Below are 47,501 nucleotides of genomic sequence, written 5' to 3'. Positions count from 1 at the left end.
GCGTTTTTTGCGTTTTTCGCGCCATAAGCGAACTTTATAAAGAATCAATATAAGCGCTGCAATAACCAGCCCTTCAACAACCGGTAAGAAAAAGGCTAGAAACGTCAACCCTAAACCACCAATTGCTAAAAATAGACCAATTGCTGCATTTTTTCCAAGTGATAACTTTTTAGCAAACCCTAACTTATACACAAAAGCCGAAAGCAGGAAAATTACCGCAAATAATGCGTATCCTGCCATTTCAAAACTCGGCAAACTTTGATATAAAATTCGGGCTACCGGATACATACTGTCATAGACAAAAGCTTGTTCGTCCACGTATTATACATCCTTCCTATTCACTTATTCTTCGATGGCAACTTTCTTTTTCTTAGCCATACGCTCACGTTCGTTTTTATCAAGAATTTTTTTACGTAAACGAATCGTTTGTGGTGTGATTTCACAATACTCATCATCATTCAAGTATTCAAGTGCTTCTTCAAGACTCATCAAACGCGCTTTTTTCATCGTCGTTGTTTGGTCTTTGTTAGCTGAACGGATGTTTGTTGCAGCTTTGATTTTTACGATGTTAACTGTTAAATCGCTATCGCGGTTATGTTCGCCGACGATCATACCTTCGTAAATTTCAGCGCCAACTTCAACAAATGCAGTTCCGCGGTCTTCGATACCCATTAAGCCGTAAGTCGAAACTTTACCGCGCTCCATAGATACTAATACGCCTTGACGACGTCCACCAACACGACCAGAAGCAACTGGCTGGTAGCTATCGAATGTGTGGTTGATGATTCCGTATCCACGAGTTTGTGTCAAGAATTCAGTTGTGTAACCGATCAATCCACGAGCTGGTACGTTAAACACCATACGGACTTGTCCGCTACCGTTGTTAATCATATCCAACATTTCGCCTTTACGTTCACCTAGTGACTCAATGATGTTACCTGTGTATTCTTCAGGTACGTCTACTTGAACGCGTTCTACTGGCTCGCAGCGAACTCCGTCAACCATACGTACAATAACTTCAGGTTTTGATACTTGAAGCTCGAATCCTTCACGGCGCATGTTCTCGATTAAAATCGACAAATGCAATTCTCCGCGTCCAGAAACTACCCAAGCATCTGGCGAATCTGTGTTTTCTACGCGCAATGATACGTCTGTTTGCAATTGAGCATCTAAACGTTCTTGAATTTTTCTAGAAGTAATCCATTTACCTTCTTTACCTGCAAATGGGCTGTTGTTAACTAAGAATGTCATCTGTAGAGTTGGCTCATCAATGCGTAAGATCGGCAATGCTTCGCGGTGATCTGCAGGACAAACCGTTTCTCCTACGTTGATGTCTTCCATACCAGAAATAGCGATCAAATCGCCAGCTTCTGCTTTTTGGATTTCCACTCGTTTAAGACCCATGAAACCATGAATTTTCGTAACACGGAAGTTTTTATACGAACCATCAAGCTTCATCAATGAAACTGATTGTCCAACTTCAATTGTTCCGCGGAATACGCGGCCAATACCGATACGTCCAACATAGTCACTGTAATCAAGAAGAGCTACCTGGAATTGAAGTGGCTCATCTCTGTTATCGATTGGCGCTGGAACGTGTTCCATGATTGCATCATAAATAACTTGCATGTTTTCTTCCTGATCAGATGGATCTGGAGAAAGACTTGCTGTACCATTCATACCTGATGCAAAGATAACCGGGAATTCCAATTGCTCGTCGTTTGCTTCTAGCTCGATAAACAATTCGATGACTTCGTCAACCACTTCTTCAGGGCGTGCAAAGTCACGGTCAATTTTGTTAACAACAACGATTGGTTTTAAGTTTTGCTCAAGAGCTTTTTTCAAAACAAAACGTGTTTGTGGCATACAGCCTTCATAAGCGTCAACTACTAATAGAACACCATCAACCATTTTCATGATACGTTCAACTTCTCCACCGAAATCGGCGTGGCCAGGAGTATCTAAAATGTTGATTTTTGCGTCTTTGTATTGAATAGCTGTGTTTTTCGCAAGAATCGTAATTCCACGTTCTCTCTCTATATCATTAGAATCCATAGCGCGTTCTTCGACGTGTTCGTTTGAACGGAAAATTCCGGATTGTTGTAGAAGTTGATCCACCAAAGTTGTTTTACCATGGTCAACGTGGGCAATAATTGCAATGTTTCTTAAGTCGTTACGTAAGTTAGTCATATTTTCACTCCAATATTCTTTTTTCGTGCCTATAACTGTGCTAGTATAGCACATATAGGTGTAAAACCCTAAGATTTTATTTCAGGCGGTAAGCTACAGGAGGAAAATCCAGTGATAAATCTAATAAAAAACATAAAATGGATCTTTGTTTTGTATTCCTTGGCAGCAATCGTAGCAATGGTCTTAATAGGCTTGGCTATTGGCTTACGCAGCGTACTAGGCATATTTGCAGCGATCTTGATGCTTGTTTTCGTCATGGGCTTGGGTTTCAAAAAGAAAAAAGAAATGCGGGAAGCCGGATTACTATAATTATAAAAAAGATGCGGAATTCCGCATCTTTTTTTACTTGAATTTTATATATTTATCTAACAGTTCTTGATGAATTGCAGGATTAGCCGCTATAAAAGTGTCTTGTTTTAAAAGATTTGCTGGGTCCCCTTTAAAGTTTGTCGTTATCGCACCTACTTCTTTGGCAATGACCATACCACCTGCAATATCCCACGGCGATAACCTCATTGAAATATAAGCATCGAAACGCCCAGACGCTACATAAGCAAGTTCAAGTGCTGCCGAACCATAAGAGCGCGTACCACGGACATCGCGGATCAATTGAATGATAGCTTCGTGATCTAAATAACGATTTGGGATTGACCATGTCGCATTCATCGCCACGATGGATTCGGATATATCCGTTTCCATAAGCGGTCTTAGCTTTTCATTGTTGTAATATGCTCCTCCGTCTTTTACTCCATGATACAAATCATCATTTACAACATCATATATATAACCAAGTTTACCGATCCCGTCTTCATATATTCCTAGAGATATTGCAAAGTTGCGTTTTTGATGCACAAAATTCATCGTGCCATCAATTGGATCAAGCAACCAAATAATTCCTTTCGTGTTTTGGATGTCATCTCCGAAGCCTTCTTCTCCGAAAATTCGATGCCCTGAGAAATCTCTGCGAATCCGTTCTATAAAAAATTGTTCAATTTCTTTATCCATATTGGTTACCAAATCATTGGCATTCGATTTTGATTCAATCGTAATATCCGTTAAAAAAGAATTACGAATTCGATGCCCTGCTTCTTTAATGAGTGATTTTATGTATCTATCCATAGCGTGTAAATCCATTTATAAACGCCTCCTTATTAGTTTTAGTATAACGAAAAAGGCATCTGCTGTCTTACTCTAGCAGATGCCTTTACTGTATAGATGGATTAGAGCGCATGGAGGGCCTCCAGTTCAACGTGAATTTCATGGAGCCGCTGCTTGCTTTTTGTCATTTGATGTTCATCTTTTTGCTGCATTGCATCGAACAGTGAAGCAAGTTCATAGTCTAGTTCCAATTTAAGCACATGAATATATTCCTTCTCTACATCCGCTTTCCGGATTATCTGAACCATCTGTTTCATAATGAGCACCCCTTTCTTACCAAACTCCGAAAATTCTGACTATTTTTGTTACAACTTAATAATACCACTTTTTTCTTACAAAATCCATTGGCAGGAACGTATTTATATTCTTTTTTCCCAAACTTCGTTAAAATGAAACCTGATTACTTAAATTAAGGGAGGATTTTTTTTGAAGCCTTATTGGACTGAACAAGATTTTGATGTTTTCAACACTCCAGGATTAGAAGCACGAATGTCTGCATTAACTGACCGTATTCGCCCTAAATTCGCGGAACTTGGTACTGATTTTTCATCGTTTTTCTCTGGAAAAACAGGAGACGAGTTTTTTCCACACGTCGCTAAACATATGCGCAGAACGGTAAATCCACCTAATGATAGCTGGGTAGCTTTTGCTCCATATAAAAGAGGATATAAAGCGGTTCCTCATTTCCAAATTGGCATGTGGGAAAGTCATGTATTTGTAATACTAGCTGTTATTTACGAAGCACCCAATAAAACAGCCATGGCTGAAAATTTATTGCATTCAGACGTTCTAAAAAGTTTGTCTGGTGAATTTGTTGTTTCTGGTGATCATATGAAACCGCAATCCGCTGCTTTAAACGAATTAGGTGATGAAGGCCTTGAGAAAGTGCTTATTCGTTTGCGTGATGTGAAAAAAGGCGAATTTGTTATTGGACGCCATTTAACTAAAGACCAGGCTGCATTTTTTACAAAAGAGCAGTTCTATCAGTTTGTTGAAGAAACTTTCGAAGCTTTGCTTCCTGTTTATCAGACATTGCTTCAATCCACAAAAGAACCTGTTAGCCGTTAAGGCTACAGGTTCTTTTTTTCTTACTTCTTTTTCAATTTGATTTTTTGGTCATCGCTTCCTGCTTTCATCTCTTTAATCACTGGAAAACTAGCGTAGCCACTTTCTTCTTCAAACTCACGGAAATAAGTTTTCTCTTCTGATATTGCAGGAACTACCTGCTTGAATTTACGGTACCGCGTTAACAACTCTTGTCTATTGATGCCATTTTCGTAGGCCAGTTCAATTGCTTCAAAAAAACTGACAACATCAATAATTTCTTCCGTTGTCCATTCAATCGAAAATGGATAAGAATAATCCATCTTTCATCCCTCTTTTCATCTAGTGATTGACCATTTTTCACGAATTTCTTCCGCTTGCTTGACCATGCTTTCAATAAGTTCCTGAACTGTAGGCACATCTTTGATCAATCCAGTTACTTGTCCAGCCCAGCCAAAACCTTGGTCTTTATCTCCATTATAGATGAAACGTTTATTGGCTTCACCACTAATATATTCTTTTAAAGCTTCATAGGTCGGTGTTTGACTTTCAATCTCTAAAATCTTGTCCGTCCAGCTATTTTGCAAAGTTCTTGCTGGCGCACCTATACTGCGTTTAATAATGACGGTATCATTTTCTGTGCTATCGATCAATTGTTGTTTGTAGGCATTAGATGCATGAACACATTCTTTTGTAGCAATAAAGCGTGTACCCATTTCAATTCCTTCCGCACCTAAAGCGTGCGCTGCCATCCAGCCTCGTCCATCTCCAATTCCACCTGAAGCAATAACAGGAATCTTCACGGCATCTACTACTTGTGGAATCAGCACCATGGTACCAATGTCATTACGCCCTAGATGTCCGCCACCTTCTTGTCCGACAACCATTACCGCATCAGCACCGAGACTTTCTGCTTTTTCAGCTTGTCTTCTAGCAGCGACGAGAACTAATTTTTTAATGTTCGTTCCTTTTAATTGTTCAAATATCGGAGTTGGATTCCCACCAGTCATGGAAACGACTGGCACTTTTTCTTCAATTGCTACATCGAGCATATGTGAAAATGCACGACCGTGTTCACCAATCGCAAAATTAACGCCAAAAGGTTTGTCTGTTAACTTTCTCACTTTTTGAATTTCAACTCTCAACTCTTCTGGCGTTGAAAGACTCATCGCTGTAATTTGCCCAAGGCCACCTGCATTTGAAACTGCTGCTGCTAATTCTGCATAAGCTAAATAAGCTAAGCCGCCTTGGATAATCGGATAACGGATTCCAAGTAGCTCAGTTACTTTTGTTTTGAACTCCATTCACTCACTCCTTTTCTCTCTATATCAAATGTATTCGCTTCCATATTGGAAAATCCTTTTATTTATACTATAGTAGGGTACATCATGCTATAATTCTTTTTGTTTTCATTTTATTTAGTGAGGTGGGCTTATCATTGTCTCAATTAGAAACTCCGTTATTTGATGCACTTTTAAAGCATCGAAATCGGCACCCGATCCAATTCCATATTCCTGGTCATAAAAAAGGACAAGGCGTCGATCCCGCATTTCGGGAATTTGTCGGCGATAATATTCTTTCCATTGATTTGATCAATATTGCACCTTTGGACGATTTACACTCTCCAAAAGGCGCTATTAAAGAAGCACAAGAACTGGCTGCCAAAGCTTTTGGAGCAGATCATACATTTTTCTCTGTACAAGGTACAAGTGGTGCCATCATGACTATGATTCTTAGCGTTGTAGGGCCAAACGACAAAATTTTAGTACCAAGAAACGTTCATAAATCGATTATGTCTGCGATTGTTTTTGCTGGAGCTATTCCGATTTTTATTCATCCAGAAGTAGATACGGAACTTGGAATTTCACACGGAATTTCAGCAGAAGCGGTAGAAAAAGCATTAGTTGAATATCCGGATGCTAAAGCCGTATTGGTTATTAATCCTACTTATTTCGGCGTAGCCGCTGATTTAAAACGAATTGTTGATATTGCGCACGAACGCAATGTCCCAGTTTTAGTTGACGAAGCACACGGCGTTCATATTCATTTTCACAAGTCTTTACCTGTTTCAGCTATGGCAGCAGGTGCAGACATGGCAGCAACTTCTGTTCATAAACTAGGTGGGTCTATGACACAAAGTTCTGTATTAAACGTACGCGAAGGTCTCGTGTCACCAAAACGTGTACAGTCTACATTATCGATGTTAACCACAACTTCAACTTCTTATCCAATTTTGGCTTCTCTTGACACAGCACGTCGTCAATTAGCGGTCCATGGATATGATTTGATTGACCGCACTATTCGATTAGCTCAGGATGCGCGCAAACGCATTAACAAAATTCCTCATTTGTATTGTGTAGGGAAAGAAGTGTTACATTCGTCGGCCACTTTTGATATGGATCCGACAAAACTATTAATAAGCGTTAAAAACTTGGGCATTACTGGGCATCAAGCCGAAGAATGGCTAAGAGAAAACGCTAATATTGAAATCGAGCTTTCCGATTTATATAACATTCTTTGTTTGGTTACACTTGGCGACAGCCGTAAAGAAGTAAATCTGCTGATCAACGCTCTTCAGCGCATGAGCGAAACATTAGATAGCGACGCTGCAGTGGTAGAACCTGTTGTCATGATTCCAGACATACCTAGACTTGCGATGACGCCACGAGATGCTTTTTATGCAACGACTGAAGTCATTTCGATCAATGACGCTGTGGGACGCATTTCTGCAGAATTTATTATGGTTTATCCGCCAGGTATTCCTATTTTCATTCCTGGAGAAATTATCACGGAAGAAAATATTAATTATATTCACATGAACGTAGCTGCTGGTTTGCCCGTACAAGGACCAGAAGACGACACCCTACAAATGCTACGCGTAATAAAAGAACAACAAGCTATTAGGTAGATAAGAAAAGCGCAAGCGCTCATATAGCTCTGCCGGGCATAAGACAGACCGGCGAAGTGGCGTTCTTTGCCACATAGTCGGTTTGGCTTATGACCCAAAGAGCTGAGCGCTGAAGCTAGACAACGAAAAGTGAAAGTGCCTGATTAGCTCCGACAGGCATAAGTCAACCCGGCAGTGTGGCGTTCTTTGCCACGCAGCTGGGTTGTATTATGTCCCGAGGAGTTAGGCACTTGCAACTAGACATGAAAAGCGGAAGCGCCATGTAGATTCGACAGGCATAAGACGCACTGGCGAAGTGGCGTGTTTTCAGCTACACAGCCAGAGTGGCTTATGTCCCGAGAATCTGGCTGCTGAAGCTAGCCATGAAAAGTGAAAGTCCTTGGTTAGGTTCGACCAGCAAAACGCTATACTTTATATTAAAAACGATCCACAGAATTTTTCTGTGGATCGTTTTTTACATTCCTTTAATTTCTTTTGGATCTACAAAGCCATAACCTTTATCTTCTAACCCTTGAAGAATTCCTGGCAATGCTTCAACCGTCCAGTCACGATCGTGCATCAGTAAATTAGCTCCATTATTTAAATACTCTGTATTGACCATAATATCTGTTAAAGTTTCTGCATTTTGATATTGTTTTTCCCAATCATAACCGTATGTCCAGTTCATCAATACCATTTTTTCATCTGCCACTAACTGCTTACTAAAATCTGTATTAGAACCGAATGGTGCACGGAAAAACTTGGGTTTTTCACCTGTAATTTCTTCTATCATATCACTTACTTTCAAAATTTCTTCTTGTTGTTGTTGCTCAGTTAACCCTTTTAAATCTTGATGGCTGTATGTGTGATTCCCAATTGTAAAACCCATTTCATGTATTTTTTTTAGTTGTTGTTTTTTTTCATCAGTTGCTAAAAAATGACCATTTACAAAAAATATAGCTGGAACCCCTTGGTTTTTCAAAGTTTCTGCCATTTCTATTGAATGCTTGTCTGGGGCATCATCAATTGTCACGAGCACTACTTTCTCATCTGCATCTGCTATAGGCTGCACAGACCAATTTGCTGTATTGACTTTATATTGAGTTTCCGTGACCTGCTCTTCTACTTCTTCTTCTTCTACTTCTTCAACATCTTTTGCTTCTTCTTCTATTTCTTCTTCTTTTTCACCTTGCACTTTTGTTTCTGTATTTTCTTCTACCCCCTCTGTTTTTGCCTCTCCGCCCGAGGATGTATTTGTTTCTTCTCCACAAGCTGTTAGTAACAGAGACATTGCTGCAATTGCTATCCATTTTTTATGTATCATTTCAAAACACCCCTTCAATAAACAAATCTTACCATGAGAACTCAATTTATTCCAAAAAAAAGAAGCCGCAGATTGCGGCTTCTCTATTAGTTACTTAATGATGTGAATTGGCGTTCCAAGAGCTACTTCTGCAGCTTCCATCGTAATTTCAGCAAGTGTTGGGTGAGCGTGGATTGTCATTGCAATATCTTCCACAGTCATGCCTGCTTCGATTGCAAGTCCGAGCTCAGCGATCATATCTGATGCGCCAGCTCCAACAATTTGTCCACCTAATAGCAAGCCGTCAGATTTACGTGAAACAAGTTTCACAAATCCTTCAGAAGCGTTTAGTGCAAGTGCACGGCCGTTAGCTCCGAATGGGAACTTAGCAGCTGTTACTTCAAATCCTTCAGTTTTTGCTTGCTCTTCAGTTAAACCGACGCTTGCAAGTTCAGGATCTGTAAAGCAAACCGCTGGAATTGCTAAATAATCAACTTCTGATTTTTCGCCAGCGATTGCTTCTGCAGCAATTTTGCCTTCGTATGAAGCTTTATGAGCCAATTGCAACCCTGCTACAACATCACCAATTGCATAGATATTCGGGATATTTGTACGGCATTGCTTATCAACTTCGATCAAGCCACGGTCAGACATGTTTAAGTTCAATTCTTCAAGACCCATTTCATCTGTGTTTGGACGACGGCCAACTGTTACAAGAACATAATCTGCTTCAAGCGTTTTTTCTTCTCCGCCTGCTTCGTATGTTACTGTAACGCCAGAATCAGTTTCTTCTACACCTTTAGCAGATGCTTTTGTGATAACTTCAACGCCTTTTTTCTTCAATCCTTTTTTAACAATTGATGTCATTTGTTTTTCAAATCCAGCAAGGATGTCTGGTGCGCCTTCAAGGATTGTTACTTCAGATCCAAGGTTAGCGTAAGCAGTTCCAAGCTCAGTACCGATATAGCCCCCACCAATAACAATCAGTTTGCCTGGGATTTCTTTAAGAGCTAATGCTCCCGTAGAATTGATAACACGGTCAGTGAATTTGAAACTTGGGATTTCAACAGGACGAGATCCTGTAGCAATAATTGCGTTTTTGAATTTGTACGTTTGTGCTGAATCTTCATCCATAATACGAACTGTGTTTTCGTCTACGAAATAAGCTTCACCGCGTAAAATTTCAACTTTGTTCCCTTTAAGAAGAGATTCAACGCCGCCTGTTAATTTCTTAACTACGCCATCTTTAAAAGCTTGTGCTTTTTCAAAGTTGATTGAAACTTCTTTAGCTACAATACCCATATCATCTGAGTGTTGAGCTTCTTCAAAACGGTGTCCAACAGAAATCATTGCTTTAGAAGGGATACAGCCAACGTTTAAACAAACGCCACCAATATATTCTTTTTCAACGATTGTTACTTTTTGGCCAGTTTGTGCTGCACGAATAGCTGCAACATAACCGCCAGGGCCAGAGCCAATTACGAGCGTGTCTGTTTCGATTGGGAAATCTCCTACTACCATAAGTTTTACGCCTCCATTAATAGTAATTCAGGTTCACTTAATAAACGTTTAATATGATTTAATGCGTGCTGCGCTGTTGCGCCATCGATCATTCTGTGATCAAAGCTCAATGACAATGCTAACACAGGTGCAGCTACAATTTCACCATTTTTAATTACAGGTTTTTCCGCAATACGTCCAATTCCAAGAATCGCTACTTCTGGGTGGTTGATAACTGGTGTAAACCATTGTCCACCGGCAGAACCGATATTTGTGATCGAGCATGATGCGCCTTTCATTTCAGCAGCTGATAATTTACCATCGCGCGCTTTTGTAGCTAAGCCATTAATTTCATCAGAAATTGCGAATACTGATTTACGGTCTGCATTTTTAATAACAGGAACCATCAACCCTTTTTCTGTATCTGCAGCAATACCGATATTGAAATAATGTTTTTGAATCACTTCGCTTGTTTCATCATCAAATGATGTGTTTAAAGCTGGGAATTCACGCAACGTACTTACTAATGCTTTTACTACATACGGTAAGTATGTCAATTTGATTTCTTTTTCTGCAGCAATGTCTTTGAATTTTTTGCGATGTGCAACAAGTTCAGTAACATCCACTTCATCCATTAACGTTACGTGAGGAGCTGTGTGTTTCGAATGAACCATTGCTTTCGCAATTGCTTTACGAATACCAGACATTTTCTCACGCGTTTCAGGGAATTCACCTTCAGGAGCTGCTGCCGCTTTTGGCGCCGCTGCTTTTTCAGTGCTTTCTTCTGTTGTTTCTTGTGACGCTTCAGGAGCTTCAGATGCAGGTGCTTTTTGATCACCATTCATAAAGGCTTCTACGTCTTCTTTTAAAACACGACCATTATTGCCAGAACCAGTTACTTGTTTAATATCAACATCATTGTCGCGCGCAAATTTGCGAACGGATGGCATTGAAATAACTCGAGCATTTGGATCAGATTCTTTTGTTTCTTGAGACTGTGACTGTTCTCCAGCACCCGTCTCTTCTTTTGTTTCTTCTTTAACAGGTGCTTTATCTACATCTTGGCCTGATTCAGCTGTACCTGATTGGACTTGTTCTTCAGTTTCTTCTTTTTCTTCAGGCTCAGCTTCTTTCTTGTCGCTGTGACCGCCTTTAAAACTCATTTCTTCAGCATCTGGTGCATCAATGCGAACTAGTACATCGCCTACTACCGCAACTGTTCCTTCTTCTACCAATACTTCTTCAACTGTTCCTGAAACTGGTGAAGGAATCTCGACTACTGCCTTATCATTTTGCACTTCGACAAGGATATCGTCTTCTTCAATTGTATCTCCTGCTTTTACGAACCATTTTACGATTTCACCTTCATGGATACCTTCTCCGATATCCGGCAAACGAAATTCAAAAGCCATGCATATCACCCTTTCAGTTCTGTCTAATTAAAACGTCAGTACTTTTTTCGCTGTTTCTAGTATATCCTTCGAATTCGGTAACCAAACTTCTTCTGCTTGCGAGAACGGGAAGATTGAGTCTGGTGCCGTCACACGAAGAACAGGTGCTTCTAAGCTAAGGATTGCACGATCTGTAATTTCAGCTACCACGCTCGCTGCAATTCCAGCTTGTTTTTGAGCTTCTTGAACGACTATTGCGCGACCAGTTTTTTCAACTGAAGCAATAATTGTTTCAATATCAAGCGGTTGGATCGTACGAAGATCGACCACTTCAACCGAATAGTTTTCTTTTTCAAGTTGTTCTGCTGCTTTAATGCTTTCTTGTACCATCGCACCGTAAGCAATGATTGTTAAATCTTTACCTTCACGTTTTACATCAGCTTTACCTAATGGAATTGTGTATTCTTCTTCAGGTACTTCTTGACGGAATGAACGGTATAGTTTCATGTGCTCTAGGAAAATAACAGGATCGTTATCGCGAATTGATGAAATCAATAAGCCTTTAGCATCGTATGGCGTAGAAGGAATAACTACTTTTAATCCTGGCTGAGCAGCCATTAATCCTTCTAGAGAATCTGCATGCATTTCAGGTGTATGAACACCGCCGCCAAATGGCGAACGGATTGTCACAGGAGAAGTTAAACTTCCGCCACTGCGGTAACGCATACGTGCCATTTGGCCGCTAATAGAATCCATTACTTCAAAAACAAATCCGAAAAACTGAATTTCTGGAACTGGACGGTATCCTTGCAAAGCCAAACCAATGGCCAAACCGCCAATACCTGACTCAGCTAAAGGTGTATCAAAGACGCGGTCTTCACCGAATTCTTTTTGTAGACCTTCAGTTGCACGGAATACACCGCCGTTATTTCCTACATCTTCACCGAAAACAAGAACGTTTTCATCGTTCTTCATCTCTGTTTTCAGAGCGTCGGTAATTGCTTGGATCATTGTTAATTGTGCCATGGCTTACTTCGACTCCTTTGCTTTATAAATATCCAATTGTTCCTGAACATTAAACGGCACTTCTTCGTACATAAGCTCTAATAGATCTGATACTTTTTGTTTTGGAGCGCCGTCAGCTTTTTTAATTGCTGCTTTAATTTCTTCTTTAGCTTTATCGATTACTTCATTTTCTTTTGCTTCATCCCAAATGCCTTTTGCTTCCAGGTATTTACGGAAACGAACAAGTGGATCTTTCTTTTCCCATTCGCTGTCGATATCAGAAGTACGGTAGCGAGTTGGGTCATCTCCAGCCATTGTATGTGGTCCATAACGATAGCAAAGTGTTTCGATTAATGTTGGTCCATCGCCTTTAACCGCGCGCTCACGAGCATCGCGTGTTACAGCGTATACTGCTAGTGGATCCATTCCATCTACAAGTACGCCTGGGATTCCGGCTGCAACTGCTTTTTGAGCAATTGTTTTCGCTGAAGTTTGAAGTTCACGAGGCGTTGAAATCGCGTACTGGTTATTTTGCACAATGAAAATAGCCGGTGCACGGAATGCGCCTGCAAAGTTAAGTCCTTCGTAGAAATCGCCTTGTGATGAACCGCCATCGCCTGTATAAGTAACTGCAACAGATTCTTTTTTACGTTTTTGCATACCAAGCGCAACTCCTGCTGCTTGAATAATTTGTGCACCAATGATGATTTGTGGCGGTAAAATATTCAATCCTTCAGGCATTTGGTTCCCCATGAAATGTCCACGAGAGAACAAGAATGCTTGGTGAAGTGGCCAGCCGTGCCAAATCAATTGTGGAACATCACGGTAACCTGGCAAAATAAAGTCTTCTTTTGTCAATGCAAAATGAGATGCCAATTGAGAAGCTTCTTGTCCCGCCGTAGGAGCATAAAAACCAAGACGTCCTTGACGGTTTAAAGAAATTGAACGTTGATCAAGAATACGTGTGTAAACCATACGATTCATCAATTCTGTCAGTTCTTCATCTGAAAGTTTCGGGTCTGCCTCTTTATTAACGATTTCGCCTTCTTCGTTCAAAATCTGAACCATTTCAAACTTTTCTTCGATTGCATTAAGCGTTTCTACTGGATCGAACTGCTGTGATTTTTTCGCAGCCATAAAAGCAACTCTCCTTTTTATCTGTATTAAAATAATTTCATACAATTTATGATACAATTTCGCATTCCTATTCAGTATACGTTACGATAATAACTCGGTCAATCATAGAGGACCTGACATTTTCGTACGATATTAATACAAAGAAAATTCTGGCTTTTATAACTGTATCAGTCTATTTTCACCCCTGTATTATAATACAGTTGTCTACTTACACATCTTTTATAGCACAGAAAAAGCAGCCACATAGGCTGCTCATTCCTCGCTTTCAGCTAATTTTTCTAACGTGTTATCCTTTAATTCATTAACCTGTTGCGTTAACTCATTAAATTCTGTAACAGCTTGTTGCACCAAATTATTTTGCTCATTCACTTCTGTAGCTTTTTCTTGGAGCATCTGCAATTTAGTTTCTTCGTCTTTTAGCATTTCATATAATTCTTTCTGAAGTCCTATTAGTTTTTCATAAGCTTCCACAAAACCAGCATGTGCTGTAAAGCGTTCTTGCATTTTTTCTTTTAATGCTTGCAAATCAGATTTCACTGACTCATCCTCAGCATCTTCAATTACTTGATCAATTTCAGCTAAATTTTCTTCAGCTGCCTGCATGGATTCTTTTTCAGTTTTTAAAAATTCTAAACGTTCATTTGCCGAATCAAGCGCTTCTTGAGCTTGTTCTGTAACTTCATCATGTTGTTCTTGAGTTAAAGCCATAATATCTGCAAACAATTTTTGTTCTGCTTTTTCTCGTTTTTCTAAGTCGTCCTGCACTTCGCGGTAGTCTTCTTCAGCATCGAAGGTGTCATTAAGCACTTGGTCCAAATCTGCGCGAATTCCTGAATCTGTGCAAGCCGCTAACAAAATAAGTGCAGAAAAGCTTAGCGCTATACGTGTTTTTCTCATCTAATTCACCCCTTATTTCCCATGAATTAACTATAGTCTGTGCCCATGTAAAAGACAACACTATCTGTCGGCTTTTTCTTTTTTCAAAACAGCAGATTTACGTTATACTAATATACATAGCAAGCCATTTGAAAGGATGAAACCACTTGATACGAATGAAAGACATTATACGTGAAGGTCATCCTACACTCAGAGAACGTGCAGAAGAAGTGAAATTTCCACTTTCTGAAGAAGACCGTCAGTTGGGTGAAGACCTTTTAGAATATGTAGTAAATAGTCAGGATGATGAATTGGCTGAGAAATACGATTTACGTCCAGGTGTTGGAATTGCTGCTCCTCAAGTAAATCAGGCAAAACGAATTTTCGCTTTGCATTTTGATGACAACACAGGTGAAAACCTGAGCCTCGTTGTGTTCAACCCTAAGATCGTTAGCCACTCTGTTGAAAAAACTTATTTAGCCGCAGGCGAAGGTTGTTTGTCTGTTGACCGTGCAGTTCCTGGATACGTGCCAAGATATGCACGCATTACCATCAAAGCTTTAAATATAAATGGCGAAGAAATCAAAATGCGTCTTAAAGGCCTTCCTGCCATTGCATTTCAACACGAATTAGATCACTTGAACGGCGTGATGTTCTTTGATCACATTGACTCAAAAAATCCGTTCGCTGAAATTGAAAACGCCATTCCAATCGAAAGAGACTCAGCTGAATAAGCTGAGTCTCTTTTTTTCTTATATTAACTTTAAGTGTTTGAAGGCTTTAGCAAGACCGTCATTATCTACGTGATCGGTTATATATGATGCACGTTTTTTTGTTTCTTCGTGACCGTTGTCCATAGCAACGCTAAATCCGGCTACTTCCATCATTAGCAGGTCATTCAAACCATCGCCAAATGCAATCGTGTCTTCAATGGCATGACCTGTTGCTTTTATCAAATGTTTGATCCCACTGGCCTTTGTTCCTCCTTTAGGTGTGATGTCACAAGAAACCCGATGCCAACGCACAAAATCGACTTCTTTAAACGTATCATGGTATTGCTGTTCTTCATCTTTTTCACAAAAAACGAGCGCTTGGTATATTTCATTATCAAGATGAAAGTCTTTTTCCATTTCCGGATGTGGAATTTTCAAAGTCTGAATGCTTTCATCAATATCAGGATGATAATCAATAGAAGAAATCATTTTTTCTTCATTCATGAAAACAATTGGATGATTTTGTTTTTCTGCATATGCGTAAATTTCTTTTAACATTTCTGTATCGATTGCTTCTTTATGAACCGTTTCACCTTTATGCGAGATGTATTGACCATTAAACGTAATGTAAGTATCAATCTCGAGTTCCTCTAAAATTTTTGTAATCATAAAGGGTCCTCTGCCAGTTGCAATTGCCAAATCATGTCCATTTAAACGGGCTTGTTGTAATGCTTTTTTTGCATAATCCGGAAGTTTCTTGTGGGAATCTAGTAGTGTTCCATCAATATCTAGCAATAATAATTTAGGCATGTAGAGTCTCCATTCTTATGTAATTAGTTGTAAATTCAAAGTTCTAGATTCTTTGCAATTATCAGAAAAAGGGTTATAATTGCTTTGAGGAGTGATTAGCCATGTTGAAACGTTTGAAGAGAAAACTTCTCAGACAACTCAATGGCATCATGAATAAAAAGAAAATAGCATAAACGTTTTAGCCCTTCTGTATAAATAAGGAGGGCTATTCTTTATTTTAGTCTAATGTCATGATAATATAAAGGAAGTGCATTTATTTGAGCGTGGAAAAAGGAGAGCAAACTATGATTTTTAAAGTATACTACCAAGAAAACCGATTCGAAGTACCTGTAAGAGAGAACACACAAAGCCTTTATGTGGAAGCAGCATCCGAGCGCGAAGTCCGACACCACCTAAAAGACCGTAACTACAATATTGAACTTGTTCAATTACTTGAAGGAAACCATCTAGAGTATGAACAGTCGAGCCAAAATTACGAAGTTGAGAGCATCGAATAACAATGAAATTTGTTAAAAATGATCAAACAGCTGTATTTGCACTCGGCGGACTGGGTGAAATCGGCAAAAATACGTATGGTGTTCAATTTCAGGATGAAATTATCCTTATTGATGCCGGCATTAAATTTCCGGAAGACGATTTGCTCGGAATCGATTACGTCATCCCGGATTACACGTACTTAGTAAAAAACGTTGATAAGATCAAAGGGCTGTTTATTACACACGGTCACGAAGATCACATTGGCGGTATTCCCTATTTACTTAAAAAGATTAACATTCCCGTTTATGGCGGAAAATTAGCGCTAGGCTTATTGCGTAAAAAATTAGAAGAACACGGTTTATTGCGTCAAACGAAAATGACTGAAATCGGCGAAGACGATATCATTAAATTCCGTAAAACTGCCGTTAGCTTTTTTAGTACTACGCACAGTATCCCTGATGCTTTTGGTGTCGTTGTTAAAACACCACCCGGCAACATTGTTCACACAGGCGATTTCAAATTTGATTTCACGCCGGTTGGCGAGCCTGCCAACTTATTGAAAATGGCTCAAATCGGCAGCGAAGGCGTTTTATGTCTTCTATCTGACAGTACGAATGCAGAAGTTCCAGATTTTACAATGTCTGAACGTAAAGTCGGCGAATCTATTAAGGACATTATGAGAAAAGTTGATGGTCGCTTAATTTTCGCTACTTTCGCTTCTAATATTTATCGTCTACAACAAGTAACTGATGAAGCAGTTGCACAAGGTCGCAAAATTGCTGTTTTCGGACGCAGTATGGATAATGCCATGACAATCGGTCGTGAGCTAGGCTATATTAACGCACCGGAAGATGCATTTGTGGATACTCAAACCTTAAACCGTTTACCTGCAAACGAAGTATTAATTCTTTGCACAGGTTCACAAGGCGAACCAATGGCAGCTCTTTCACGAATTGCTAGCGGTACACACCGTCAAATTCAAATTCAACCAAACGATACGGTTGTCTTCTCGTCTTCTCCGATTCCGGGTAACACGAGCAGCGTTAACCGCACAATCAATTTATTATTCCGCGCTGGAGCAGATGTTATTCACGGATCACTAAACAACATCCATACATCTGGTCACGGTTCAGAACCTGAAAATAAATTGATGTTGCGTTTGATCAAGCCTAAATACTTTATGCCAATTCACGGTGAATTCCGCATGTTAAAAACTCATGCAGGATTAGCTGTTGAATGTGATGTTCCAATGGAAAACACGTTCATTATGGAAAACGGCGAAGTTCTTGCTTTAGGTCAAGATGAAGCATCTATTGCAGGGCGTATTCCTTCTGGCGATGTTTATATCGACGGTAGCGGAATCGGTGATATTGGCAATATTGTACTACGTGATCGCCGCGTTCTTTCTGAAGAAGGCTTAGTTATCGTAGTAGTAAGTGTTGATATGCAAAAAAATAAAATGGTTTCAGGTCCTGATATCATTTCTCGTGGTTTTGTCTACATGCGCGAGTCAGGCACTATGATTTACGAAGCACAACAAATGCTAAATCGCCATCTAAACAAAAAAATTCACAGTAAAAATACTGATTGGGCAGAATTGAAAAATGATATATCAGACGTGCTTGGACCGTATTTATACGAGAAAACAAAACGTCGTCCGATGATTTTGCCAGTTATCATGGAAGTTTAATAAAAAACAGGTAAAGGGTGTATGGGGAGTTTTCCCCATACACCCTTTTTTAATACAAAACCCTGTAGCAGATGACTACCTGCTACAGGGCTTTACTAATTCATCATTTTCTTCTCGAAACGGTTAATATCTGCATCCGAACCGATGATGATTAAAATATCTTCTTGTTCGATTTCCATGTCTGCCTGCGGAGAAACAATAATGTCATCTCCCCTTTTGATTGCTACGATGTTAATCCCGTAACGCGCCCGAATATCGAGGCCGATCAAGGTATAGCCAGCAAGCTTCTGATTTGCTTTAATCTCCATTATCGAGTGTTCATCAGACAACTCTAAATAATCGAGTACGTTATTTGACAAAATATTATGGGCGATTCGTATACCCATATCACGTTCAGGGTGAACTACTTTATCTGCACCAATTTTGCTCAACACTTTTGCGTGGTAGTCATTTTGTGCTTTTACCGTAATTTTTTTCACTCCAATTTCTTTTAACATCAAAGTTGTTAAAATACTGGCTTGAATATTTTCACCGATTGCTACTATCACGTGTTCAAAGTTCCGAATACCTAAAGACTTTAATACAGATTCGTCTGTTGTATCTGCTACTACCGCTTGTGTTGCGATGGAAGAAAATTCATCTACTCGTTCAGAATCTTTATCAATTGCCATAACATCGGCATCTTGTTCAATCAATTCGCGTACAATACTTCCGCCAAAACGGCCAAGTCCAATAACTACAAATTCCTTTTTCATATTCATCCTCCAAATGTTCAAGTAGCTTTATTTTACCATATCTCACCCATACTAAATCTTTGCGTGGTGATTTTTTGAAAATCTTACGAAAAATTGTTTTAAAGATATAAAACTAACAAAAAACCCCGCTTATCGGCGGGGATCTAATGGGCGTTTCGGACGATTTTCACAATATTCACAGCTAGTGTCTGTACAAGGTTCTTCTCGCCATTCGTTACAACTTGCGCAATAACTTGCATCAAACTCATCATCAAATGTTAGAGCATCTAAGCAAGTATGACAATACGTATGAACATCCATCCAATTGATGAATCGCTTGTTAGCCACAAGATATAGACCTTGTTGATCCTGCTTGTAATTCATGATTGAGGGTTTTTGGATAACACGGTTTTTAGGGTCAAGAAAGAAATTCATTTTTCCGTTCACATTTATCACTCCTAGAGTTTTGGTCGAGCTGTTTAAATCTTTTATATGCATTCTCTATATGTGTTGAACTGTAGAAATCGTTTGTAATTTGCATGGTTAAGCAAGCTAAGAAAGATTCAAATTCCTCTTCCTAATTAGAGCTATTTTGCTAAATGACATAAGTAAAATCATGTTCGTAACATATACTAAATCATTTATAGCTATCTTATCATTCTTTTCGCCTTATTGTAATTTCACACTTTCTCTATGATAGTAAAAATCCCTAGTAAATTGCAATAGATAACAATCCCTTATCGCAAATAATTTTCAAATTGATTTTGATGCGTCCTTATAGCTCATGAACATAAACTATTCATCACCTAAAGGAAGACTCGAACTTACCTGGTTTGAGGTTTCTTTCATGCGAGATTAAAAGAGAGTTCTGAGGACTATGAAAAATTGATAGCCCGAGCATTTATCTGTTTTTTTTGTAGAAATTGAGGTATAGTATGTAGATTCTAAAGGCTAATATTTAGCAAGGCGAAATAATTATGAAAGAAGGTCTTTTAATGGCCGTACGATCAAATAAATTTGCACTTTATGTGCTCATGTTTAATATGTTTATTGCGATGAGTGGTATTGGATTAATCATCCCAATTATGCCTGCCTACTTAGATACATTCGGAGTAGCTGGTCAAGCTCTCGGTACATTGATTGCGACTTTTGCCTTAGCCCAATTCTTATTCTCTCCTATTTCTGGACAGCTTTCAGATAAGTATGGACGAAAAAAACTGATTATCTTTGGATTGATCGTCTTCGGATTATCACAGTTGGCTTTCGGCATTGCCACACATTTATGGATGCTTTACGTTGCTCGCTTTTTTAGTGGACTGGGAGCTGCTTTTTTAATTCCTCCAATGATGGCATTTGTTGCCGATATTACGACATTTGAAGAACGCGGTAAAGGCATGGGCCTACTCGGTGCATCAATGTCTTTAGGTTTTATGATAGGACCTGGTATTGGTGGATTTTTAGCTGAAGTTAGTATTCAGTTTCCATTTTACATTGCGACTGCTGTAGCATTGATTGCAGCATTCATTTCTTTTGCCGTGTTGCCAAACGTTGCACCTACCATTCAAGCAGCTGATACAAAATCAGAAAATCTTCTGCAACAAATGAAGCGATCCACCTACACACCATACTTTGTTATGTTGTTGGTTATGTTCATTTTTGCTTTTGGTTTATCCAACTTCCAATCGACAATCGCTTTGTATGCGGATAAAAAATTTGGTTTTACCCCAAAAGAAATTGCCGTATTAATCACAGTCGGTGGGTTTGTAGGAGTTGTGGTGCAAACTTTTGTCATCGACAAACTCTTCAAGCGTTTTGGTGAGATGAAAGTAATTCTTGTTAATCTCTTAATATCTGCTGCTGGGATGATTGGTATCTTGTTTGTTAGTTCTTTCTGGGCAATTCTTTTAGTATCTGCGGTATTTTTCACAGCGGCTTCGTTGTTACGTCCTGCAATTAATACGTTGATTTCGAAATTAGCTGGCGATGAACAAGGTTTTGCTGCAGGTATGAACAATGCCTATATGAGTCTTGGAAACATGATAGGACCTGCTCTCGCCGGTATTCTTTTTGATATCGACATGAGTTATCCTTATATTTTAGGAACCGCGATTTTGATCACATGTTTCTTTATCGCCAACCTGTGGTCTATGAAAAAACAACAACTTTTGGCTACTAGCCGAAGTTAAGAATTAAACAAAAAGCAGCTCAGATCTTATTGATCTGAGCTGCTTTTTTAGTTGAAATAAAAAACTTTATTTTTTCTTTTTTGCTTTTATTAATTGATCAATCGACCCAGGTGAATCGGACTCTTCTTTTATGGCTTTTTGTTTTAATGTAGGGACCGTTAAACCAAAACGTCTGAGTGTGATGTCGATAAAAAACAAGAGCATTGCACCAAATAACAGCACCAACTGAATCGAACGAATGGCGCCACTTGTGTAAGTCATCTCGCGGAACGACTCATCAACTGTTTCTAAGAGCTGTCCACCTGTACGCTCAGTCAACGTAGTCATTAAAGACATGTTTGCCTCTGTAGTTTTGTACTCATCGCCATAAGGAACGGTCAGAGCTGTTTTATAAGCTGCCCCTGATTCGTTACTAATGCTAAAAAAGACCAACCCTGGTGGTGCATCCATTTTCACGTCTACTTTTCCTGGAGCTACAGGTTCCGTTTGCAGCGGAATTTCGTTACCTTGTTCATCAACTGCAGCCACGGTCAAAATCGCGGAGCTATTTGTCGGATCTTCAATCGAATAAATGCCTTGTTCTTTTCGGACGACCGAAAATGGAATTTCTTCAAATGACGGCAATAGTTCAGCTGCGCTCCGGTTCCAAAAGTCTGGCCAATTCGACCAACTTTGAAAATCTCCACTCCATGCTCCACTTCCTGATGTATAGGCAATTGTTTTGCCTAGTCCGTAGTTCCAACTTGCAAGTATTGGATCTTCCTCTTCACTTTCAAGAGCAACGGATGCTGTATTTTTTGCGGTTGTTGCAATATACGTATTTAATTGCGGAACACCCTCTGCAAATAAATTATTCCATTTGCTATTATAAACAATTGGGTAAAACGGTTTGTCGACAATATAAGTTCGCGACATCATAATGGTTTCTCTTGATAAAATCGCTGGAATCGTAGTGGCATCTGTTACATCGTAAAATCGCCCGCTACCAGTACCCGCTAGTTGTTCGAGCAAATTTCGGTCTGCATCTTGACCAATAGAAACGGTCGATAATGTAATATTATGGTCTTTGCCGTTTTCAATCAACGCGTCATAATCATTAGAAGTTGAGGATTGACCATCTGTTAACAAAATAATATGTTTTCGTTGCAATTCTAAATCCTCAAGTTCGGTATAGGCTTGTTCCAATGATCGATAAATTTCAGTGCCCCCACCTGGTGTAATACTTAAAATTTTATCTGCTGCTTTTTTCGGATCATCTACTTTACCAGTCGGCAGTATTTCCCACGGCTGGTCGTCAAAAGCGATGACTCCTAAAGTATCATCAGAACGCAAAAGTTCAACAGATCTTGCAGCGGCTTCTTTCGCTAGCTCCATCTTTAATCCCATCATACTTCCTGAACGGTCCATAACAATCATTAACCCAAGTGAAGGCAATTCGTGCTTGCCTTTCACTTCCATTTCTACAGGCAATAAGCGTTCAATCGGTGTTTTGAAATAACCACCCAGACCAAAACTTTGATCTCCACCAACCATCATAAAGCCAACACCAAACTGCCTTACTGCTTGTTCAATAATTGCCATTTGCTGCTCACCAATAGCTGTTCCAGATACATTATCAAAAATAATCGAGTCATAGCGAAGCATAGCAGATAAACTACTCGGCAATTGCGTTGAAGTCAATTCTGTTACACGCAAATTTCCGGTATCTAACAATGCTGGAATTGGACTCGGTTCGCCACCATTCACAACTAAAACTTCTGGGTTTCCAGCGACTTCTGTAATGCTATACAAAGAATTGTTTTCAAGATACGCATCCTCTTCTGTTTCTAAACGTACTTCATATTTTTGAAGGCCTTCAACATTTGCAGGGTAGGAATAACTATAAACATTTTGACCTTCAAGAACTTCAATTGGTTGAATATCCAAATCCCGATTATTTGCGGAAAAAATTAATTTCGCTTTAGCTTCTTTATCCGAGTCTACAGCAATTGTAAAAGATTGAGATTCTCCTAAAAAAGCGCGAGCCGGTGTTTCAAAGCGACTAATCGCCATATCGTTTTTGGTAGTTTGTTCGATTGGCCATATATCTACTTGGAGTCGATCAGACTGCAAACGATTTAGACTTTCAACTGCAGATGATTGGGTTTCATTGCCATCTGTTATAATCACTAGTCGAGTTGCTAAATTCGTATCCCCACTATTTGAAGCGAGTTCCAACGCACGAGCGATATTGGTGTTGCCATTTTGACTAACGCTCACTTCTGCCGGCAAGGTTTGTGGATTATTGGTCATTGGCAACAGACTTTGAAAATCTTCTGCAAACGTATAAACAGCGACTGATTGATGATCTTTTTTTGCTTTTAATGCATCTTCTACTGCTGCTGCCATCTCGGTTTGTAGCCCTTCAAGAGATGCAGAGCGGTCCAATAAGAAAATAACTTGCTCTTCTTTTACCGGACTAAATAGCGATGGAGTGGCTAAAGCAAAAATTAGTAAAGCGACTGCCGTAGCTCTAAGTAAAAAAACAATTTTTACTAATTTCGTGCTCGCACGAAAATTTTTGACAGCAAACCAACCAAAATAGAGGGTGGCAGGAAGCAGCAATAGGAGCCAAATCGGATTACCGAGTTGTAATTCCACGGCGATACACCTCCCATTCCACAACTACTAACAGCAAAATTATTCCGAGTAAAAACGGTACGTAAGAAAAACGAACCTTATCTTGCACAAGCTCTGCTTGTCCCATTTTGTAAGTCGAACCAGTTACAAGCGTCTTTTCTTTAGAGCTTAGCTGAACAATCATCGTCATTTCTTTTTCATCACCCACCACTTGATAAATGCCAGGCTCAGCTGGAGCGATAAATGGGCCACTTCCTTCTATGTATGAGTGGCTGTACGTGCCCTCTCGAAAGATTTCCCATTCTCCTGTTTGTGAAGCTAACGACACAGACCGGTGTTCATTTGGCTGGAAATACCCGAGAAATTCCGCATCTCCAGATAAACTTTCCATCGCACTCCACAAAAATAATGGAAATGATGGAGATAATGGCCAGTCGGTCAATTGGGCATCTGTCAACACGATAATATCGCCTTTGGGAGAAATTTGTATAAATGGATGGTCATCGATGGTCGCAATCGTTTCATAGCTTTCAATAGGGGGATAGAGTTGTGATACATATACCTCATCTAAAGACGCATATGTGAAAAGCGGATGTGCTTTTGTTTCGATTTGCCCTACTACTTCAAAGGGGTTTTCATCATTGCGACCAAATAATAAAATCGGTGTTGGTCCTTCAAGTAAATTACGCTGATTTGTCACGAGTGGCACTCCTGAACCGGGCTGCAATTGGCTCGACTCTGACAATGTTACGTCTAAAGATAACGAACGAAAACCACTAGCGATTAACTCGTGTAACGCTGAATCAATTACGACTGCATCACCAGGAGGAGCTAAATAAGTTGCCATGGTGTTGTCAGCCGAATAGTCATCTGCTACTTCTACTGTTGCTTGCCACAGCTGTTTATTTGGTAAATCTTCAACCGGCACAAGCAGTTCTTCAGAAGCCGCTAGCTCTACGTCAATTCTTTTTTCCACACTATCACTTGTCAATTGTACGGTCGCAGATAAAGCTTCTTCGCTATTATTTACCAACTGAACAATTCCACGTGTTTCATCCTCCATTTTCGAAAGACCAAATTGGCGGATTGAGACATTGTGTAACGTTTCCGTAAAACCGTGTACGTGATAGCTTTGACCAATTTTATTGGCAAGCACAGCTCGGTCTAAGCTGTCTGTAAATATATGAATAATGGTGGAATCATTAACTGCCAATGTATCCGCAAACAAAATTGTTTGCTCAATTTCAGCGCTTTCATAATTGATCGTTAATAGATCGATGGTTTTTTCGACTTTTTCTAAATCTTGCTCATTACGGATGACCACTTTCGGACTGATGCCGGTTGTGACGATCGTGACTGGCTTTCCGCCTGCTTGTGCAGCTAGATTTTTCATTTCTTGTTGTTGTTTTTCAAAATGAGAAGGAGATCCTGCAAGCATCGTTGCTGACGTATCCACCACAAATATAAAATCATTGCCTGCTAAGGTTTCTGATTCACTAAACGGTTCAATTAGCGCTAACACACAAAAGAGCAGCGCCGCCAATTGTAAATAAAACAATAGATGATGCTGCAATTTTTTTAAATAAGGAGAAGCTTGCAGTTCTCTCATACGTTCTTGCCAGAACAAGGTTGAAGACACATGCTGGTCTTTGTATTTTTTTCTAAAGAAATAATAGAGAATAACGGCTAACGGCATAACCGCTGTCCAGATCATTCCCCAATTTGATGCTCCCATGCCGCTTCACCTCATCCGATCCAATTTTTCCTTATCATTTGATGGAACAATACTTGCTCTATGCCATCTTCTACACGTAAAGGCAGATATGCGATTCCATAAGTTCGACAAAGTGATTCCAAGCCTTTGCTATGAAGCTCGCTTTGTTTTTGATAGGCACGAAGCGCTTCTTCTGTAACCGTCACACTCGTCACTTGTTGCGTTTCTTCATCGATAAAGCGAAGATCTCCTTTATAAGAAGGCACCCGCTCTTCTTCTGTATTCATATGGATAAACCGAATATCATGCGCATAGGCTGGAGCTTGTCTAAAAAACAAGTTCCACTCTTCTAACGGTTCTAACCCATCTGAGACAATAAATAAGACTGTAGAATCTTTTGCTGCTTGAAAACTTGCTTGCTTGGCAAACGACAAACTTTGAGGTTCTGGCATGGTCGAAACAAAATGCTCCAACAACTTTTTAGCTGACTTTCCTTTTTTTCGAAAAGGGATGACTTCTTTTAGTCCAGCAGAAACCGTTAATCGATCATCGCTTCCTAATACCATTAGCCCAAGTGAAAACACCATTTGCTTAGCAAACAGCCATTTATTGTTCATCGATTTCGAGCTATCTAGCAATATGTGAATACGCATTTCTTGTTCATCTAAAAAGCGTTTAATGTATACTCTTTCGGTTCGTGCGTATACGTTCCAATCAATGTGGCGTACATCATCTCCCGGATGGTATTCCCGAAAATCAGAGAAATCTAGCGAACTACCAAAGCGCATAGATCGATGAGACCCTTTATGATGACCCCTTATTTTTGCTTTTGTCCCTATGGAGTAGCGGCTGAGACGTGAGCCCCAATCAGCTGGTAGGTTTAATAGCGTCATTTCAAAACGCCTTTACCTGCTGTACTCAGCACTTTGTCGATCAATTCGTCTGCTTGTTTGCCAATGGCTTCTGCTTCATAATTTAATAACAAACGATGTCTCAATACCGGTTTTGCCACATGCTTTAAATCACCAATAGATACATGATAACGCCCTTCCATTAACGCCCGTGCTTTAGCTAAGCGGATTAAACTTTGCAATCCACGAGGACCGCTACCATATTGAACAAATTGTTGAATTTCTTGATGTTCTGAATGCTCAGGATGCGTATTTTGAATGATGTCGACAGCGACCATTAAAATGTCTTCTGCCAACAATACTTCTTTCACCATCTGTTGTGCCTCGATTAAACTAGAGGTATTCATTTTTTTGCTGAGTTTAATAGACTGTGCGCCTGTTGTTCGTCGACTAATTTCAGCAAGTTCTTTGCGACTAGGATAAGAAACTAGAATCTTACATAAAAATCGGTCCATTTGTGCTTCTGGCAACGGATAAGTTCCTTCCATCTCAATAGGGTTTTGAGTAGCCAAAACAAAAAATGGGCGTGCCATTTCTTTTGTATCTCCTAGAATCGTCACCGTTTTTTCTCCCATTGCCTCCAAAAGCGCACTTTGAGTTTTAGGAGTTGCGCGGTTAATTTCATCCGCTAATACCATTTGGTGAAAAATCGGGCCTTCTCTAAACGTAAATTGCTGGCGCCCTTGTGCGTCTCGTTCAATCAGGCTAGTTCCGGTAATATCTGAAGGCATTAAATCAGGCGTAAACTGAATTCTTGAAAACGACAAATCAAGAACATCCGAAATGGTTCGTATTAACATCGTTTTCCCAAGACCTGGGAGCCCTTCGAGTAAAGCGTGTCCGTCTGCTAAAATGGCGTATAAAGAAAACTCAACTGCGCTTTCTTGTCCAACGATAAAATGTCCTATCTCCGTCTTTACTTCTTGAAGCAATTGGCTCATCTCTGTAAATTGCTCGGTAGTGAATGTCATGAAAACCCTCTTTTCTATTTGTCGGATTCAATTTCTGTAAAGTATTGTTTAACAATGGTTTGCAAGTCAGGTGGCAATTGCAGACGGTCGGCGCTTGAAAAATACGATGTTGAGTAATCTCCTACTACATCTGCATAGGGGCGAACAGTTCCTTTTGTTGCAGAAACCGTCCCAGTTTGTTCACCAACAGCTTCGCCTTCACCAACTTCTCCACTATCAACTGTCGTTTGTCCTTGGCCACCGATTCGAGTAGGTACTGTCAATAAATCGCGGCTACCTTTACCTATACCAGCCCCGCTGCCACCTTGTCCTTGGCCTTGTCCTTGGCCTTGTCCTTGTCCTTGTCCCTGGCCTTGGCCTTGTCCTTGTCCCTGGCCTTGGCCTTGGCCTTGTCCTTGTCCCTGGCCTTGGCCTTGGCCTTGTCCTTGTCCTTGGCCTTGTCCTTGACTTTGTCCCTGGCCTTGAGACTCGCTATTTTCTGAATCTGATTCACCTGTTGATTTGTTCTCTCCAGTTTCTGATGCTTGTCCACTACCACCTGATTCACCAGTAGTTTCAGAGGACTCGCCCTCACTAGTACCGTCTCTTTTACTTTCGTTCGATTGTTCACGATTAGCAATTGTTTGTTGCAACGGAAATGCGACAGGTTTCCCCATATTGCTTAAAGTCGTTTGCGTCTTTCCTGCTTGTTCGGCTAATTGATCGGCTGCTTTTTCTATATCCTCACTCGTTTTTTTAGCTTCAGTATTGTTGTCTTCCGCTAACTGCCGCTTTTTCAATTCCAACTCTTTTTGTTTTTTTACAATTTCTTTTAGAACCGCTTCCGGATTTTCTTTTTCTGCTATTGCAGCTTTTAAAGCTTCTAATTCTTTTTTTACCGTTTCTGATTCTGCTTGTTTTTTAATATCATCAATTTCTTTTTTAAGCTCTTCTACTAATTCAAGTTCTTTTTCCACATCATTTGCTTGATTTTGCAAATTGCTTGGAAACACTAAAAGCAAGAGCATTAAAGCAGCACTGATTACAGCACCTATCAACCATTTAGGGCGTAGCCACACTTTGCGTTCTTTTCGAAACAGTTGATAGCTATAGGGAATATTTTGAGCTGTTTTGTAAATCAGCTCTTCTGACAGTTTATTGTGTTCTGTCAATTTCCAAACCGTCAATAATTGATTATGCGGTGTAAAGCGATCTAATTCTTGTACTGCTTGCTGCTCAGTTGGAAGTCCTTTTAAAGACAATAACAGCCAACCAACTAATACGGTTGTTCCTGCTGCATATGCATAAAATTCATAATAAGGAAGCACGAACAATCGTGACACGAAAAGCAAAGCTACAGCTAACAATAATCCTGCAAACAAAGCAAACTGAAAACTACGTCCGATATGAAGCATCTTCAAAATACGCTCTACTTTTTTAACATAGTTACGAATATCACGATTGTTCATGAGAATCCCTCCTTATTTGTATTTATTCATATTTACGCGCAATTTTTTTACAGCTAACAATAAACTGCCAGCTGTTAGTAGTACATAAAAAATGGTGTAACCAATCCATAATGGGATAGGTACCAACGTCACTGTTTGCAATTGCTCTTCCATCGGTGGCTGTAATAAAGTCAACAACACTGCCGGTGGGTTAATCGTTGCCCAAAAATGAGCTATTGGCGACATGGTTGTCGCCGGCGAAGTCATGCCCATTTGAGAAACTTGAACAGAGATTAATAAAAAGAATGCCGTGACACCCGCAAGAAAAATCATGGCTCCATAAGTGGCAATAATTGCAACAATGGTTTTTCTAATTAACGTTGAAAACATGACCCCAATGCTCGCAATTGCGAGTAAAGTCAGCATATAAAACAGGAAAATATATAATAATTGACTCGGAGAAACGCCTCCATATAAGAAAACTAAACTGTAAATAGGTAAACCAGACACAATCATCAACAATAAAAATGCGATCGATGACGTCATTTTTCCAAATATGATTTGAAATGACGTTTGCGACGTGGTTAGCAATATGTTCAATGTTTGTTTTTCACGTTCTGTACTAATCGTACCTGCTGTTAAGGCGGGCGTAATAAATAAAATCAATCCTAATTGAATATACGTCATCATACTAAATAGCATGAAACTTTCATCTGGACGGAAAAACCCATTTCCAGTTAAAGACGTAGCTAGAAAGATAAAACCAAACACAAAAACACTCATCGCGATCAAGTAAAACAAAATACCTGTAAAACTTTTCAAGTTGCGGAAACGCAATTTAAGCTCTTTAACTAGTACAGGATTGGTAAATAGGGTTTTCATCCAATTTCCACTCCTTTTGTAATCGCCATAAAGACATCTTCTAAATCAGTTTCTTCTTCAGAAAATGAAAGAATCGGCAATTTTTGTTGAATTGCGCGTTGCAACAATTGCAGTTGATCTTCTTCACTGCCGCGATAGAAAAATTGAAGTGTATTTTTACCTTGCAGCTCTACAAGTTGAGAAACAAATGGATCCATTTCAAAAAACGAAACAACTGCCTGCATGTCGCCGATTATTTTAACACGAAGCACTTTTTCACTTTGCAATTGGGCTTGAATGTCAGCAACGGATCCTTGTGCAATCAATTTACCATTATCAATAACCCCGATACTGTCACACATTTCTGCAAGTTCTGGAAGGATATGAGACGAAATTAAAATAGTCTTCCCCATGGCTTTTAGTTCTCTTAGTATATCTCTCATTTCTACTCGCGCACGTGGATCTAGTCCTGATGCCGGTTCATCTAAAATTAGTATTTTTGGATCGTGAATTAATGCACGTGCTAGACATAATCGTTGCTTCATTCCTCGGGATAATAAATCAACATATTCATATCGCTTGTTCTCTAAATTGACTAACTCCAAAAGCTTTGGAATCAATTCAGCACGCTCTTTTGGTTTAATGCCATAACTTGCACCGTAAAAATCTAAGTACTCATCTGTTTTTAATTGATCATAAACACCAAAGAAATCTGGCACATAGCCAATTTGTTTACGAACTTCTTGAGGATTTTTAGTAACGCTCATCCCATTGATAAAAGTATCTCCAGCTGTTGGTTGAAGCAATGTGGCTAAAATCGAGAAAGTTGTTGATTTACCCGCTCCGTTTGCACCAACAAAACCAAAAACTGTGCTATCTTCTACCACCAGATTCAAATCCTGAAGTGCGTAGAAAGAACCGTATTTTTTTGTTAATCCAATTGTTTCAATCACGGAGCAATCACTCCTTTCAATTTAACTTTTGGCACAATCACTTCGGGAATTCCAGAATTATTTTCAGTCATGTTTAATTTAAGTTTAATAGTGCCTTCTGCATTCAAATAATTTTTAGCATTGTCGGTGAATTTTTGATTAGACTCGTCAATTTCCTCATAATCTTCACTTTCATAATTGAATATACTAACAGTTAAATTTGTCGCAGACTTGGTCACTGATAATTCATCCCAATCAGCTTTTTTTAGCTCCACATCTTCTGGCAGTGTATAAGTAAGTTCATATTCACCCGGTTCTAAGTAATACATGTAAGGATCATCTGATACGTTTTCAAAATAGCCGGTGTTATTAGCCGATGCAAGATCCATCGAGAATACATCAGTATTTAAAGTAATCGCACCACTCAAGCTCAATTTCGGTTTAAAGCTTTGGGCTATAAGATGGACAGATTCTACAGATGCCCGTTGGTTTTCAAGCGTAATTGGAACGATGGCATCTTGAGTATATGCAACCACATACGGTGTTTTTCCGTTTTGTGACAATTGCTCATAAGACATAGTAAGCAATGTTTGACGACGCGCTTTTTCTAACTCTTTTAAATTCGCTATTGGCTGATAACTATAAGACTGACCAATCGGTGCAGCTGGTGATAAAATAGCTGATTGAACTGTTTCATCCACCACTAATTCTTCACCTGGATTTAACTTGCCAATGTCTATAAGACGTGTGCCAGTCCAAATCGAAACACTTTCGACTGCAAATGGAAAATTATTTTGAATAGTTCCAGTAATTTTTTCATTTGCGACTTCCAAATCGATGCCGAAGTCCCCGCTATCTTCAATATAGGATTGGCCCATAATCGAACCAACAGACCAATAACGCATATCGCGTAAGGTCATTTGGTTGCTTGCAGCTCCTTTTTCCAACATGGCCGATAAATATGGCTGCGTGGTTGAAAATTCACTAGCTAAGCGATGCGTCATGGTAGTAGATGATGGGGCTGTAAATTCATAATTTCCTCCACGGTTTGAAAGCAATGAATTGACGTAATAACCTTTTAATCCATTATCAGCATCTACTTCAAAAAATCCAGTTTGTTGAATTTGCGGATTTCCGATACGATCTTTTGCTCCAAAAGCGAATAATCCAATTGAAGTCAACAATGCAATCGTCGGAATGATAAACCACGCATATTCACGTTTGTCCTTTTTCTTCAGTACAATATATAAAATAGGGACAATTAATAATATATATAGCACGATAATCGTTATAATGAATGGTTTTGACACTTCAAAGCTATCAAATAGTTCGTTAACACTGCCAACTTCATACGTCATATAATCAAGAATTGATTGCCCACCCATCGCATTATAGTTTGCTACAGATGACGGGAAAAAATTCGAAATCACTTGACTATAACCTTTTTGACTTGAAACAGTTTCATCACCAAGTGAAAAACTCGTTTGGGTCAAACTGCCAGATCCAACAGACCGTGATGCTGCCAGAACTTGACCGTCTTTTTGCAGTTTAACGACTGCTCCTTCTTTAGCAGTTGCTTGAAACACGGGGATGGGTTTTTCAAATCCTGGAATTGTCATTTCTTTTGATTCTGCTAAATTTAAAGGCAAATATTCACTCAAATTTCCGAGTTCTGCTTCTAGGTTACTGGAAGATCCCGTAATCACGTGTCCGCCTTGTTGAAGCCACAGCAAAATAGCTTGTTGTGTAGCTACTGGTAAATCACTATAAGAGAATTCGTCAATAACTAAAAAATCAATCATGTCCCAAGCTTGCGCTTCGGTAGGTAAAGTGAAATTTTTTAATTGATTTAGATGAAATACTTCCACACCTTCACTATTCGGTATTGAAAGTTGCTTTAAAGGCGATAAGCGGTCTTGATCGTCGGTTAACGTTGCCACAAATAAGGACATAGGTGAATAATTGGAAGGCTGTATCTTTTTACTTCCTTTAAAAGCAATAGATTTTCCGTCTTTCCATCCACCTTCAAATAAGAAAATATTTTGGTCGCCTGTTCCTCCTGAATAATAGGTATCCGTTAATCCAGATACTGCGACTTGTAGCGACTTTGTTTCTCCTTCAGCGAGCTCGATGGGTACTGCCATTCCAGCTCCAAGATTATAAGTTTCTGAAAAGCTAAGTACTAAATCGCCAGAGAACGCTGACCCGTCGTTAGTTATCGTAAATTGCAACGGTAACCCTTTTTCGTATTTTACCTTGTTTTGAAAACCGGCACTTGAATCTACTGTGATTTGTGGCGCCGCTAAAGATGGTTGTGGCACGATAAAAAAACTAATTAACAATGCAAAAGCAAAAAATGCCAGCACTCGTCTATACATGTTGATCCCCCTTTTACTCGTCTCTTTATTAGTACGCTACGAATTAAAAATAGTTCCATATTCTCACAATAAAAGATGGTTTAATTTTCTTACTAAAAAAGAACAGGCAGCCGAAGCTGCCTGTTCTTATAGTTCTAAAAAGAAGCCATGTAGAAAATCTGGCATGAATGTTAATACTTGTTCATCGGGGTTTAACTTTGCGTGATGCAACCCATAAGAGGAAGCAACACCTGCCCAAAACATTACGCCGGGAAGTTGCTCAGTAAAATAGCCAAAGTCCTCGCCAGTCATTGCCGCTTCGCTACGTATAGCTTTAATAGTAGGTACTCGGTTTGCATAATCTAAAAATTTACCAGCTAACTCTTGATCATTATTGACTTCGAGATAGCTTGAACCGTAATCGATACTAACTCGACAATTGTATGCTTCTTCTACTGCACGACAAATTGCTTCAATTCGCTTTTTCATCTGGCTCATTGATTCACTGTTTAGCGTACGAATGGTTCCTTCTAGACGCGCATGTTCAGCGATAATGTTTTGCACTGTGCCAGCACTAAGCTTGCCAATGGTCAGGACAGCTGAATCCATTGGGTTCACGTTTCGACTAACAATCGTCTGCAATTGCATAAGCAAGGAAGCCGCAGCAACTGCCATGTCTTCTGTTAGATGAGGAAAAGCAGCATGCCCACCTTTGCCGTGAAGATCGATAAACAGCTCCGATGTATTCGCGAACAATAATCCTGGTCGTGTACCCACGGTGCCTACAGGGAGTTCTGGTGCGATATGCAAAGCAAAAATCATATCCGGAAGAAAATCAGGCTTTTCTTTTTTCAACCACTCCCGAAAAGGCAATGCGCCTCCCGGACCTTCTTCAGCTGGTTGAAATAAAATAACCACATCGTCATTAATCGGTTTTTCAATTAGTTTTTGCAAAAAGCCAATGGCAATTGTCATGTGAATATCATGACCACACGCATGCATAAATCCTGGATGAGTCGATTGAAATTCTAAGCCTGTTTCTTCTGTAATTGGCAAAGCATCTATGTCTGTTCTCCAACCAATTAGCTTGGTCGGGTTTTCACCTAACACTTTAACTGCAATCCCAGTACGCCATTTCACTATTTCTAAACGCTCTTGTGGGAACTGAGAAATAATGTCCATTAAATAGGCTTGCGTTTTTACTTCTTGAAAACCAATTTCCGGAATTTGATGCAAAGCTCTTCTAATTTTCACTAATTCCATTGGATTCACCGATTATAGCTGTCTTAATTCTTGTTTAATTTCTGTTTTTGAACGAGTTTTTGCATCCATCAATTTCAATACACGCGCTGGAGTTCCGCCCACTACTGAGTTTTCAGGTACATCTTCGATAACAATTGCGCCTGCTGCCACAACTGCACCTTTACCAATGCGAACTCCTTCAAGAACAACTGCATTAGCACCAATCATCACGTCATCTTCAACAATAACAGGAGTAGCTGATGCTGGCTCAATCACGCCTGCTAGTACTGCGCCAGCTCCAATGTGACAGTTTTTCCCGACAGTTGCACGGCCGCCCATAATAACGCCCATGTCGATCATCGTACCATCTCCAATAACCGAACCAATGTTAATAACTGCGCCCATCATGATGATACAGTTATTGCCGATTTCCACATTTTCACGGATAAATGCACCCGGTTCAATACGGCTGTTGATGTTTTTCATATCTAACATTGGGATCGCTGAATTTCTGCGATCATTTTCCACCACAGAATCTTCAATGACAGAAGCATTTGCTTCTAATGCCGCTTGAATATCTGACCATTCACCAAATACAGTTACTGAATTGCCTTCTCCGAATACTTTTGAATCTGTCCCATAATCTAAATCAGCAACACCTTGTCCTTTTATGTAAACTTTTACAGGCGTCGATTTCTTAGCATTCTGTATGTACGAAATAATTTCATTTGCATCCATTTGTTTCATCAATAAAAACCTCTTTCTGTTATGTGATGTTGTTATTATATCTGATTTAGTATAAAAATTCATCCACTTCACCTTAATAAAGTGGCATGTTTTTTGACGATATCGACAAATGCTTCAACTTGACGCAGCTGGAACGCTGATTCATAACCGATTAACCATGTATCTCGTGTCAATTCTAATTCTTCTTCGTCGTTTGTTAATGGCATCATATGCACTTCTTCGCTGCCTGTTAGCGTAATAGATGGCAAGATGGCGTAACCAATTCCGTTTACCGCCATTTGTTTACACGTCTCGATTTGATCGACTGTTATTTGGCGTTTAGGATTGGAAGCAAAATGCTTTTGCCACCATTGCTGAATTTCTTCATAATAAGTCGAATCACTTTTAAACTGAATAAATGGTCGCTCTGTTTGAATAAGCTCTTCAAGTGACCGAATTTCTTTGTCCACTAAATACAATGTATCTTTAAACAAGTGCAATTTTGGCCCTTTCCAATCTGTATGACCACGAACAATTCCAATATGTGCTTCGCCGTCGTAAAGAGCACGAACGATTTCCGAACTCCAACCTGTGATCAATTGAATTTTTGCTTCTGGATAAAGCGTGACAAAATCTTTCAATACTTTTGGCAGCCAATTTTGACCAATAATAGTGGCACAAGCAATTTTTAATGTGCCATGTACTTTTGAGGTTAACGTATGGAGCACTTCAAATACTTCTTCTTTTCGCTGAATCGTCTCGTTGGCGTATTGGATGACTAATTCTCCTGCTGGTGTAGGTGAAAGTCCTTTTTGAGACCGAATAAACAATTGCTGACCCCAATCTTTTTCAATGGTTTGAAGACGCTGAGATAAAGCTGGTTGTGAAAGAAATAATCGCTCGGCAGCTTTTCTCATATTGCCTTCTTCTGCCAACACTTTTATAACCAATTCTTCATTTGACATGACTCTTCACCCCTCTTTGACTGCGAAGCCCTAAAATCAATACCAGACTAAGCATCGCAAAAAATGCAGTTACGACATATACAATTTGAAGCGACTCGGCTAGTGCTGCTTGAAGAAACCTTAACGCTTCGACTGGCATCTCGACACGTGTATTTTTACTTAATAAATTATTGATAGAACTCAATGTATAATTTTGGTCATTTTCAGTAAAATACCGCAAAAGCGAACTGTTTAAAATACTACCGAGTAGCGCAACACCAATCGTACTGCCTAAGTTTCGCATAAACATATTCGAAGCTGTAGCCGATCCGCGCTGTTTGTAGGAAACAGCTGCTTGAATTGATACGATAAAAGCCGTACTGGTTAAACCCATACCAATGCCAATGGCAAAACTTGACATCGCCGCCCATAATGGCCCAAAACTTGGTTGCATCAACACAAATAACAAAGAGCCAATTACAAGGAATACTCCCCCGGCTAATGATGTTTTAAAATAACCGATTTTCAATAACAGTCTTCCAGAGAAAAATGCGGCAAGCGGCCAACCGATTGACATGGCAGTTAGTGTGAAACCAGCAATTGCTGCAGGTTGCTCCATAACACCCGTTACATATGTAGGCAAATAACTCGATATCCCAATTAAAATAACTCCAGTTGCTAAAGATACGAGATTCGCAAAAAGAATGGTTTTATTTCGCCAAATTTCAAAAGGCATAATCGGATCAACAGCTTTGCGTTCAACAAAAACGAAAAAATAATTAGGATACTACTAGCTATTACTAACATTAGCGACTGTGTGGATACCCAGCTAAATGACACGCCACCTTCTACAAGTAAATACAATAAACTTGATAAAGCAACCATTAAAAGGACTGCACCTTTGTAATCGATTACTGGTGTTTTATGATTTACAGGTTCTTTCAAAAAGAATAACACGCCTAGTAAAGACAAAATCCCAAGAGGTAAATTTACCCAAAATACATATTCCCACCCAATGGTTACGACAAGTACACCACCAATAGCTGGACCTGTAACGGCTGAAATCCCCCATACACTCGACAAATAACCTTGTATTTTGGCCCGCTCTTCTCTTGTATAAATATCTCCGACAATCGTCGTAGCAATGGGCATAACGGCACCAGCTCCGAGTCCTTGAACAAAGCGAAAAATGATCAGCTCATCCATCGACGTGGCCAACCCACATAACAACGAACCGAGTAAAAATAATAGCATTCCGATAGTAAAAATCCGTTTACGCCCAAATATATCTGATAGTTTACCGTAAAGCAAAACAGTTACCGTACTCATTAATAAATAGGCCGAAAACACCCAACTGTATTGTGAAAAACCGCCTAACTCAGCGGCAATACTCGGCATTGCCGTTGAGACAATTGTAGCTTCCACAGCACTAACAAACATCGCCAACATGACAGAAGCCAAAACTAACGGTCTTTTTGTTTTTTCCATTGAACAAACCTCTTTTCGACTCGGTATAAGAAAAACAAAAGCGCCTTTATAGATTTTATGAGCAAAAGCCAAGTTGGCTTCTACTTCTAGAATCTGGGCGCCAGAGTTTGAACAGTTATAAGTAGTAAGATCCGTCTTCTTTTAAGCATAAAAAAGGCCTCTAAGACGAGACCTTCTCTGCATTTATTTTTTTAGTTGGTAAAGTTGTTTTTTTAATTGCTTTAATACAACACGCCGTGTCAAGATTCCCATAAACATTTCTTCATCATCGACAATGCAAAGGAAATTTTGGTTAATGACCATATCTAGCGCTTTTTGAAACCGCTCATTAATGTGGATCAAAGGAAGATCTTTTTCCATTATATCTTCCACGCGGATATCAGAAAGCCGTTCGTATTCTATATGATCTAACCCAAGAATTGCATCAGTTATTCGTTGTGCATTAATAAGGCCGCGAAAGCGATATTTTGAATCTAGAACTGGTATAGCTGAGTAACCAGTTTTCGTCAAAACAAGTAATGCATGTTCTGCACTATTACCTATTTGAACATGTGCAACTTTCTCGGAAGAGATGATATAGTCTTCGATCGGTGTATCAAGAAAATCTTTGCTTGGTAATGAAATCATGAACTCTACTCCTTTTACAACGCCTGTATTAAATGCCACCGTTTAGGTTCATCATAACACATCGGCATGTTTGAAACTATTTAATTCCCCTTATAAATTACTTAAAAAGGAAATTTATTTAGCCATTGTCCGCCGTCCAAAGTGACGATTTCACCATTCATATACGAGGCTTTTTCAGACATGATAAAGGCAGCAAGTTCAGCAACTTCTTCAGGTTTTCCAAGTCTGCCTAACGGAATCGATTCTAATGTACGTTTCGCTGCTTTCTCAGATTCCCACAGCTTTTCTGCTCCGCCTGTCCGTTCGATTGGACCAGGGGCAATGCCGTTTACCCGAATCCCAAATTGCGTTCCCCATTCAACGGCAAGCGTTCGAGTTAACGACATGACCCCTGCTTTAGCGGCTGCTGAGTGAGCAACTCCAGCACCGGCATTCCAAGCATACGTGGCAAGCATATTGATAATATTGCCCTTTGTGCCGTTTTCAATCCAATAATTCCCAACCGCATGCGAACAGAAAAACGTACCGTTCAACACGATATCAATTACCGATTTCCAACCATTTGGTGAAAGTTTTTCTGCATGAACAATAAAGTTCCCAGCTGCATTATTAACTAATCCATCCACTCTTCCAAATTTGTCATGTGCGAACTTGACCATCGCTTTCGCATGCTCCGGCTCTCGTACATCCATTTGAAATACTTCTACTGAACCTCGTTCTCCTGTAATCGCTTTCACCGCTTCGTTGAGTTTTTCCATGTCTCGTCCAGTTATCACCACATTTGCTCCTTCCGAAGCAAATTTTTTAGCCATATGAAGTCCCATACCACTTGATCCACCTGTAACAATAATCGTTTGATCTGTAAACATGCAAACATCCCCTTTTGTTAGTCTTTATCATTAGACCAATGATTTTCATCTGCCAGAATTCTAGTCAGATGTTTTTCACCTTAACTAATAGAATTCTACAAAGCTTTTGACTTTTCCTTCTATTCAATATGTTCGTTCGGTATACAGTGTCTGGAAATTTTGATATGATAATATCGAACTACCACTAAATTGGATGAAAGGAATGAGTTCATGCTAACTGCCAAATCAGATTCAGATATTGCACAAGCCATTTTCACAGTTAATCGGCACGCAAAAACCGCTCCTGATAATCACTATTTATATGCACTTAAAAAAGAAGCATTAAATTTGATGATTGAAAAACAGCGTGCATTAAAAATTGGTTTACACTTCAGTAAAAACCCCCAGAAAAGTCAACAACAATCTTCCGTCCTCGTTAAATGCGGCAATTATTATTTTCACATGCTCCCGAAAAAAGAAGATTTCGCCTCACTTGAACATTTAGGTCACTTGGACGATACTTATCGCAATCCGCCAAGTCGCATGAATTTAAAAGTGGCAAAAGAGATTTTACGGACGTTGACCGGATTGGAACCGCAAAAAAAAGAGTCGTCAACTTCCAATTTTTCTAAAGCCTATCAACCAAGACAAATTGACCGTTTTTATTCTCCAAAAAAATCTTATTTTGATTAAGTTTAAAACAGCCGAAAACCTTTAAAGGTTTTCGGCTGTTTTTATGATTTATAATGTTCGATTAAAGCTTGTGTACCATTATCCTCATTGCCTTGTGCTGCAACTTTTTCATACATACTGAGTGACATACGAAGCCCGGGTAAATCCAATCCCCAGTTTTCTGCTTCTTGTGCTGCAATTTTCATATCTTTAATGAAATGTTTTATGTAAAAGCCTGGACGAAAATCTTCGTTGATCATTTTTGGTGCTAAGTTGGATAGCGACCATGAACCTGCAGCACCTGAAGAAATGGATCGCAACACACGTTCAGGATCTAATCCTGCTTTTTCCGCATATATAATCGATTCGCAAACGCCTATCATGATACTGGCAATATTAATTTGGTTGCACATTTTGGTGTGCTGTCCTGAACCCGCCGGACCTTGGAATACAATATTTTCACCGAATAGGTTAAGGATAGGCAAAATTTTCTTGTAAACTTCTTTTTCGCCACCAATCATAATGGACAAAACACCATTTTTAGCACCGATATCCCCTCCCGATACAGGAGCATCTAACGCGTGAAGTTCTTTTTCAGTAGCCGCTTCAAAAATCCGTTGAGCCAATTGCGGCTGTGAAGTTGTCATGTCTACAAGGATTGTACCTTTTTTGGCATTTTCCAATAATCCTTGTTTGCCAAAATAAACTTGTTCTACATCCGAAGGATAACCAACCATTGTAAAAATCACTTCACTAGTTTCAGCTACTTTCTGAGGTGAATCAACAAGAACTGCACCGGCTTCTACTAAATTTTCTGCCTTTTGAGCAGTACGTGTATAAATAGAAACTTCATGCTGATCATCAAGCAAATGCTTTACTAAGCTATTCCCCATGACACCTGTTCCGATAAATCCAAGCTTCATATGTATATCCTCCTTTTAGTTTCATTTACAGTCTAGCAAAGTTCTTTAAGATATACACTTATAAGAAATAAAAATGCTAGTAAAGAGACCATAAAACTACGTTGTCCTAAAAAACACAAAAAAAGAAGCCGACCCGTAAACGGACCGACCACAAAAGGGGGAAATGAGAATGTTGCTGTGTTCAAGTATACTATCCCCCTCTTGAAATGACTTTAAACATTTTCTTTTAAATAATCATTTTTTATTTTTTGGATATCTATTATAAATTGTACAATTTGTGATTCTGGCAACTGTTTATCACCATATCGAACTCGGTCGTAGGTGTGGTAAAAAGCATCAGATACGTCCCACTTCATTCGACTTACCCATTCCCGAACAGTTTCATATTCTTCTCTTCCTAACTTTTGCTCTTTAGCTGTTTTTTCAAGTTCACGAAAAACCTCTCTAATTTGATGCAAATCCATTGGATTTTCTAAAGGCTTTGTTGCAACCGAAACAACCGAGTCTGTTGAATGATGATGAGATCTCTTTATGCTATTGCTATTTTCTTGTGTCGGCTCTTGTGACTCTGGCTTGGTTTTTCTCAGCCACAAGACGAGCGCAATCAAACATCCCAAAATGACAAGCCCTAACAATATTTCCACCGGATAATCTGTTGCCATCGCTTCATATACCGGCTGATCATTTTGTGTCATTTTCTCATCTGGACCCAACTTGTCTATCGTTTCTTGCATTTCTTCTTCTGTCGATAAGCCTGACAAAAACTCAGTAATTTGCTCCATCAAAAGAGCAAGCGGCCAAAACAAGAGACGAATGGCTCCGCCAACAGCCCATCCGAGTCCGAGACGCACTTCATCAGCGATAAAAAAAGTAACAATTGCCGCTGCACTAGCCAAGCTAAAAACAATTAACAATGCGCTCGCACCTTGAGAAAATCGTGCACCCTCTGATTTATAACGCATGTATAGATAACACACATGAGATAGTGCATAAAACAGGATAGCTGCGGGAACAATTGTGAATAGTGACTGAGCTGACTGCGCTTCAGGATTTAACAAAAGAATAACCCAGCAAACGCTGAAAACCGCAACAAACTTTATCAAAAAATGATGATCATCACTAAATCCATTATAGAATGTCAAATATCTTCCATGGAGCATATAAACGGTAAGCATACCTAATAACAGTGCTAGCCATAACGGGATTCCTACAAACCACATTACGCCGGTCGCAACAAGGGAAATACCAATTCCCACTAGTAAACGATAAGAATATGTTGAAAACAATAAATAAGCAGCTCCTGAAGCGAACAAAGCAATTGCTATCCACCGCCAAACGACGGGTTGATCAACAAAAACAAGTACTAAGGAAATGATAAAGGCATCCAACACAAAATAACGAAACGATACAAAGCGGGATGTCATGCCAAATCACGTTCCTTTCTACCTGGTAAAACAGTCAACTGAGTTTGCCTGCTCCATTTCTTAATAAAACGAAGAGCATCTTCAGGCTTACCGGTCAATAGGTATGTGGTATAAGGTAATTCTGTATGGAGATCCAAATGCCCTAACATGGTGCTAAAAGCCAGTGTTGCATTATTTTTAGAAATGACCGATAGCAACTCTAATGCTTGTTGACGCTGCTTTTGCCCTTGTCCTGCAGACAAATACAAATATGGCATCTTGCCAGCTGAGCGAATATTAACGGCTACTGCATAAGGAATGCCCGCCTTAAAACAATTCTCAATATACGAAGCCAACTCTTCGATACGGTCTTCTAAATCGTGAATGGTTCCATAATAGTCAGAGACATTCAGTGCAAAAAGCATTGTTTCATTTGCTACTTGTGAAAATATTTTCGTTTGGTAATTTTGCATTCTCACACTAGCTTTCCAGTGAATTTGATTAAACTGATCTGTTGAGACGTAATCACGGGTACCAATGGGTTGAAAAGCATCATCAAACAAAGAGTGCTTTAAATTGAATTCGCCTGGCTTTTGTGGAGACGGGGTATACCCAAAAGGATACTTCTGAAGCTTTGGAAATACGAGTTGCTCATGCAAAATTCTAGGCTGATACTCTAGTGTCACACTGCCTTCTCCAAATGGCTGCGGAATAAGTATTTCCATTTTAGTAATACGAGCTATCCCTCTTTGTTTTCCTTTGACTGGTACACGTAGTTCAATGGTTTCGTTGTGACCAATTGTAAAAGGCAGTTCAAGTTCTATTAAATCTCCAGTACTTATTTGCTGCTCTCTTATTGGTTCTACTGCATGATGAAACCAAATTTTCACTTGCCCACCCCAAATTGGCAAGCCCTCATTTCTAAAAACGAGCTCCCAAGAGGATTCCCCATCATAAAGCACACGTTTGCGCATGCGATTGTTTTGAAAAACTAGTTTTTTGCCTATTTGCTTCAGATAAAACAATTGCATCCCCACAACTATAGCGACAAAAATAATAACCGCCGCCGCAGTAAACTGTAAAAAAACCATAGCCATAAAGAATAAGACAAACAACAAGCCCAATACCCATTTCATGTTTTTTAAGTCATCTTCGTGGCGCATCCACACCATCTAAAATGCCTCTACCGGAGAAGACACTGAATTTACAATTTCATGTAATATCGCTGCTGGTTGTTGTACGAGCATTCCTTCAGCTGTCAGCATTAAACGGTGAATCGCTACAGGTTCAAGTATGAACTTAACATCATCCGGTGTCACAAAATTTCGCCCTTCTATAAATGCTTTTCCTTGTGCTGCATGAACAAGCGCCAATGCTGCACGAGAACTTAAGCCAAGTTCAATTGAGGGATGTTCACGAGTCGCGCGTACAAGTGACAAAATATACGTTTCAATGTCTTCGTGCACAGACACTTGTCCAGCCTCTATATGCCATTGCTGTACATCTTTTATTGAAGCGACGGGTAAAATTTCTTTTTTGTGGGACACGTTATCGCGAAAGTTTCGAATAATGTCCAGCTCTTCTTCATATGCGGGATAACCAATTTCGAGTCGAAATAAAAAACGATCTAATTGTGCCGCAGGAAGTGGAAAAGTACCTTGTTGAGATTCAACAGGATTTTGAGTTGCAATAACGATAAACGGATTTGGTAATTGAAGCGTTTCCCCATCGATGGTCGCTTGTTTTTCTTCCATTGATTCCAAAAGACTTGACTGCGTTCTTGGCGTGGCCCGGTTGATCTCATCAGCTAATAATAAATTGGTTTGCACTGGACCTGCTCGCAATTCAAACTCTTGTGTTTTTGGATTGAAAAAGCGAATGCCCGTCACGTCTGACGGCAAAACATCTGGTGTGAATTGGATACGTTGAAACTGCCCTGCAAATGACCCCGCAAATGCTTTAGCCATCCACGTCTTGCCTGAACCTGGTACACTTTCAAGCAATACATGTCCCCCTTGGATTAAAGCAATTAGCATAAAGTCTATTTCTTTCTCTCTGCCTACCACCAATCGATTTAATTGCGCTTTAACTTGTGATAAATTCTCCACACATTCTCCCCGCTTCCCAATTTCCTCTTATTTTGATGGCTCTATTGTGTATGTATAAACAGTGGTACCGTGATGATATGCTGTGCCACGAAAATGCTTAAAATCCTCACGTGCAATCAAAGTGGTACGAAACTCTAGAAAATCTTCTTTTTTAATTGTGATCGATTCAATAATGCCATTCTTTAAATCTTCTAGTTGCTGGTTGTAATCAGTCATGAATTGTTCTCCTTTTGCCTTAGATTTGATAAGTTCTTCTGTTATAATACTAAACGGATGATAAATGTTGACTAAAAAAGTATACGAAACGACTATAAACAGTTTATGACAACCTGTTCTAGGCAATAGTATACAGCAAGAAAACAACTTAGACACCTTTGTCAATAAAGTCTCCACGGCTTTAAATTTAGGAGGATTTACATGATTAACTTTTTTAAGCAGCATCCTTTGGTTTTAATGCTGCCCCTGGCTTTTTACCTGTACGATTTAGCCTTTGAAAACACGGCAATCTTCTGGTATATGTATACATTTGCGACCTTGATTCTTATGTCTCTCGCTATTATATTCGTTAAAATATTCGATGAACTCGCTACGTGGAAGTCATTGGTTTACGGGATAGTTTTCGGAGCCCTTTTATACGGTCTCTTTATCGCAGGTTACCAACTATTGCTCCTGACTCCACTTAATATAGCCGGTTCGATTGAAAAATTCTTTTCAAGATTTTCACCTGTTTCGATTTGGCATTACTTGTTGCTCATGTTTATCATCGTACCAGGAGAAGAAATTTTTTGGAGAGGCTTGGTACAACAAAAGCTAAAAAAATATGCCTCTACACCTATCGCCATTCTAACTAGTTCCCTTTTATTTGGATTAGCGCTAGCACTGGGTGGATTTTGGTTTGGTGCTTTAGCTGGTATTGTTGTCAGCTTGATTCTAGGATTTCTTTATGAATGGAAAAAAAGCTTACCGGTCATTATCGTTGCTCATTTAGTTATGATTGTGTTGTTGTTTCTAATTATGCCTTTATCTATATAAAGTGAAACATTCCTCCTGCTCAGACGTCTACTAGACAAACCAGCTAGGGAGGAATTTTTTTATGAAGAAGAACTTATTTTTATTGTCATCCACTATGATGGTTAGCTTGTTGCTTACAGCTTGTTTATCACGTGATGAAGAAGCAGTCAATGAGCCAGTTGAGTCTACTGAACAAGCGCCTACAGAAGAGACTTCAACTCCTGCTGAAGATGGATCGACTGAAGCCACTGAACCATCAGGAACACTGACACAAAGCGATGCACAAAATTACGAACTCTATGTTCAAGATGGCTACGAACTTGCTGCAGAAGAACCCAATAAAGATGCGCTATATGTAGTAGATAATACAGCGGTATTTATGCGAGTGGAAACATTTCCGCTAGATGAAGCCGACTTTGATTTTGTAGCAGATACAATGAAACAAACTTTGGCCGCTGTAAACCCAGATCAAGAGCCTGTTGAAGTTACTGATTTTAATCATGATGCTGCTACGCAATCTATAGTATATAATGTGCCTAGTTCAGAAGGCATTGTTACAGGCGTTGTCTATGAACTAGAGAACCTTATTGTCCGCTTAACTATTTTTGATAATAGCACTGTGAATGCTACTGAAGACTTTCTTGCAATGGGTAAAACCATTCAAGCTATTCAGTAAACACATTAACTAAAGATAAAAGTAAAAACCCTTCTGGAGATCCAGAAGGGTTTTTTGATCAGTATGATAAATCCTTAATCGACAAACCGAGCTTTTTCATTAATTCGATAGCTTGGTCTTTTTCTTCACTTGATAACGCTTCAGTCAATTCATGTAATTTTTTTTCATGTTCCGGAAAAATTTCCGCCATAAATTCTTTGCCTGACTCCGATATTTCAGCATAAGTGATTCGACGATCACTTGGGCTGTTTACGCGAGTAATATATCCTCTTTTTTCAAGCTTATCTATCACATACGTAATAGATCCGCTTGCTAACAGAATTTTCCCGCCAATTTTCTGGAGTGGTTGTTTCCCTTTATGGTACAACAACTCTAAAACAGCAAATTCAGTTGGGTTTACTCCACTTGCTTGAAAAAATTGATTAGTTTGTTCAGTGATGGCTTTATGTGCGCGTGATAGCACGATAAATAATTTTAACGATTGTTTAATATCTTCGTCCATTCGGCTCACTCTTTCTACGGCTTAAATTGTATTACACTAATTATAGTCTTTTTTTATAATAATGACAGCTTTTAACGTTATCCAATGATTACGCGTTCTTTTGGAAAATGGAATTTAGTTGGGTCTGTTTTGCCACCAATCGTGAATAGGAACGAGATTAATCCTACACGTCCTACAAACATCAATGCCATTATGATGACCTTCCCAATATCCGATAAGTCACTTGTAATTCCTAAAGACATCCCACATGTTCCGAAAGCAGAAGTGATTTCAAATATAATTTCGACAATTGTGGCTGCAGGCTCCGTGATAAGCAATGCCAATGTAGCTGCAAAGACGATGAAAAAGGCTAAAAAGATAACCGCAAACGAGCGAAAAACATCAATTAACTCAATTTCACGATTAAATATTTGAATTGTATTTTTCCCTCGCGCAAAATTGATCAGAAATAAAATCGCAATTGCAAAAGTTGTAGTTCGGATTCCCCCACCTGCTGAACTTGGAGAAGCACCAACAAACATTAATGCGCTCATAAAAGCATTTGTGGCATCACTAAACTGCGTAATATCGACTGTCACTAAGCCACCGGAACGCGAAGAAACCGAATGGAAAAGTGAAGCGAATAGCGACTCATGCCAAGCCATTCCTTTAAACGCTTTTACCGATTCTAATAGAAAGATACCGATAGCCCCAACCGCTAGTAAAATCGCAAAAATGCTTGTCGTGATTTTTGTAAACAAAGAAAAACGGAAGTATTTTTGTTTATTGGAGATAAATTCTTTTACTTCGATTAAAACAGGAAATCCAATAGCCCCTAAAATGATAAGAATCATATTTATAATCTGAACAAAATAATCATTAAAATATGGCACTAATGATTCACCCGTAATATCAAAGCCTCCATTAGTCGTAGCTGTTATTGAACCAAAGACACCATGAAGCAATGCTTCTTGAAACGTGGGGAAATACTGAGTAAAGTAAATGGTTAGAACCAATGCCCCAACCGCTTCTATCAACAACATAATTTTCACAATTTCTCGTATTAGTTTGACGACACCTGACATGCTCGACTGGTTATGATCAACCATGATTAACTGACGCTCCCGCAATCCGATACGCTTACCAAAGAGAAGCCAGATAAATGTACCAATCGACATTATTCCAATGCCACCTAGCTGCAAAATAGTCATTAGCACGAGGATACCAAAAACCGTATACGTATCAACAACATTAATAACGGTTAATCCTGTAACACTTACTGCACTTACTGCAGTAAACAAACTGTCGATTAAAGGAATGGTCATCCCTGGTTTATGGACGTTTGGTAACCTTAGTAACAAGAAGGAAAAAGCAATTGCCACAAAATAATACGAAACAATTGCCTGTGCAGGTGTTAAATTTCGCACTTTTTGAAATGATTTATTCATAAGACATGGAT

General features: G+C 39.4%; 47 protein-coding genes. 10 read left to right on the top strand and 37 right to left on the bottom strand.

The window, feature by feature from the left end:
* Together GPDM_RS05790 and typA are read right to left on the bottom strand one after the other, a co-directional pair.
* Positions 1-318 (bottom strand): YlaH-like family protein (locus tag GPDM_RS05790; protein WP_008429878.1); only part of this gene is annotated, 318 nt, incomplete at its 3' end.
* 24 nt (positions 319-342) lie between these two features.
* The gene (gene typA / locus GPDM_RS05785) at positions 343-2,190 is read right to left on the bottom strand and encodes a translational GTPase TypA (protein ID WP_008429877.1); all 1,848 of its coding nucleotides are present in this window, start codon (positions 2,188-2,190) and stop codon (positions 343-345) included.
* A 111-nt stretch (positions 2,191-2,301) separates the two neighbouring features.
* Between typA and GPDM_RS05780 the strand changes: the two genes are divergently transcribed.
* The gene (locus tag GPDM_RS05780; protein ID WP_008429876.1) at positions 2,302-2,499 is read left to right on the top strand and encodes a YlaF family protein; all 198 of its coding nucleotides are present in this window, start codon (positions 2,302-2,304) and stop codon (positions 2,497-2,499) included.
* Between the two features lie 33 nt (positions 2,500-2,532).
* On the opposite strand, the gene GPDM_RS05775 is transcribed toward GPDM_RS05780, so the two are convergent.
* Both GPDM_RS05775 and GPDM_RS05770 read right to left on the bottom strand, forming a co-directional pair.
* The gene (locus GPDM_RS05775; RefSeq protein WP_008429875.1) at positions 2,533-3,324 is read right to left on the bottom strand and encodes an inositol monophosphatase family protein; all 792 of its coding nucleotides are present in this window, start codon (positions 3,322-3,324) and stop codon (positions 2,533-2,535) included.
* An 86-nt stretch (positions 3,325-3,410) separates the two neighbouring features.
* Positions 3,411-3,605 (bottom strand): hypothetical protein, encoded by a 195-nt coding sequence (locus tag GPDM_RS05770; protein ID WP_008429874.1) that lies wholly within the window; start codon positions 3,603-3,605, stop codon positions 3,411-3,413.
* Between the two features lie 169 nt (positions 3,606-3,774).
* On the opposite strand from GPDM_RS05770, the gene GPDM_RS05765 reads away from it, so the two are divergent.
* Positions 3,775-4,416 (top strand): YktB family protein, encoded by a 642-nt coding sequence (locus GPDM_RS05765; protein ID WP_008429873.1) that lies wholly within the window; start codon positions 3,775-3,777, stop codon positions 4,414-4,416.
* Between the two features lie 20 nt (positions 4,417-4,436).
* On the opposite strand, the gene GPDM_RS05760 is transcribed toward GPDM_RS05765, so the two are convergent.
* Positions 4,437-4,715, bottom strand: coding sequence for a UPF0223 family protein (locus GPDM_RS05760; RefSeq protein WP_008429872.1), 279 nt, complete (start codon positions 4,713-4,715; stop codon positions 4,437-4,439).
* 15 nt (positions 4,716-4,730) lie between these two features.
* The gene (locus GPDM_RS05755; protein ID WP_008429870.1) at positions 4,731-5,696 is read right to left on the bottom strand and encodes an NAD(P)H-dependent flavin oxidoreductase; all 966 of its coding nucleotides are present in this window, start codon (positions 5,694-5,696) and stop codon (positions 4,731-4,733) included.
* Positions 5,697-5,830: 134 nt separating this feature from the next.
* On the opposite strand from GPDM_RS05755, the gene GPDM_RS05750 reads away from it, so the two are divergent.
* Entirely contained in the window at positions 5,831-7,300 is a 1,470-nt protein-coding gene (locus tag GPDM_RS05750; RefSeq protein WP_008429868.1) for an aminotransferase class I/II-fold pyridoxal phosphate-dependent enzyme, read from the top strand.
* Between the two features lie 454 nt (positions 7,301-7,754).
* Here the strand turns inward: GPDM_RS05750 and GPDM_RS05745 are convergent, their stop codons facing one another.
* The 6 genes from GPDM_RS05745 to GPDM_RS05720 all read right to left on the bottom strand — a co-directional run bounded on the left by GPDM_RS05745 (position 7,755) and on the right by GPDM_RS05720 (position 14,512).
* On the bottom strand, positions 7,755-8,603 hold the full coding sequence (locus tag GPDM_RS05745) for a polysaccharide deacetylase family protein (RefSeq protein ID WP_008429866.1): 849 nt from the start codon (positions 8,601-8,603) through the stop codon (positions 7,755-7,757).
* 90 nt (positions 8,604-8,693) lie between these two features.
* Complete coding sequence (gene lpdA / locus GPDM_RS05740) at positions 8,694-10,103, bottom strand: dihydrolipoyl dehydrogenase (RefSeq protein ID WP_008429865.1); 1,410 nt, start codon at positions 10,101-10,103, stop codon at positions 8,694-8,696.
* 5 nt (positions 10,104-10,108) lie between these two features.
* The gene (locus GPDM_RS05735) at positions 10,109-11,494 is read right to left on the bottom strand and encodes a dihydrolipoamide acetyltransferase family protein (protein ID WP_008429863.1); all 1,386 of its coding nucleotides are present in this window, start codon (positions 11,492-11,494) and stop codon (positions 10,109-10,111) included.
* Positions 11,495-11,521: 27 nt separating this feature from the next.
* On the bottom strand, positions 11,522-12,499 hold the full coding sequence (locus GPDM_RS05730) for an alpha-ketoacid dehydrogenase subunit beta (RefSeq protein WP_008429861.1): 978 nt from the start codon (positions 12,497-12,499) through the stop codon (positions 11,522-11,524).
* 3 nt (positions 12,500-12,502) lie between these two features.
* The gene (gene pdhA / locus GPDM_RS05725) at positions 12,503-13,615 is read right to left on the bottom strand and encodes a pyruvate dehydrogenase (acetyl-transferring) E1 component subunit alpha (protein ID WP_008429860.1); all 1,113 of its coding nucleotides are present in this window, start codon (positions 13,613-13,615) and stop codon (positions 12,503-12,505) included.
* Positions 13,616-13,867: 252 nt separating this feature from the next.
* Positions 13,868-14,512 carry a YkyA family protein gene (locus tag GPDM_RS05720; protein ID WP_008429857.1) on the bottom strand — a complete coding sequence of 215 codons (645 nt, stop codon included), beginning with the start codon at positions 14,510-14,512 and terminating at the stop codon, positions 13,868-13,870.
* 146 nt (positions 14,513-14,658) lie between these two features.
* On the opposite strand from GPDM_RS05720, the gene def reads away from it, so the two are divergent.
* Entirely contained in the window at positions 14,659-15,225 is a 567-nt protein-coding gene (def, locus tag GPDM_RS05715; protein WP_008429856.1) for a peptide deformylase, read from the top strand.
* Between the two features lie 18 nt (positions 15,226-15,243).
* Here the strand turns inward: def and GPDM_RS05710 are convergent, their stop codons facing one another.
* On the bottom strand, positions 15,244-16,014 hold the full coding sequence (locus tag GPDM_RS05710) for a Cof-type HAD-IIB family hydrolase (RefSeq protein WP_008429854.1): 771 nt from the start codon (positions 16,012-16,014) through the stop codon (positions 15,244-15,246).
* 284 nt (positions 16,015-16,298) lie between these two features.
* On the opposite strand from GPDM_RS05710, the gene GPDM_RS05705 reads away from it, so the two are divergent.
* Positions 16,299-16,511, top strand: coding sequence for a DNA-dependent RNA polymerase subunit epsilon (locus GPDM_RS05705; RefSeq protein ID WP_008429852.1), 213 nt, complete (start codon positions 16,299-16,301; stop codon positions 16,509-16,511).
* A 2-nt stretch (positions 16,512-16,513) separates the two neighbouring features.
* Entirely contained in the window at positions 16,514-18,181 is a 1,668-nt protein-coding gene (gene rnjA / locus GPDM_RS05700) for a ribonuclease J1 (RefSeq protein ID WP_008429850.1), read from the top strand.
* 95 nt (positions 18,182-18,276) lie between these two features.
* Here the strand turns inward: rnjA and GPDM_RS05695 are convergent, their stop codons facing one another.
* Positions 18,277-18,936, bottom strand: a complete 660-nt coding sequence (locus tag GPDM_RS05695; RefSeq protein WP_008429848.1) for a potassium channel family protein — start codon at positions 18,934-18,936, stop codon at positions 18,277-18,279.
* A gap of 129 nt (positions 18,937-19,065) precedes the next feature.
* Positions 19,066-19,362 carry a hypothetical protein gene (locus tag GPDM_RS05690; RefSeq protein ID WP_008429846.1) on the bottom strand — a complete coding sequence of 99 codons (297 nt, stop codon included), beginning with the start codon at positions 19,360-19,362 and terminating at the stop codon, positions 19,066-19,068.
* A gap of 548 nt (positions 19,363-19,910) precedes the next feature.
* Here GPDM_RS05690 and GPDM_RS05685 point away from each other — a divergent pair.
* A complete protein-coding gene (locus GPDM_RS05685; RefSeq protein ID WP_039862944.1) occupies positions 19,911-21,101 on the top strand; it encodes an MFS transporter in 1,191 nt (396 codons plus the stop codon).
* Between the two features lie 66 nt (positions 21,102-21,167).
* On the opposite strand, the gene GPDM_RS05680 is transcribed toward GPDM_RS05685, so the two are convergent.
* The 15 genes from GPDM_RS05680 to fadH all read right to left on the bottom strand — a co-directional run bounded on the left by GPDM_RS05680 (position 21,168) and on the right by fadH (position 38,789).
* Entirely contained in the window at positions 21,168-23,741 is a 2,574-nt protein-coding gene (locus GPDM_RS05680) for a VWA domain-containing protein (RefSeq protein ID WP_008429841.1), read from the bottom strand.
* Positions 23,722-25,455 (bottom strand): vWA domain-containing protein, encoded by a 1,734-nt coding sequence (locus GPDM_RS05675; protein ID WP_008429840.1) that lies wholly within the window; start codon positions 25,453-25,455, stop codon positions 23,722-23,724. The genes GPDM_RS05680 and GPDM_RS05675 overlap by 20 nt, the downstream gene beginning before the upstream one ends.
* 11 nt (positions 25,456-25,466) lie before the next feature.
* The gene (locus GPDM_RS05670; RefSeq protein WP_039862937.1) at positions 25,467-26,327 is read right to left on the bottom strand and encodes a DUF58 domain-containing protein; all 861 of its coding nucleotides are present in this window, start codon (positions 26,325-26,327) and stop codon (positions 25,467-25,469) included.
* A complete protein-coding gene (locus tag GPDM_RS05665) occupies positions 26,324-27,316 on the bottom strand; it encodes an AAA family ATPase (protein WP_008429834.1) in 993 nt (330 codons plus the stop codon). The genes GPDM_RS05670 and GPDM_RS05665 overlap by 4 nt, the downstream gene beginning before the upstream one ends.
* Before the next feature lie 14 nt (positions 27,317-27,330).
* Entirely contained in the window at positions 27,331-28,764 is a 1,434-nt protein-coding gene (locus GPDM_RS05660) for a hypothetical protein (RefSeq protein WP_008429833.1), read from the bottom strand.
* 12 nt (positions 28,765-28,776) lie between these two features.
* Positions 28,777-29,625, bottom strand: coding sequence for an ABC transporter permease (locus GPDM_RS05655; protein ID WP_008429831.1), 849 nt, complete (start codon positions 29,623-29,625; stop codon positions 28,777-28,779).
* Complete coding sequence (locus GPDM_RS05650) at positions 29,622-30,557, bottom strand: ABC transporter ATP-binding protein (protein ID WP_008429829.1); 936 nt, start codon at positions 30,555-30,557, stop codon at positions 29,622-29,624. The genes GPDM_RS05655 and GPDM_RS05650 overlap by 4 nt, the downstream gene beginning before the upstream one ends.
* On the bottom strand, positions 30,554-32,914 hold the full coding sequence (locus GPDM_RS05645) for a hypothetical protein (protein ID WP_008429827.1): 2,361 nt from the start codon (positions 32,912-32,914) through the stop codon (positions 30,554-30,556). The genes GPDM_RS05650 and GPDM_RS05645 overlap by 4 nt, the downstream gene beginning before the upstream one ends.
* A 126-nt stretch (positions 32,915-33,040) precedes the next feature.
* Positions 33,041-34,156 (bottom strand): N-acetyldiaminopimelate deacetylase, encoded by a 1,116-nt coding sequence (locus GPDM_RS05640; RefSeq protein WP_008429826.1) that lies wholly within the window; start codon positions 34,154-34,156, stop codon positions 33,041-33,043.
* A gap of 12 nt (positions 34,157-34,168) precedes the next feature.
* Positions 34,169-34,882 carry a 2,3,4,5-tetrahydropyridine-2,6-dicarboxylate N-acetyltransferase gene (gene dapD / locus GPDM_RS05635; RefSeq protein ID WP_008429824.1) on the bottom strand — a complete coding sequence of 238 codons (714 nt, stop codon included), beginning with the start codon at positions 34,880-34,882 and terminating at the stop codon, positions 34,169-34,171.
* 68 nt (positions 34,883-34,950) lie between these two features.
* On the bottom strand, positions 34,951-35,826 hold the full coding sequence (locus tag GPDM_RS05630; protein ID WP_008429822.1) for a LysR family transcriptional regulator: 876 nt from the start codon (positions 35,824-35,826) through the stop codon (positions 34,951-34,953).
* Positions 35,816-36,541 carry an MFS transporter gene (locus GPDM_RS16980; protein WP_008429820.1) on the bottom strand — a complete coding sequence of 242 codons (726 nt, stop codon included), beginning with the start codon at positions 36,539-36,541 and terminating at the stop codon, positions 35,816-35,818. Before GPDM_RS16980 ends, GPDM_RS05630 begins: the two co-directional genes overlap by 11 nt.
* Positions 36,484-37,293, bottom strand: a complete 810-nt coding sequence (locus tag GPDM_RS16975; protein WP_008429818.1) for an MFS transporter — start codon at positions 37,291-37,293, stop codon at positions 36,484-36,486. The genes GPDM_RS16980 and GPDM_RS16975 overlap by 58 nt, the downstream gene beginning before the upstream one ends.
* A gap of 183 nt (positions 37,294-37,476) precedes the next feature.
* Complete coding sequence (cbpB, locus tag GPDM_RS05620) at positions 37,477-37,920, bottom strand: cyclic-di-AMP-binding protein CbpB (RefSeq protein ID WP_008429816.1); 444 nt, start codon at positions 37,918-37,920, stop codon at positions 37,477-37,479.
* A 101-nt stretch (positions 37,921-38,021) separates the two neighbouring features.
* A complete protein-coding gene (gene fadH, locus GPDM_RS05615; protein WP_008429814.1) occupies positions 38,022-38,789 on the bottom strand; it encodes a 2,4-dienoyl-CoA reductase in 768 nt (255 codons plus the stop codon).
* A 210-nt stretch (positions 38,790-38,999) separates the two neighbouring features.
* Between fadH and GPDM_RS05610 the strand changes: the two genes are divergently transcribed.
* On the top strand, positions 39,000-39,461 hold the full coding sequence (locus tag GPDM_RS05610; protein WP_008429812.1) for a YkyB family protein: 462 nt from the start codon (positions 39,000-39,002) through the stop codon (positions 39,459-39,461).
* Positions 39,462-39,502: 41 nt separating this feature from the next.
* Here GPDM_RS05610 and GPDM_RS05605 read toward each other — a convergent pair whose 3' ends face one another.
* The 5 genes from GPDM_RS05605 to GPDM_RS05585 form a co-directional block, all read right to left on the bottom strand.
* Positions 39,503-40,363, bottom strand: coding sequence for an NAD(P)-dependent oxidoreductase (locus GPDM_RS05605; protein WP_008429811.1), 861 nt, complete (start codon positions 40,361-40,363; stop codon positions 39,503-39,505).
* A gap of 212 nt (positions 40,364-40,575) precedes the next feature.
* Positions 40,576-41,787, bottom strand: a complete 1,212-nt coding sequence (locus GPDM_RS05600) for a hypothetical protein (RefSeq protein ID WP_008429810.1) — start codon at positions 41,785-41,787, stop codon at positions 40,576-40,578.
* The gene (locus GPDM_RS05595) at positions 41,784-42,938 is read right to left on the bottom strand and encodes a DUF58 domain-containing protein (protein ID WP_008429809.1); all 1,155 of its coding nucleotides are present in this window, start codon (positions 42,936-42,938) and stop codon (positions 41,784-41,786) included. The genes GPDM_RS05600 and GPDM_RS05595 overlap by 4 nt, the downstream gene beginning before the upstream one ends.
* Complete coding sequence (locus GPDM_RS05590) at positions 42,939-43,874, bottom strand: AAA family ATPase (protein WP_008429808.1); 936 nt, start codon at positions 43,872-43,874, stop codon at positions 42,939-42,941.
* A 27-nt stretch (positions 43,875-43,901) separates the two neighbouring features.
* Positions 43,902-44,090: a hypothetical protein gene (locus tag GPDM_RS05585; RefSeq protein ID WP_008429807.1), complete on the bottom strand. Its 189-nt coding sequence runs from the start codon at positions 44,088-44,090 to the stop codon at positions 43,902-43,904.
* 201 nt (positions 44,091-44,291) lie between these two features.
* On the opposite strand from GPDM_RS05585, the gene GPDM_RS05580 reads away from it, so the two are divergent.
* Positions 44,292-44,906: a CPBP family intramembrane glutamic endopeptidase gene (locus tag GPDM_RS05580; RefSeq protein ID WP_008429806.1), complete on the top strand. Its 615-nt coding sequence runs from the start codon at positions 44,292-44,294 to the stop codon at positions 44,904-44,906.
* A gap of 61 nt (positions 44,907-44,967) precedes the next feature.
* On the top strand, positions 44,968-45,561 hold the full coding sequence (locus GPDM_RS05575; RefSeq protein ID WP_008429805.1) for a hypothetical protein: 594 nt from the start codon (positions 44,968-44,970) through the stop codon (positions 45,559-45,561).
* A 58-nt stretch (positions 45,562-45,619) separates the two neighbouring features.
* Here the strand turns inward: GPDM_RS05575 and GPDM_RS05570 are convergent, their stop codons facing one another.
* Both GPDM_RS05570 and GPDM_RS05565 read right to left on the bottom strand, forming a co-directional pair.
* Positions 45,620-46,063 carry a MarR family winged helix-turn-helix transcriptional regulator gene (locus GPDM_RS05570; protein ID WP_008429804.1) on the bottom strand — a complete coding sequence of 148 codons (444 nt, stop codon included), beginning with the start codon at positions 46,061-46,063 and terminating at the stop codon, positions 45,620-45,622.
* A 77-nt stretch (positions 46,064-46,140) separates the two neighbouring features.
* Entirely contained in the window at positions 46,141-47,490 is a 1,350-nt protein-coding gene (locus GPDM_RS05565) for a TrkH family potassium uptake protein (protein WP_008429802.1), read from the bottom strand.
* Positions 47,491-47,501: the final 11 nt, after the last annotated feature.

The organism is Planococcus donghaensis MPA1U2, from assembly GCF_000189395.1.
GTDB lineage: Bacteria > Bacillota > Bacilli > Bacillales_A > Planococcaceae > Planococcus > Planococcus donghaensis_B.
Note: the sequence above shows the minus strand (reverse complement) of the source record. Positions and strands in the feature narration are given on the sequence as shown.

What these genes read in the sequence shown, in the direction of transcription:
- GPDM_RS05735 (WP_008429863.1), bottom strand. Translation starts at nt 11,494, where the DNA reads ATGGCTTTTGAATTTCGTTTGCCGGATATCGGAGAAGGTATCCATGAA.
- GPDM_RS05745 (WP_008429866.1), bottom strand. Translation starts at nt 8,603, where the DNA reads ATGATACATAAAAAATGGATAGCAATTGCAGCAATGTCTCTGTTACTA.
- GPDM_RS05645 (WP_008429827.1), bottom strand. Translation starts at nt 32,914, where the DNA reads ATGTATAGACGAGTGCTGGCATTTTTTGCTTTTGCATTGTTAATTAGT.
- GPDM_RS05580 (WP_008429806.1), top strand. Translation starts at nt 44,292, where the DNA reads ATGATTAACTTTTTTAAGCAGCATCCTTTGGTTTTAATGCTGCCCCTG.
- GPDM_RS05705 (WP_008429852.1), top strand. Translation starts at nt 16,299, where the DNA reads ATGATTTTTAAAGTATACTACCAAGAAAACCGATTCGAAGTACCTGTA.
- GPDM_RS05595 (WP_008429809.1), bottom strand. Translation starts at nt 42,938, where the DNA reads ATGGTGTGGATGCGCCACGAAGATGACTTAAAAAACATGAAATGGGTA.
- GPDM_RS05770 (WP_008429874.1), bottom strand. Translation starts at nt 3,605, where the DNA reads ATGAAACAGATGGTTCAGATAATCCGGAAAGCGGATGTAGAGAAGGAA.
- GPDM_RS05640 (WP_008429826.1), bottom strand. Translation starts at nt 34,156, where the DNA reads ATGGAATTAGTGAAAATTAGAAGAGCTTTGCATCAAATTCCGGAAATT.
- GPDM_RS05695 (WP_008429848.1), bottom strand. Translation starts at nt 18,936, where the DNA reads ATGAAAAAGGAATTTGTAGTTATTGGACTTGGCCGTTTTGGCGGAAGT.
- rnjA (WP_008429850.1), top strand. Translation starts at nt 16,514, where the DNA reads ATGAAATTTGTTAAAAATGATCAAACAGCTGTATTTGCACTCGGCGGA.
- GPDM_RS05730 (WP_008429861.1), bottom strand. Translation starts at nt 12,499, where the DNA reads ATGGCACAATTAACAATGATCCAAGCAATTACCGACGCTCTGAAAACA.
- pdhA (WP_008429860.1), bottom strand. Translation starts at nt 13,615, where the DNA reads ATGGCTGCGAAAAAATCACAGCAGTTCGATCCAGTAGAAACGCTTAAT.
- GPDM_RS16975 (WP_008429818.1), bottom strand. Translation starts at nt 37,293, where the DNA reads ATGGAAAAAACAAAAAGACCGTTAGTTTTGGCTTCTGTCATGTTGGCG.
- GPDM_RS05565 (WP_008429802.1), bottom strand. Translation starts at nt 47,490, where the DNA reads ATGAATAAATCATTTCAAAAAGTGCGAAATTTAACACCTGCACAGGCA.
- GPDM_RS05600 (WP_008429810.1), bottom strand. Translation starts at nt 41,787, where the DNA reads ATGACATCCCGCTTTGTATCGTTTCGTTATTTTGTGTTGGATGCCTTT.
- dapD (WP_008429824.1), bottom strand. Translation starts at nt 34,882, where the DNA reads ATGAAACAAATGGATGCAAATGAAATTATTTCGTACATACAGAATGCT.
- GPDM_RS05570 (WP_008429804.1), bottom strand. Translation starts at nt 46,063, where the DNA reads ATGGACGAAGATATTAAACAATCGTTAAAATTATTTATCGTGCTATCA.
- GPDM_RS05755 (WP_008429870.1), bottom strand. Translation starts at nt 5,696, where the DNA reads ATGGAGTTCAAAACAAAAGTAACTGAGCTACTTGGAATCCGTTATCCG.
- GPDM_RS05655 (WP_008429831.1), bottom strand. Translation starts at nt 29,625, where the DNA reads ATGAAAACCCTATTTACCAATCCTGTACTAGTTAAAGAGCTTAAATTG.
- GPDM_RS05760 (WP_008429872.1), bottom strand. Translation starts at nt 4,715, where the DNA reads ATGGATTATTCTTATCCATTTTCGATTGAATGGACAACGGAAGAAATT.
- GPDM_RS05710 (WP_008429854.1), bottom strand. Translation starts at nt 16,014, where the DNA reads ATGCCTAAATTATTATTGCTAGATATTGATGGAACACTACTAGATTCC.
- typA (WP_008429877.1), bottom strand. Translation starts at nt 2,190, where the DNA reads ATGACTAACTTACGTAACGACTTAAGAAACATTGCAATTATTGCCCAC.
- GPDM_RS05675 (WP_008429840.1), bottom strand. Translation starts at nt 25,455, where the DNA reads ATGGGAGCATCAAATTGGGGAATGATCTGGACAGCGGTTATGCCGTTA.
- GPDM_RS05660 (WP_008429833.1), bottom strand. Translation starts at nt 28,764, where the DNA reads ATGAACAATCGTGATATTCGTAACTATGTTAAAAAAGTAGAGCGTATT.
- GPDM_RS05585 (WP_008429807.1), bottom strand. Translation starts at nt 44,090, where the DNA reads ATGACTGATTACAACCAGCAACTAGAAGATTTAAAGAATGGCATTATT.
- fadH (WP_008429814.1), bottom strand. Translation starts at nt 38,789, where the DNA reads ATGTTTACAGATCAAACGATTATTGTTACAGGTGGATCAAGTGGTATG.
- GPDM_RS05670 (WP_039862937.1), bottom strand. Translation starts at nt 26,327, where the DNA reads ATGACGCTATTAAACCTACCAGCTGATTGGGGCTCACGTCTCAGCCGC.
- cbpB (WP_008429816.1), bottom strand. Translation starts at nt 37,920, where the DNA reads ATGATTTCATTACCAAGCAAAGATTTTCTTGATACACCGATCGAAGAC.
- GPDM_RS05685 (WP_039862944.1), top strand. Translation starts at nt 19,911, where the DNA reads ATGGCCGTACGATCAAATAAATTTGCACTTTATGTGCTCATGTTTAAT.
- GPDM_RS05775 (WP_008429875.1), bottom strand. Translation starts at nt 3,324, where the DNA reads ATGGATTTACACGCTATGGATAGATACATAAAATCACTCATTAAAGAA.
- GPDM_RS05720 (WP_008429857.1), bottom strand. Translation starts at nt 14,512, where the DNA reads ATGAGAAAAACACGTATAGCGCTAAGCTTTTCTGCACTTATTTTGTTA.
- GPDM_RS05605 (WP_008429811.1), bottom strand. Translation starts at nt 40,363, where the DNA reads ATGAAGCTTGGATTTATCGGAACAGGTGTCATGGGGAATAGCTTAGTA.
- GPDM_RS05630 (WP_008429822.1), bottom strand. Translation starts at nt 35,826, where the DNA reads ATGTCAAATGAAGAATTGGTTATAAAAGTGTTGGCAGAAGAAGGCAAT.
- GPDM_RS05610 (WP_008429812.1), top strand. Translation starts at nt 39,000, where the DNA reads ATGCTAACTGCCAAATCAGATTCAGATATTGCACAAGCCATTTTCACA.
- lpdA (WP_008429865.1), bottom strand. Translation starts at nt 10,103, where the DNA reads ATGGTAGTAGGAGATTTCCCAATCGAAACAGACACGCTCGTAATTGGC.
- GPDM_RS05665 (WP_008429834.1), bottom strand. Translation starts at nt 27,316, where the DNA reads ATGACATTCACTACCGAGCAATTTACAGAGATGAGCCAATTGCTTCAA.
- GPDM_RS16980 (WP_008429820.1), bottom strand. Translation starts at nt 36,541, where the DNA reads ATGCCTTTTGAAATTTGGCGAAATAAAACCATTCTTTTTGCGAATCTC.
- GPDM_RS05575 (WP_008429805.1), top strand. Translation starts at nt 44,968, where the DNA reads ATGAAGAAGAACTTATTTTTATTGTCATCCACTATGATGGTTAGCTTG.